51 protein-coding genes are annotated in these 53,080 nt (G+C 63.3%); 40 read left to right on the plus strand and 11 right to left on the minus strand.

Going from position 1 to position 53,080, the window contains the following annotated elements:
- Window positions 1-131: 131 nt before the first annotated feature.
- From rhlB to algW, 3 genes are all read right to left on the minus strand, one after another.
- Entirely contained in the window at window positions 132-1,598 is a 1,467-nt protein-coding gene (gene rhlB / locus G7007_RS17435) for an ATP-dependent RNA helicase RhlB (protein WP_308852309.1), read from the minus strand.
- Between the two features lie 102 nt (window positions 1,599-1,700).
- Window positions 1,701-2,357: an alpha/beta hydrolase gene (locus G7007_RS17440; protein ID WP_181103647.1), complete on the minus strand. Its 657-nt coding sequence runs from the start codon at window positions 2,355-2,357 to the stop codon at window positions 1,701-1,703.
- Between the two features lie 149 nt (window positions 2,358-2,506).
- Window positions 2,507-3,676: a Do family serine endopeptidase AlgW gene (algW, locus tag G7007_RS17445; protein ID WP_181103649.1), complete on the minus strand. Its 1,170-nt coding sequence runs from the start codon at window positions 3,674-3,676 to the stop codon at window positions 2,507-2,509.
- A 203-nt stretch (window positions 3,677-3,879) separates the two neighbouring features.
- Between algW and G7007_RS17450 the strand changes: the two genes are divergently transcribed.
- The 6 genes from G7007_RS17450 (at window position 3,880) to G7007_RS17475 (ending at window position 10,136) form a co-directional block, all read left to right on the plus strand.
- Entirely contained in the window at window positions 3,880-4,638 is a 759-nt protein-coding gene (locus G7007_RS17450) for a Nif3-like dinuclear metal center hexameric protein (RefSeq protein WP_181103656.1), read from the plus strand.
- Between the two features lie 268 nt (window positions 4,639-4,906).
- The gene (gene cysD, locus G7007_RS17455; RefSeq protein ID WP_181103658.1) at window positions 4,907-5,824 is read left to right on the plus strand and encodes a sulfate adenylyltransferase subunit CysD; all 918 of its coding nucleotides are present in this window, start codon (window positions 4,907-4,909) and stop codon (window positions 5,822-5,824) included.
- Between the two features lie 100 nt (window positions 5,825-5,924).
- Window positions 5,925-6,266 carry a four helix bundle protein gene (locus tag G7007_RS17460; protein WP_181103660.1) on the plus strand — a complete coding sequence of 114 codons (342 nt, stop codon included), beginning with the start codon at window positions 5,925-5,927 and terminating at the stop codon, window positions 6,264-6,266.
- Between the two features lie 52 nt (window positions 6,267-6,318).
- On the plus strand, window positions 6,319-8,220 hold the full coding sequence (cysN, locus tag G7007_RS17465) for a sulfate adenylyltransferase subunit CysN (protein WP_181103661.1): 1,902 nt from the start codon (window positions 6,319-6,321) through the stop codon (window positions 8,218-8,220).
- Window positions 8,221-8,429: 209 nt separating this feature from the next.
- Complete coding sequence (locus G7007_RS17470; RefSeq protein WP_181103663.1) at window positions 8,430-8,798, plus strand: tail fiber domain-containing protein; 369 nt, start codon at window positions 8,430-8,432, stop codon at window positions 8,796-8,798.
- 141 nt (window positions 8,799-8,939) lie between these two features.
- Window positions 8,940-10,136: a methionine gamma-lyase gene (locus tag G7007_RS17475; RefSeq protein ID WP_181103665.1), complete on the plus strand. Its 1,197-nt coding sequence runs from the start codon at window positions 8,940-8,942 to the stop codon at window positions 10,134-10,136.
- A gap of 126 nt (window positions 10,137-10,262) precedes the next feature.
- On the opposite strand, the gene G7007_RS17480 is transcribed toward G7007_RS17475, so the two are convergent.
- The 3 genes from G7007_RS17480 to G7007_RS17490 form a co-directional block, all read right to left on the minus strand.
- Window positions 10,263-10,526, minus strand: coding sequence for a bacteriocin immunity protein (locus G7007_RS17480; protein ID WP_181103667.1), 264 nt, complete (start codon window positions 10,524-10,526; stop codon window positions 10,263-10,265).
- Window positions 10,523-13,237 (minus strand): S-type pyocin domain-containing protein, encoded by a 2,715-nt coding sequence (locus tag G7007_RS17485; protein WP_181103669.1) that lies wholly within the window; start codon window positions 13,235-13,237, stop codon window positions 10,523-10,525. Before G7007_RS17485 ends, G7007_RS17480 begins: the two co-directional genes overlap by 4 nt.
- Before the next feature lie 277 nt (window positions 13,238-13,514).
- A complete protein-coding gene (locus G7007_RS17490; RefSeq protein WP_181103671.1) occupies window positions 13,515-13,949 on the minus strand; it encodes a YhcB family protein in 435 nt (144 codons plus the stop codon).
- Window positions 13,950-14,088: 139 nt separating this feature from the next.
- Here G7007_RS17490 and G7007_RS17495 point away from each other — a divergent pair, with 139 nt between their 5' ends.
- The 3 genes from G7007_RS17495 (at window position 14,089) to zapE (ending at window position 17,277) form a co-directional block, all read left to right on the plus strand.
- Window positions 14,089-14,724: an alpha/beta hydrolase gene (locus G7007_RS17495; RefSeq protein WP_181103673.1), complete on the plus strand. Its 636-nt coding sequence runs from the start codon at window positions 14,089-14,091 to the stop codon at window positions 14,722-14,724.
- Window positions 14,725-14,749: 25 nt separating this feature from the next.
- Entirely contained in the window at window positions 14,750-16,099 is a 1,350-nt protein-coding gene (locus G7007_RS17500) for a tryptophan--tRNA ligase (protein ID WP_181103675.1), read from the plus strand.
- Window positions 16,100-16,182: 83 nt separating this feature from the next.
- Complete coding sequence (gene zapE, locus G7007_RS17505) at window positions 16,183-17,277, plus strand: cell division protein ZapE (RefSeq protein ID WP_181103677.1); 1,095 nt, start codon at window positions 16,183-16,185, stop codon at window positions 17,275-17,277.
- A 173-nt stretch (window positions 17,278-17,450) separates the two neighbouring features.
- Here the strand turns inward: zapE and G7007_RS17510 are convergent, their stop codons facing one another.
- A complete protein-coding gene (locus tag G7007_RS17510; RefSeq protein ID WP_181103715.1) occupies window positions 17,451-18,488 on the minus strand; it encodes a GlxA family transcriptional regulator in 1,038 nt (345 codons plus the stop codon).
- A gap of 359 nt (window positions 18,489-18,847) precedes the next feature.
- Between G7007_RS17510 and rplM the strand changes: the two genes are divergently transcribed.
- From rplM to G7007_RS17545, 7 genes are all read left to right on the plus strand, one after another.
- Window positions 18,848-19,276 carry a 50S ribosomal protein L13 gene (rplM, locus tag G7007_RS17515; RefSeq protein WP_060394910.1) on the plus strand — a complete coding sequence of 143 codons (429 nt, stop codon included), beginning with the start codon at window positions 18,848-18,850 and terminating at the stop codon, window positions 19,274-19,276.
- Window positions 19,277-19,290: 14 nt separating this feature from the next.
- A complete protein-coding gene (gene rpsI / locus G7007_RS17520) occupies window positions 19,291-19,683 on the plus strand; it encodes a 30S ribosomal protein S9 (RefSeq protein ID WP_181103679.1) in 393 nt (130 codons plus the stop codon).
- A 207-nt stretch (window positions 19,684-19,890) separates the two neighbouring features.
- Window positions 19,891-20,484, plus strand: a complete 594-nt coding sequence (gene petA, locus G7007_RS17525) for a ubiquinol-cytochrome c reductase iron-sulfur subunit (RefSeq protein WP_181103681.1) — start codon at window positions 19,891-19,893, stop codon at window positions 20,482-20,484.
- On the plus strand, window positions 20,484-21,698 hold the full coding sequence (locus tag G7007_RS17530; RefSeq protein ID WP_181103683.1) for a cytochrome b: 1,215 nt from the start codon (window positions 20,484-20,486) through the stop codon (window positions 21,696-21,698). Before petA ends, G7007_RS17530 begins: the two co-directional genes overlap by 1 nt.
- Window positions 21,695-22,429, plus strand: a complete 735-nt coding sequence (locus tag G7007_RS17535) for a cytochrome c1 (RefSeq protein ID WP_181103685.1) — start codon at window positions 21,695-21,697, stop codon at window positions 22,427-22,429. The genes G7007_RS17530 and G7007_RS17535 overlap by 4 nt, the downstream gene beginning before the upstream one ends.
- Before the next feature lie 116 nt (window positions 22,430-22,545).
- On the plus strand, window positions 22,546-23,169 hold the full coding sequence (locus G7007_RS17540; RefSeq protein ID WP_181103687.1) for a glutathione S-transferase N-terminal domain-containing protein: 624 nt from the start codon (window positions 22,546-22,548) through the stop codon (window positions 23,167-23,169).
- Between the two features lie 10 nt (window positions 23,170-23,179).
- A complete protein-coding gene (locus tag G7007_RS17545; protein WP_181103689.1) occupies window positions 23,180-23,611 on the plus strand; it encodes a ClpXP protease specificity-enhancing factor in 432 nt (143 codons plus the stop codon).
- Window positions 23,612-23,665: 54 nt separating this feature from the next.
- Here the strand turns inward: G7007_RS17545 and suhB are convergent, their stop codons facing one another.
- A complete protein-coding gene (gene suhB, locus G7007_RS17550; protein WP_181103690.1) occupies window positions 23,666-24,484 on the minus strand; it encodes a type III secretion system regulator SuhB in 819 nt (272 codons plus the stop codon).
- A gap of 146 nt (window positions 24,485-24,630) precedes the next feature.
- On the opposite strand from suhB, the gene trmJ reads away from it, so the two are divergent.
- From trmJ to G7007_RS17655, 21 genes are all read left to right on the plus strand, one after another.
- Window positions 24,631-25,395, plus strand: coding sequence for a tRNA (cytosine(32)/uridine(32)-2'-O)-methyltransferase TrmJ (trmJ, locus tag G7007_RS17555; protein WP_181103691.1), 765 nt, complete (start codon window positions 24,631-24,633; stop codon window positions 25,393-25,395).
- Window positions 25,396-26,181 (plus strand): serine O-acetyltransferase, encoded by a 786-nt coding sequence (gene cysE, locus G7007_RS17560; RefSeq protein ID WP_181103692.1) that lies wholly within the window; start codon window positions 25,396-25,398, stop codon window positions 26,179-26,181.
- 166 nt (window positions 26,182-26,347) lie between these two features.
- A complete protein-coding gene (gene iscR / locus G7007_RS17565; RefSeq protein WP_060394900.1) occupies window positions 26,348-26,839 on the plus strand; it encodes a Fe-S cluster assembly transcriptional regulator IscR in 492 nt (163 codons plus the stop codon).
- A gap of 42 nt (window positions 26,840-26,881) precedes the next feature.
- Window positions 26,882-28,096 (plus strand): IscS subfamily cysteine desulfurase, encoded by a 1,215-nt coding sequence (locus tag G7007_RS17570; RefSeq protein ID WP_060394899.1) that lies wholly within the window; start codon window positions 26,882-26,884, stop codon window positions 28,094-28,096.
- A gap of 57 nt (window positions 28,097-28,153) precedes the next feature.
- Window positions 28,154-28,540 carry a Fe-S cluster assembly scaffold IscU gene (gene iscU / locus G7007_RS17575; RefSeq protein WP_002552476.1) on the plus strand — a complete coding sequence of 129 codons (387 nt, stop codon included), beginning with the start codon at window positions 28,154-28,156 and terminating at the stop codon, window positions 28,538-28,540.
- 28 nt (window positions 28,541-28,568) lie between these two features.
- Window positions 28,569-28,892, plus strand: coding sequence for an iron-sulfur cluster assembly protein IscA (gene iscA / locus G7007_RS17580; protein ID WP_060394898.1), 324 nt, complete (start codon window positions 28,569-28,571; stop codon window positions 28,890-28,892).
- Between the two features lie 7 nt (window positions 28,893-28,899).
- Window positions 28,900-29,421: a co-chaperone HscB gene (gene hscB / locus G7007_RS17585; protein ID WP_181103693.1), complete on the plus strand. Its 522-nt coding sequence runs from the start codon at window positions 28,900-28,902 to the stop codon at window positions 29,419-29,421.
- 42 nt (window positions 29,422-29,463) lie between these two features.
- A complete protein-coding gene (hscA, locus tag G7007_RS17590; protein ID WP_181103694.1) occupies window positions 29,464-31,326 on the plus strand; it encodes a Fe-S protein assembly chaperone HscA in 1,863 nt (620 codons plus the stop codon).
- Window positions 31,327-31,329: 3 nt separating this feature from the next.
- The gene (gene fdx / locus G7007_RS17595) at window positions 31,330-31,671 is read left to right on the plus strand and encodes an ISC system 2Fe-2S type ferredoxin (protein ID WP_060394895.1); all 342 of its coding nucleotides are present in this window, start codon (window positions 31,330-31,332) and stop codon (window positions 31,669-31,671) included.
- Window positions 31,672-31,682: 11 nt separating this feature from the next.
- Window positions 31,683-31,883 (plus strand): Fe-S cluster assembly protein IscX, encoded by a 201-nt coding sequence (gene iscX, locus G7007_RS17600; protein WP_060394894.1) that lies wholly within the window; start codon window positions 31,683-31,685, stop codon window positions 31,881-31,883.
- An 88-nt stretch (window positions 31,884-31,971) separates the two neighbouring features.
- Window positions 31,972-32,397 (plus strand): nucleoside-diphosphate kinase, encoded by a 426-nt coding sequence (ndk, locus tag G7007_RS17605; protein WP_181103695.1) that lies wholly within the window; start codon window positions 31,972-31,974, stop codon window positions 32,395-32,397.
- A gap of 28 nt (window positions 32,398-32,425) precedes the next feature.
- Window positions 32,426-33,571 carry a 23S rRNA (adenine(2503)-C(2))-methyltransferase RlmN gene (gene rlmN, locus G7007_RS17610; protein ID WP_060394893.1) on the plus strand — a complete coding sequence of 382 codons (1,146 nt, stop codon included), beginning with the start codon at window positions 32,426-32,428 and terminating at the stop codon, window positions 33,569-33,571.
- 13 nt (window positions 33,572-33,584) lie between these two features.
- Window positions 33,585-34,343 carry a type IV pilus biogenesis/stability protein PilW gene (pilW, locus tag G7007_RS17615; protein WP_181103696.1) on the plus strand — a complete coding sequence of 253 codons (759 nt, stop codon included), beginning with the start codon at window positions 33,585-33,587 and terminating at the stop codon, window positions 34,341-34,343.
- A complete protein-coding gene (locus tag G7007_RS17620; protein WP_181103699.1) occupies window positions 34,343-35,329 on the plus strand; it encodes a RodZ domain-containing protein in 987 nt (328 codons plus the stop codon). The genes pilW and G7007_RS17620 overlap by 1 nt, the downstream gene beginning before the upstream one ends.
- A 3-nt stretch (window positions 35,330-35,332) precedes the next feature.
- Window positions 35,333-36,442: a flavodoxin-dependent (E)-4-hydroxy-3-methylbut-2-enyl-diphosphate synthase gene (gene ispG / locus G7007_RS17625; protein WP_060394890.1), complete on the plus strand. Its 1,110-nt coding sequence runs from the start codon at window positions 35,333-35,335 to the stop codon at window positions 36,440-36,442.
- Between the two features lie 24 nt (window positions 36,443-36,466).
- On the plus strand, window positions 36,467-37,756 hold the full coding sequence (gene hisS / locus G7007_RS17630; protein WP_181103700.1) for a histidine--tRNA ligase: 1,290 nt from the start codon (window positions 36,467-36,469) through the stop codon (window positions 37,754-37,756).
- Between the two features lie 39 nt (window positions 37,757-37,795).
- A complete protein-coding gene (locus G7007_RS17635; protein WP_181103701.1) occupies window positions 37,796-38,437 on the plus strand; it encodes a tetratricopeptide repeat protein in 642 nt (213 codons plus the stop codon).
- Window position 38,438: 1 nt separating this feature from the next.
- Window positions 38,439-39,581: an outer membrane protein assembly factor BamB gene (bamB, locus tag G7007_RS17640; RefSeq protein ID WP_308852310.1), complete on the plus strand. Its 1,143-nt coding sequence runs from the start codon at window positions 38,439-38,441 to the stop codon at window positions 39,579-39,581.
- A gap of 116 nt (window positions 39,582-39,697) precedes the next feature.
- A complete protein-coding gene (gene der / locus G7007_RS17645; RefSeq protein WP_181103703.1) occupies window positions 39,698-41,161 on the plus strand; it encodes a ribosome biogenesis GTPase Der in 1,464 nt (487 codons plus the stop codon).
- Window positions 41,162-41,383: 222 nt separating this feature from the next.
- Window positions 41,384-42,532 (plus strand): pyridoxal phosphate-dependent aminotransferase, encoded by a 1,149-nt coding sequence (locus tag G7007_RS17650; RefSeq protein ID WP_181103704.1) that lies wholly within the window; start codon window positions 41,384-41,386, stop codon window positions 42,530-42,532.
- Complete coding sequence (locus G7007_RS17655; RefSeq protein WP_181103706.1) at window positions 42,520-43,311, plus strand: amidohydrolase; 792 nt, start codon at window positions 42,520-42,522, stop codon at window positions 43,309-43,311. The genes G7007_RS17650 and G7007_RS17655 overlap by 13 nt, the downstream gene beginning before the upstream one ends.
- A gap of 70 nt (window positions 43,312-43,381) precedes the next feature.
- Here G7007_RS17655 and G7007_RS17660 read toward each other — a convergent pair whose 3' ends face one another.
- Both G7007_RS17660 and G7007_RS17665 read right to left on the minus strand, forming a co-directional pair.
- Entirely contained in the window at window positions 43,382-45,937 is a 2,556-nt protein-coding gene (locus G7007_RS17660) for a PepSY domain-containing protein (protein WP_181103707.1), read from the minus strand.
- A 231-nt stretch (window positions 45,938-46,168) separates the two neighbouring features.
- The gene (locus tag G7007_RS17665; protein WP_060394881.1) at window positions 46,169-47,332 is read right to left on the minus strand and encodes a type III PLP-dependent enzyme; all 1,164 of its coding nucleotides are present in this window, start codon (window positions 47,330-47,332) and stop codon (window positions 46,169-46,171) included.
- Window positions 47,333-48,047: 715 nt separating this feature from the next.
- Here G7007_RS17665 and G7007_RS17670 point away from each other — a divergent pair.
- Together G7007_RS17670 and G7007_RS17675 are read left to right on the plus strand one after the other, a co-directional pair.
- On the plus strand, window positions 48,048-49,631 hold the full coding sequence (locus G7007_RS17670; protein WP_181103709.1) for a peptide chain release factor 3: 1,584 nt from the start codon (window positions 48,048-48,050) through the stop codon (window positions 49,629-49,631).
- A 435-nt stretch (window positions 49,632-50,066) separates the two neighbouring features.
- Window positions 50,067-51,005: a hypothetical protein gene (locus G7007_RS17675; RefSeq protein WP_181103711.1), complete on the plus strand. Its 939-nt coding sequence runs from the start codon at window positions 50,067-50,069 to the stop codon at window positions 51,003-51,005.
- Window positions 51,006-51,268: 263 nt separating this feature from the next.
- On the opposite strand, the gene metG is transcribed toward G7007_RS17675, so the two are convergent.
- Window positions 51,269-52,819 carry a methionine--tRNA ligase gene (gene metG, locus G7007_RS17680; RefSeq protein WP_181103713.1) on the minus strand — a complete coding sequence of 517 codons (1,551 nt, stop codon included), beginning with the start codon at window positions 52,817-52,819 and terminating at the stop codon, window positions 51,269-51,271.
- 178 nt (window positions 52,820-52,997) lie between these two features.
- Here metG and G7007_RS22030 point away from each other — a divergent pair.
- On the plus strand, window positions 52,998-53,080 hold an 83-nt coding region (locus G7007_RS22030; RefSeq protein ID WP_143510986.1), incomplete at its 3' end, for a helix-turn-helix domain-containing protein.

Genomic DNA, 53,080 nt, shown 5'->3' on the forward strand with positions numbered 1-53,080 from the left:
GCTTGCAGCTTGCAGCTTGCAGCTTGCAGCTTGCAGCTTGCAGCTTGCAGCTTGCAGCTTGCAGCTTGCAGCTTGCAGCTTGCAGCTTGCAGCTTGCAGCTTGCAGCTTGCAGCTTTCAGCAGCCCGCCCCTCAGGCCCCGCGCTTGGGCACCGGCACCAGCAACTCCTGGGGCGGCATTTCGCACTTGATCTTGCGGCCAAGCAGGGCTTCGATCCCAGGCAGTTGATAGGAGTCGTCCTCACCAGCGAAGCTGATCGACACGCCGCTGGTGCCGGCGCGGCCCGTGCGGCCGATGCGGTGCACGTAGTCGTCCGGATCTTCCGGCAGGGTGAAGTTGATCACGTGGCTGATGCCGTCGATGTGGATGCCGCGGCCGGCCACGTCGGTGGCCACCAGCACGCTGACGCGGCCCTCGCGGAAGTTCTCCAGGGTGCGGATGCGCTTGTGCTGCGGCACGTCGCCCGACAGCTGGGCAGCGTTGATGCCGTCGCGTACCAGGCGTTCCTCGATGCGCCGCACCTCGTCCTTGCGGTTGGCGAAGACGATCACCCGCTGCCACTGGTTGAGGGTCACCAGGTTGTACAGCAGCGTGTACTTGTCGCTACCGGCCACCGCGTACACATGCTGCTCGACGGTATCGCTGGCGACGTTCTCCGGCTCGATCTCGACGATCGCCGGGTCGGTGGTCCACTGCTTGGCCAGGTTCATCACGTCCTCGGTGAAGGTCGCAGAGAACAGCAGTGTCTGGCGCTCGCTCTTGGGCGGCGTCTGCCGGATGATCTGGCGGACCTGCGGGATGAAGCCCATGTCGAGCATGCGGTCGGCTTCGTCCAGTACCAGTACCTCGACCATGTCCAGGTGCACTTCGCCGCGTTGCTGGAAGTCCAGCAAGCGGCCCGGCGTTGCCACCAGGATGTCGCAGTAGCGTGCCTCGAGGCTCTTGAGCTGCTTGTCGAAGTCCATGCCGCCGACGAAGGTCATCACGTTCAGGCCGCTGTAGCGGGTCAGGGCCTTGGCGTCGTTGGCGATCTGCACCACCAGCTCGCGGGTCGGCGCGATGATCAGCGCCCGCGGTTCGCCCATGTAGCGCTCCTTGGGCGGTGGCGTCTGCTGCAGCTGCGAGATGATCGAGATCAGGAACGCGGCCGTCTTGCCGGTCCCGGTCTGGGCACGGCCGATGGCGTCCTGACCGCGCAGGGTATGGACGAGCACCTGGGCCTGGATGGGCGTGCAATAGGGGAAGCCCAGGTCGTGGATGGCGTGCATCACCGAGTCGGAGAGCGCGAAATCGTGGAAGCGTGTCTTGCCCTCCTGAGGCTCGACCACGAAGTCCTCGCGTTTCCACAATGAAGCCTGGGGCTTGGGACGCGGGGCTCGTGTGCGTTGCGGCGTGCTCGCCACAGGTAGGGCAGCCGGGGCGGCGGCCTGTGGGTCGGGTTGCTCGGGAACCGGCTGCGATACGGCAGGCGCAGGTGTCGTCGGGGCCGCCACGGCAGCCTGGACGGGCGCCGCGCTGGGCGCCAGGGCAGCGGGGACGACGGCTGGCTGAACGCCGGCCTCACCCATGCCAAAGAGTTTCTTGAGTGCCTTGAGCACGGTCATCTCGTCGATTGGTTAAGGAATGTACGGCGGGCAGTGTAATGCAAGAACCCGGCTCGGCGCAGGTTATTGCCGCGACGAGCCGGGCGGACGGGACGCTCAGCGCAGTTTTTCGCTCAGCCAGTCGTGGATGTCGTTCAGCTCGGCGACCACCACTTCGTGCTCCATGGGGTATTCCTGCCAGCGCGCCGGGACGCCCCAGGTATTGAGGTATTCGAACGCCGTGCGGCCCATGGACGGCACCACCACCGGGTCGTGCACGCCGTGCAGGCACAAGGCGGGCGTGCGTTGCTGGCAGGCGCTGAGCAGGTGCTCGTCGCTGAAGGTAGGGGCGTAGGTCGAGAGCGCCAGCACGCCGCCCAGCGCTTCCTGCCACTGGACATAGGCGGTGTGCAGCACCACGGCGCCGCCCTGGGAAAAGCCGGCCAGCACGATGCGGGTCAGGTCGATGCCCTTGGCCCGCTCGGCTTCGATCAGCGCGATGACCTGTGCGGCGGACGCTTCGAGCTGTGCCTCGTCGATGGCACGGGCAGGCGTCATGGCCTTGATGTCGTACCAGCTGGGCATGGCGTAGCCGCCGTTGATGGTGACGGGCTGGGTCGGTGCCTGCGGCAGGACGAAGCGCGTGCTCGGCAGACGTTCCTGGAGAAACTCGGCCACGGGCATGAAGTCGTAGCGATCGGCACCCAGGCCGTGCAGCCAGATCACGCAGGCGTCGGCCGTCTGTTGCGGTTCGAGAATCAGCGGGTCGGTCATGAAGGCTCCTGAGAAAGACGCACGCTCTGCGCGGAGCAGGGAACGTGACGGAGGCGGAAAAGACCTCGAAGCATGTCACGGCCTCGCGAATTTGCCTACGCGCGTGCGTCGATCGAGCGCGCGGGCCGCTGCGGCAGCCCGATCCGGTTTCAGCCTTCCGACGGGGGCGCGACCGGCGTCGGCGGCGGCCGCATGCCGACCTCGGCGATCAGCTTGAGCCGGTGTCCGTTGCGCATCACTTCGATGGCGACCTTGTCGCCCGGCTTGATGCGCGCCACCTGGTTCATCGACTTGCGCCCGTCACCGGCCGGCTCGCCGTTGATGGCGAGGATCACGTCGCCGACCTGCAGGCCGGCGCGCTGTGCCGGACCTTCGCGGAAGATGCCGGCCACGACGATGCCGGGGTGGCCTTTCAGGCCGAACGATTCGGCCAGCTCCTGGCTCAGGGGCTGGACCTCGATGCCGAGCCAGCCGCGAATCACCTGGCCATGCTCGATGATCGACTTCATCACTTCCAGGGCCAGCTTGACCGGGATGGCGAAGCCGATGCCTTGGGAGCCACCGGACTTGGAGAAGATCGCGGTGTTGATGCCGGTCAGGTTGCCATTGGCATCGACCAGCGCGCCCCCAGAGTTGCCCGGGTTGATGGCCGCGTCGGTCTGAATGAAGTCCTCGTAGTTGTTCAGGCCCAGTTGGTTGCGCCCGGTGGCGCTGATGATGCCCATGGTCACGGTCTGGCCGACCCCGAACGGATTGCCGATGGCCAGCGAGACGTCGCCGATGCGTAGGGTGTCGGAGCGGCCGATGGTGATCGCCGGCAGGTCGGTCAGGTCGATCTTCAGCACCGCCAGGTCGGTTTCCGGGTCGCTGCCGATGACACGTGCCAAGGTCTCGCGACCATCCTTGAGTGCCACCACGATCTGGTCCGCCCCGGCGGTCACGTGGTTGTTGGTCAGCAGGTAGCCTTCGCGGCTCATGATCACCCCTGACCCCAGGCTGGACTCCCAGCGCCGCTGCTTGGGCAGGTTGTCGCCGAAGAAACGCTTGAACTGCGGGTCTTCGAACAGCGGGTGAGCGTTCTTGCCGGCGGCCTTGCTGGCCTTGGTGGTGTACAGGTTGACCACGGCCGGCGCCGCCACGGTCACCGCGTCGGCATAGGACACCGGGCCCTGCACGGTCTGCGTGGTCTGCGGCGCCTGCTGCAGGTTGACGTCCTGGCTGGGCAAACCCACCCACTGGGGAAAGCGCTGGATCACCAGCAGGGCGATGAGCACGCCGGTCAGCAAGGGCCAGGCAACGTAACGCATGGACTTGAACATCGATCACATCCTGGAAAGGGCAGGGTGGGTGATGGCACACCCGGGAACGCGCGCGATCATACACATCCCGTGTCGCGAGGACGATGCCGACGTGCGATTGCCGCCGTCAGGCGACAGGTTTGCCCGTGCCATGGCCGTCCTTCGTATAATGGACGCCTTTTCGGGCGCAGGTCCGACCATTCGCTGCATGGAGGAGACACCCAATGGCCGTTGCCCTGAGTACCTTGGTCGAGGAAGCCGAACGCTACCTGGCCAGCGCGAAGATCCAGGATTACTGCCCCAATGGCCTTCAGGTCCAGGGCCGGCCCCAGGTCCGCCGTATCGTCAGCGGCGTGACCGCCAGCCAGGCCCTGCTCGACGCGGCGGTGGCGGCCGATGCCGACCTGGTGCTGGTGCACCACGGCTATTTCTGGAAGGGCGAGAATCCCTGCATCACCGGCATGAAGCAGCGACGGCTCGCTACCCTGCTGCGCAACGACCTCAGCCTGCTGGCGTTCCACCTGCCCCTGGACGTGCACGCCGAGGTCGGCAACAACGTCCAGCTCGCGCGGCAACTGGACATCACGGTCGAAGGGCCGCTCGACTCCGGCAACCCGAAGGTCATCGGCCTGATCGGCTCGCTGGCCGAACCGACCTCGGCGCGTGACTTCGCCCGCCGCGTCCACGAGGCGCTCGGCCGCGAACCCCTGCTGATCGACAGCGAGCGCCTGGTCAGCCGCGTGGGCTGGTGCACCGGAGGCGGGCAGGGGTACATCGACGATGCCATCGCCGCGGGTGTGGACCTGTTCCTCAGTGGCGAGGCGTCCGAGCAGACCGTCCACAGCGCGCGCGAGAACGGCATCGGCTTCATCGCCGCCGGTCACCACGCCACCGAGCGTTACGGTGTCCAGGCCCTGGGCGACTACCTGGCCCGCCGCTTCGCCGTCGAGCACCTGTTCATCGACTGCCCCAACCCGGTCTGAAGGCCGGGGCAAGCTACAAGCGACCTGTGGGAGCTGGCTTGCCAGCGATAGCGATGGTGCCGGCACCGCTGTCATCGCTGGCGACCAGCTCCCACAGGTTCGACTTCATTGTCTGCAGCGTGCAGCCCAAAACCCTCAAACCTCACGGCATATCGTTAGACTGTTTCGGTCTATCCCCCCTCCTAAATAGAACAGTGTCGCTGTGATAGAGTGCCCGGCTCGAACACGGCCCGACGGCCGTCCATAAGATCGTTTTTCGTGAGTAGCCATGGTCGACAAACTGACGCACTTGAAACAGCTGGAGGCGGAGAGCATCCACATCATCCGCGAGGTGGCCGCCGAGTTCGATAACCCGGTGATGCTCTACTCGATCGGCAAGGACTCTGCCGTGATGCTGCACCTGGCGCGCAAGGCTTTCTTCCCAGGCAAGCTGCCGTTCCCGGTGATGCACGTCGACACCCAGTGGAAATTCCAGGAGATGTACCGTTTCCGTGACCGCATGGTCGAGGAAATGGGGCTGGAACTGATCACCCACGTGAACCCGGAAGGCGTGGCGCAGGGTATCAACCCGTTCACCCACGGCAGTGCCAAGCACACCGACATCATGAAGACCCAGGGCCTGAAGCAGGCGCTGGACAAGCATGGCTTCGATGCCGCCTTCGGTGGCGCGCGTCGCGACGAAGAGAAGTCCCGTGCCAAGGAGCGCGTCTATTCGTTCCGCGACAGCAAGCACCGCTGGGACCCGAAGAATCAGCGTCCCGAGCTGTGGAACGTCTACAACGGCAAGGTCAACAAGGGCGAGTCGATCCGCGTCTTCCCGCTGTCGAACTGGACCGAGCTGGACATCTGGCAGTACATCTACCTCGAAGGTATCCCGATCGTGCCGCTGTACTTCGCCGCCGAGCGCGAGGTCATCGAGAAGAACGGCACCCTGATCATGATCGACGACGATCGCATCCTGGAACACCTCTCCGATGAGGAGAAGGCCCGCATCGTCAAGAAGAAGGTGCGTTTCCGCACACTCGGCTGCTACCCGTTGACGGGCGCCGTCGAATCGGAGGCCGAAAGCCTGACCGACATCATCCAGGAAATGCTGCTGACGCGAACGTCCGAACGCCAGGGCCGGGTCATCGACCATGACGGCGCCGGCTCCATGGAAGACAAGAAACGTCAGGGCTACTTCTAAGCTTTGAGTTACAAGCGGCAAGCTGCAAGTCAATAGCAAAGCGGTTAGCGTGCAAGACTTGTAGATTGTCGCCTGCTTGGCAGGCGCAAGGAGCGCCCGCGTGGATTTTGAACGGTTGCTGGTTTGGCAGAGGAGCAAGAGACTGGCTGTGGCGCTTTACCGAGCGTTGGAGGCATGTCGCGATTACGGCTTCAAAGCGCAAATCACCAAGGCAGCGGTCTCTGTCCCTTCCAATATTGCCGAAGGCATGGAGCGACGTGGGATGCGTGAGAAGGTCTGGTTTCTCAGCGTGGCAAAGGCCTCATGCGCTGAGCTTCGAACGCAATTGATGATTGCGGCCGAAATCGACTATCTGCCTGCTCAGCTGGCGGCCGACTGGATTAGTGAAACTCGCGAGATTTCCAAAATGCTTGCGGGCTTGATCAACAAAATTTCTGACTAGCTGTACGCTGACAAGCTTGCTGCTTGAAGCTTACAACTTGGAGCTTGAACGCATGAGTCATCAATCTGATTTGATCAGCGAAGATATTCTCGCCTACCTGGCTCAGCACGAGCGCAAAGAACTGCTGCGTTTCCTCACCTGCGGCAACGTGGATGACGGCAAGAGCACCCTGATCGGGCGCCTGCTGCACGACTCCAAGATGATCTACGAGGACCACCTCGAGGCCATCACCCGGGACTCGAAGAAGTCCGGCACCACCGGCGAGGACGTCGACCTGGCACTGCTGGTCGATGGCCTGCAGGCCGAGCGCGAGCAGGGCATCACCATCGATGTCGCCTACCGCTACTTCTCCACCGCCAAGCGCAAGTTCATCATCGCCGACACGCCGGGCCACGAGCAGTACACGCGCAACATGGCCACCGGCGCCTCGACCTGCGACCTGGCGATCATCCTGGTGGACGCACGCTACGGCGTGCAGACCCAGACCCGTCGCCACAGTTACATCGCCTCCTTGCTGGGCATCAAGCACATCGTGGTCGCCGTCAACAAGATGGACCTGAAGGGCTTCGATGAAGGCGTCTTCGAGTCGATCAAGGCCGACTACCTGAAGTTCGCCGACGCGATCGACCTGCAGCCCAGCAGCCTGCATTTCGTGCCGATGTCCGCGCTCAAGGGCGACAACGTGGTCAACCGCAGCGAGCGCTCGCCGTGGTACACCGGTCCGGCGCTGATGGAAATCCTGGAAACGGTGGAGGTCGCGGCCGACCGCAACTTCACCGACTTGCGCTTCCCGGTGCAGTACGTCAACCGTCCCAACCTGAACTTCCGCGGCTTCGCCGGTACCCTGGCCAGCGGCATCGTGCACAAGGGCGACGACGTCGTGGTCCTGCCGTCGGGCAAGAGCAGCCGGGTCAAGTCGATCGTCACCTACGAAGGTGAACTGGAGCACGCCGGCCCCGGCCAGGCCGTGACCCTGACCATGGAAGACGAGATCGACATCTCCCGTGGCGACCTGCTGGTGCATGCCGACAACGTGCCGCCGGTCACCGACCAGTTCGACGCCATGCTGGTGTGGATGGCCGAAGAGCCGATGCTGCCGGGCAAGAAGTACGACATCAAGCGTGCCACCAGCTACGTGCCGGGCTCGATCGCCAGCATCGCCCACAAGGTCGATGTGAACACCCTGGAGCGCGATGCCGCCAGTGCCTTGCAGCTCAACGAGATCGGCAAGGTCAAGGTCAGCCTCGATTGGTCGATTGCGCTGGACGGGTATGAAAGCAACCGCACCACGGGTGCCTTCATCGTCATCGACCGCCTGACCAATGGCACCGTCGGTGCCGGCATGATCATCGCTCCGCCGGTGCTGCCACACGGGGGCACGGGTCAGCACGGTACCTCGTCGCACGTGAGCACCGAAGAGCGTGCGCTGCGCTTCGGCCAGCAGCCTGCCACGGTGCTGTTCAGCGGCCTGTCCGGCGCCGGCAAGAGCACCCTGGCCTACGCCGTGGAGCGCAAGCTGTTCGACATGGGCCGTGCGGTCTATGTCCTCGACGGCCAGAACCTGCGTCACGACCTGAACAAGGGCTTGCCGCAGGACCGCGCCGGCCGCACCGAGAACTGGCGCCGGGCCGCGCATGTGGCGCGTCAGTTCAACGAAGCCGGCCTGCTGACGCTGGCCGCCTTCGTCGCGCCGGATGCCGAGGGCCGTGAGCAGGCCAAGGCCTTGATCGGCAGCGAACGTCTGGTCACCGTCTACGTGCAGGCCTCACCGCAAGTGTGCCGCGAGCGCGATCCGCAGGGCCTGTATGCCGCCGGTGGCGACAACATTCCGGGCGAGGGCTTCCCGTACGACGTGCCGCTGGAGGCCGATCTGGTGATCGACACGCAGAGCACGAGCGTGGAGGAAGGCGTCAAGCAGGTGCTGGACGTGCTGCGTGCACGGGGCGCGATCTGACCCAGGGCGCTCGAATGAACAACCCGCCATGACGATGCGTCTGGCGGGTTTTTTTATGCGCGATGATTGGCAAGGCCGCGTCGGAAAAATCCATCGCCGATCTAGGCATTTTCTTTCCAAATCTGCGTCAACGCCGATAGTCCGTGAAAACGCCGAATTTAAAATTGTGCGGTACCTGTTTGTACGCCACAAGAACAAGGAGCAAGGCAATGACATTTGGCATGGGCAAGACCCTGATCGCGGCAACCCTGGCTGTTGCAGCGATTCCGGCCCTTGCGGACGCAGGCTCGCAATGCTGTCCCTTCAGCGACATGAGCTTGAAAGACGCGGTCAAGCCGCTGGGCCACTCGACCCAACGACTGACGCAGCTCGAGGGCGTTCAGTTCACCTGGAAAGACTCTGGTCGGGAAGACATCGGCCTGATCGCCCAGGACGTCCAGAAGGTCTACCCGCAGGTGGTCCATGAGAAAGAGGGACTGCTGACGGTGGACTACCAGAAACTGGTCGCGCCGCTGATCGAGTCGGTGCGTGAGCTGAACGCCCGGATCGAGGTGCTGGAAAAAGCGCAGGCCCAGTAGCCTTGGCAGCAGGTCCTGTCGGCAGGGGCACGTGTTATCGCTCGCGGCGACAGGACCGTCCGTAGCCCCTTCAGTCATGTCCGAACGCACGAATCGCGTCAGTGGCATAAGCTTATGCCAAACCACTGGAGGCATGAGGTCATGGGCAATGCTGACGACCGCTACGGCTTTTCCACACGGGCCATCCACCATGGCTACGATCCCCAGGCCCATCAAGGCGCCCTGATTCCCCCGGTCTACCAGACCTCGACCTACGCTTTCCCGACCGTCGAGCACGGCGCGGCCTGCTTCGCGGGCGAGGCCGACGGGCACTTCTATAGCCGCATTTCCAACCCGACCCTGGCCGTGCTGGAACAGCGCATGGCGTCCCTGGAAGGAGGGGAGGCGGCCCTCGCGCTGGCCTCGGGGATGGGCGCCATCACCTCGACCCTGTGGACCCTGTTGCGACCAGGCGACGAGCTGATCGTCGGCCTGACCGTCTATGGCTGCACGTTCGCGTTCGTGCACCATGGCATCGGCCAGTTCGGCGTCAAGGTCCTGCATGTCGACCTTGACGATCCTGCGGCGTTGGAGGCCGCCATCACACCTCGTACGCGAATGATCTTCTTCGAGACGCCGGCCAACCCGACCATGCGCCTGGTGGACATCGCCCGCGTGGTCGAGGTGGCGCGTCGTCATGACGTGCTGGTGGTGGTGGACAACACCTACTGCACGCCTTACCTGCAACGCCCACTGGCGTTGGGGGCCGACCTGGTGGTGCACTCGGCGACCAAGTACCTGAGTGGCCATGGCGACATTACCGCTGGCCTGGTGATCGGCAGCGCGGCGCTGGTGAGACGGATCCGTCTGGAGGGGCTCAAGGACATGACCGGTGCCGTGATGTCGCCACACGATGCCTCGCTGCTGATGCGCGGCATCAAGACCTTGGCACTGCGTATGGATCGTCACTGCAGCAATGCCCTGGCCGTGGCGCGACGGCTCGAACAGGCGCCGCAGGTCGAGCAGGTACGCTATCCCGGGCTGGACAGCTTCGCGCAGCATGCCCTGGCGCAACGGCAGATGCGTCTGCCGGGTGGCATGATCGCATTCGAACTCAAGGGTGGGGTAGAGGCTGGCCGGCGCTTCATGAACCGCCTGGAATTGTTCAGCCGCGCCGTTAGCCTGGGGGATGCAGAATCCCTGGCGCAGCACCCGGCGAGCATGACGCATTGCGCGTATACACCGCAGGAGCGGTTGCAGCATGGCATTTCTGAAGGGTTGGTGCGGCTGTCGGTGGGGTTGGAGGATGTGGAGGACTTGCTGGCGGATGTGGCGCAGGCGTTGGAGGCGTGTCGGTAGGGGCTGGCCTGATGGCATCGAATGCAACGATGATATGGCGATCGATGAGCAGAGCTTGAGCTGCTCAAAGGCCCACGCTTGACGCCTGCTGTCTAGGAAGCGTCAAGCTGATGGCGGGACTGAAAATCAATGCGATTTAAAGAGTGGCTTGTTGTTAGCTAAGCGCCACTCTTTGATAATACGAATGATCTCGTCGGGTTCATCCAGGCCTTTAGCTTCGGGCCAGTAAATAAGGTCTGTGCCGGCAGGGTGTTCGATGATTTTCTCGAAGTGCTCTAATAGTGGGAATAGTACATCGTCGCCTTCGTTGCAATTTGTTTCAAATATAAACTCTATAAACGCCTTGAATTCGGTTTCCGTGTAGTCGGAGAGTGTTTTTTTATTATTCATGGCTTCGCTCTATAGTGAATGGCTTGATGGGCTGCTGGTGTGACTATTCTGATATTGTCTAGGTCGTAAATTGCTCCGCCTTCCGAAATTGGAACGTGGTGATGTAGGACAAATGTAATGTGTTTCTTATGTCTGTCGATTTTGCGTACTCCTGGTGCCAGGCCTATTTTCATTCGGCCTATGTTCTGAGTGGAGAATTGCTCGGCAAGTGAACTGTTTGCTACAGTTTTCCAGAATAGTTCTCTAAATTCTTTCATGTTCTTTACAGGCTTGCCAATTAGCTGTGAAGCAATCTCATCCGGAATGAGCGCGCCGGCTTGTCTGGACTGTTCCCCCAACCATCGCCCACTTTGTGGAGACCCTGCCCCGGAGACCACGCCTGGATCCATTCTAGGATCTCTGAATACGACCAGTAAAGGCGGTAGGCCAGAATCCGAAGGAAATGTAACAATTATTCGCTCTTGGTCGAGCAGGTCCAAGGGTGGACGAATCGCTGAGCCATTTGTGATGGGGTCAACACTACTACCGCTGTAGACTAATATGCCTTCATCTATCGCGGGTAAACTGGTAGCGTTCTTTGGTTCGTGCCCAGGGGGTTGAGCAGGTGTCCATGTCAAAATCCGTGCGGACGAGTCAAGAACTACGCGGTATACATTTCGCTTTGTATCGAACAGAGCCGTGTGAACTGCTATTGGTTTGCCATCAGGTATGATGTACACATCAAGATTATCCTGGTTTTCACTACCCGCGAGCAGATGAGGCACATCGAGGCTCGACGCTGAAAGCGCAAGCCTGTTGAGGTCTGGGCCGTCCACTGGCGACAGATCTGTCAATGGGATACTCACTATATAGTGGCGATCACTGTTGCCAAGGCGTGAAGGCCATGTCATCGCTAAGGTCGCGACTAAGGCATGAGCGCCGCTGGCAACCGCCGTACGGATAGCATGTTTGAGAATTGGGTAAATTCGCGATGAGGTTTCGAAATTGGAAACGTAGGTGATTGCGAGTGATGGAAGTGATGTAGCGCTAATGTTTATAGTGGCATAGGTTGAGCGTACGCGCTCTTTTTCTTTTTGCATCCGGCTTTCCGCAGCCTTCTGCGTTAGTTCTTTGTGTTTGCGCTCTCTTTCAGCAAGGCGTGCCAATTGTTTAGCCGCTTTTTCTTCTTTTTCACGTTCAGCAGCTTCTCGCGCCTTCCTTTGAGCGTCAGCCTTCTGTGCTGCTCTCAACGCCTGGGCGTCGGCTTTGGCTTTTTGAGCAGCCTTGAGGGCTGCTCGGCGCGCCTCTGCTTTTTCAAAGGCCTCTCTTTCCCGGCGTTCAGCCGCGGCCTGCTTTGCGGCTTTCTTGGCTTTGCGTATGTGGATAGGCTGTTCTGCAGCCTGTTTTCTTCTAGGTTTCTCGGGTAATCGCTTGGCGGCCTGCTGAGTTATTCTCTCGGCTTCGGCTTGGTGCGCAGCCTCCCGTGTGATGCGCTCAGCTTCGGCGTTTTGCGCGGCCAGTCTGGCTTCATTGTCGAGTTTGGCCTTTTGCAATCTGTTTTCTTCTGCTCGCTGCGCTTCCAATACTTTCAGTGCTTCTTCTGCGCGTTGTCGACGACTTGACTCCTCTATGCTCACAGCTGATAGGACATTTTTAATGTGCTCGGCCTGGCGTAGCAGCGCACCAAGAGCACGCTGTGTGTCAGTCAGTACCCTAACGGACTCGCTATGCAAGATTGAATGATGGTAATCGAGCCAGCGAGGGCCGATTCGCTTCTGCTCTTGATCCAAGATGAGGCTGTTCAAAGCTTCAATTTCTGAGCGTGTCAACGGTGGGGCAATGTTGGGGTTCGCTACTGAATAGGGTGCTACTAGCTGCGCCCTAGACTGGATCTGACTGCTAATTACGTTGAGCTGCGTATGGAGGGTGGCAATTAGGTCATCATGGTGTGCCGTGTTGAAGAATGATGGGATTTCGCCTCGTAGAAAGTCGGGCAGCAACTGGAGGTGGGTGGCCCGCCGCAGGGCAAGCATGCCAGTGTCAGCCGTGAGTAATGATATTTTTTGTTCGTAAGTCAGGGGGCTAAGTTCATCATGGCTATGGATCGAAGACGGCAGTGCGTCGAGGATTTCTTGAATTTTCCTTAACGAAAGATCAGTGATTTTACAAATGTGTGATGCTTGATAAGCACTCTCATATGTACTAAAAGCTTTTGCGAGTTCTGTGCGTGGATCCTGTGATCTGAGTGCGCGCACGGCAACGCTATGAAAGTACAGGGGTGGCTTGTAAAATAGTGGCGAGCCCCATAGGGATAGTTCATGGTCGCGGTGTGTTGCATAGTGAGCCTGCTTGGCGTTGACCAAGTTCACTAAAGCGTGTTGCTCTGCACGCCTGCGCGCAGCGTCACTGTGTAGGGTGCTAGGTAGGGTTGCATAGAGGGATCGAATTTCTGATTCAGTATTTTTTTCGACATCGTTATAGAGTGGTGCGAGCTCCCGATCCACACCCCTGCGAATTGAATTGTATTCCTCTTGAATGATCTGGCCAAAGGAGGGTTCTCTACTGAGCTCGCCTGAATGCGAAGAGTTTGTTCTAGGACCATTAGTTAGACCCCAACCGCCCGAGCCAGGGCCGCCGCCGCCGTTACCTAGACGGAAATCTGGCGGGGCAGGTGCTGTAATGTAAAGACCTTCATCCAGCCAAAGAGTACCGTTGTTGGTTTTGTTTTCCATCGCGTCGTCTCCGCTAAGGTGTAGCGGAAAGCTTGAGATTTCGACGCTGGAATTATCTACGGATCAAAGACTTTCGTGGTGTAAGATTTTTCAGTAACGTTGCTAGGGGGAGTTGGTCTTGTAGGAGTGATGTGTTCTTAGGGTATTACATAGTTATACGTATTTCTTTGTGGCAAGGTGGTCGTTGGGCCGCGAAGAGCTATACAAAGATTTTCGATTGCACCAAAAGATAAGGCCTCTCACGAGGCCTCAATCTTAAAAACGTAAAGACCCCTTTCTAGCGCTTCAACCCATAACTCTCATCGAGCATCCCCGGCGCATCCGGCGCCTTGGGCGCGTAGTCGCGAGGCGCCTCGGTGTCCTTCGGCGGGGTGAGACGATCGCGGTGCGGTTGCGCCGCCTCCGAGTGCAGCGAGGCGAGCAGGCGCTGACGGGTCAGCTCGTCCAGGGCCAGGCGGTTGGCGCCATCGGCCAGGTGATCCTGGACGTCCTGGTAGCTCTGGGTCAGGCGCGACACCAGGGTGGCGGTGCTGTTGAAGTGGGTGACCACCTCGTTCTGGTACGTGTCGAAGCGCTGCTGGATGTCGTCCAGCTGACGCTGGGTGCTGCTCGGCACCGCTTTGGGCAGCAGGCGGGCGAGGGCGAAACCGACCACGACGCCGACCACGAGGGCCAGGGTGGGCAGCAACCAAACTAGAAGCGAGTGTTCCACGAGTCCTTCCTCTCTAAACGGCTTTGCTTTACGTTACCGGCTCAGACCTGCGCTGTATACCGCGAGCGATCGCCAATATGCCAGAACAGAATTCCCAAGCTAGACGAGTCGACCTTTCCTGAGGTCACGGAGTAGTGCCTTGCTCATCCGCGAAACCCCGCTGTTCATCGACGGCCCCTGCGGCCCGCTGGAAGCGCTGCACCTGGACGTCGCCGACGCACGTGGCGTCGCACTGATCTGCCACCCCAACCCGGTCCAGGGCGGCACCATGCTCAACAAGGTGGTCTCGACCTTGCAGCGCACCGCGCGCGACGCCGGCTACGCGACGCTGCGCTTCAACTACCGCGGCGTCGGCCAGAGCGCCGGCAGCCACGACATGGGCGCTGGTGAGGTGGCCGATGCCGAGGCGGTCGCCGCCTGGATCGGCGAACGCCACCCCGGTCTGCCACTGGTGGTGCTGGGCTTTTCATTCGGCGGCTTCGTCGCGGCCAGCCTGGTCGGCCGACTCGAGTCGCGCCAAACCCCGGTGCAGCACCTGTTCATGATCGCGCCCGCGGTGATGCGACTCGGCCCGGATTTTCCGCTGCCAGAGCGCGGCGCGCTGACCGTGGTGCAACCGGATGCCGACGAAGTGGTCGCGCCAACGCTGGTGTACGAATGGTCCGACGCACTGGCGCGCCCCCACGAACTGCTGAAAGTGGCAGAATGCGGACACTTCTTTCATGGCAAGCTGACCGATCTGAAGGATCTGCTGCTGCCGCGTCTTTCGAACTGAGCCAAGCCTGATCAAGCGATAACCCATGACGACACGGATTCTCACCGGTATCACCACCACTGGCACGCCGCACCTGGGCAACTATGCCGGCGCCATTCGCCCGGCGATCCTCGCCAGCCAGCAGCCTGGCGCCGACTCGTTCTACTTCCTCGCCGACTACCACGCACTGATCAAGTGCGACGACCCCCTGCGCATCCAACGGTCGCGCCTGGAAATCGCCGCGACCTGGCTGGCCGGTGGCCTGGACCCGGACAAGGTGACCTTCTACCGGCAGTCCGACATCCCGGAGATCCCCGAGCTGACCTGGCTGCTGACCTGCGTCAGCGCCAAGGGCCTGCTCAACCGCGCCCATGCCTACAAGGCCTCGGTGGACAAGAACCTGGAAAACGGCGAAGACCCGGATGCCGGCGTGAGCATGGGGCTGTACAGCTACCCGGTACTGATGGCCGCCGACATCCTGATGTTCAAAGCGCACAAGGTGCCGGTCGGGCGTGACCAGATCCAGCATGTGGAAATGGCCCGCGACATCGGTCAGCGCTTCAACCACCTGTTCGGCCAGGGCAAGGAATTCTTCGTCATGCCCGAGGCCCTGATCGAGGAAAGCGTGGCCACGCTGCCGGGGCTCGACGGACGCAAGATGTCCAAGAGCTACGACAACACCATTCCGTTGTTCAGCAGCGCCAAGGACATGAAGGACGCCATCTCGCGCATCGTCACCGACTCGCGCGTGCCAGGCGAGCCGAAGGATCCCGATCAGTCGCACCTGTTCACCCTGTACCAGGCGTTCGCCACCCCTGCCCAGGCGGGCGAATTCCGTCAGGCGCTCCTGGAAGGGCTGGGCTGGGGCGAAGCCAAGCAGCGCCTGTTCCAGCTGCTCGACGGCCAACTGGGCGAGGCCCGCGAGCGCTATCACCAGTTGATCGAGCGCCCGACAGACCTGGAAGACATCCTCCTGGCCGGCGCACAGAAGGCCCGCCGTACCGCGTCGCCGTTCCTCGAGCAGCTGCGCGAAGCCGTCGGCCTGCGCTCGTTCCGTGCCAATGCCCACGTGGCCAGCGGGACCAAGAAGAAGGCCATCAAGGCCGCGCGCTTCGTCAGCTTCCGTGACGAGGACGGCAGCTTCCGCTTCCGCCTGCTGGCCGCCGATGGCGAGCAGTTGCTGTTGTCGCGTCCCTTCGCCGACGGCAAGGCCGCTGGCACCGTGAGCAAGCGCCTGCAACAGGGCGACGCGCTCGACCTGCGCACCGAGGCGACGGGCTTCAGCGTCTGGCTCGACGACGCACCGGTCGCCGACAGCCCGGCGTTCGCCGACGCCGACGCGCGCGACCGTGCCGTGGACGGCCTGCGTGCCGCGCTGCAGCCCGCTCAAGACTGAGACAATCTGACGCAAGTCCGATTGCCATTACCCAGGGCCGTCGCTACAGTGACGGCCCGCTTTTGTTGCCTTGCTGACCACTTATGACGCCTCTAGAACGCTATCAAGCCGATCTGAAACGCCCTGACTTCTTCCACGACGCGGCGCAGGAAACAGCAGTGCGCCACCTGCAGCGGCTATACGACGATCTGCTGGCCGCCGAGCATGACAAACCCGGCCTGTTCGGCAAGCTGTTCGGCCGCAAGGAACAGGCGCCCGTCAAAGGCCTGTACTTCTGGGGTGGCGTGGGACGTGGCAAGACCTACCTGGTCGACACCTTTTTCGAGGCGCTGCCGTTCAAGCAGAAGATGCGCACGCACTTTCACCGTTTCATGAAGCGCGTCCATGAAGAGATGAAAACGCTCAAGGGCGAGAAGAACCCGCTGACGATCATTGCCAAGCGCTTCTCACAAGAGGCGCGCGTCATCTGCTTCGACGAGTTCTTCGTCTCCGACATCACCGACGCCATGATCCTCGGCACGCTGATGGAGGAGCTGTTCAAGAACGGCGTGACCCTGGTGGCGACGTCCAACATCGTGCCCGACGGCCTGTACAAGGATGGCCTGCAGCGCGCGCGCTTCCTGCCGGCGATCGCGATGATCAAGCAGAACACCGAGGTGGTGAACGTCGACAGCGGTGTGGACTACCGACTGCGGCACCTGGAACAGGCCGAGCTGTTCCATTACCCGCTCAACGAGGCGGCCCACGAAAGCCTGCGCCAGAGCTTCAAGGCGCTGACGCCCGAGTGCACCGAAGCGGTCGAGAACGACGTGCTGGTGATCGAGAACCGCGAGATCCATGCCCTGCGCACCTGCGACGACGTGGCCTGGTTCGACTTCCGCGCCTTGTGCGACGGCCCGCGCAGCCAGAACGACTACATCGAGCTGGGCAAGATCTTTCATGCCGTACTGCTCAGCAACGTGGAGCAGATGGGCGTCACCACCGACGACATCGCGCGCCGCTTCATCAACATGGTCGACGAATTCTACGACCGTAACGTCAAGCTGATCATCTCGGCGGAAGTGGAGCTCAAGGACCTGTACACCGGCGGGCGCCTGAGCTTCGAGTTCCAGCGCACCTTGAGCCGGTTGCTGGAAATGCAGTCCCACGAGTTCCTGTCGCGGGCGCACAAGCCTTGAGGACAGGAAGGTAGGCGACGAGTTACAAGCTAGGAGCTACAAGCTACAAGCGGACGGTAGTGCGGTGTGTCAGGTATTGACAGGCTGTCCAGGCGGCGCTGACGCTCTCGCTTGCCGCTTGCCGCTTGCCGCTTGCCGCTTGCCGCTTGCCGCTTGCCGCTTGCCGCTTGCCGCTACTCCACCTCCACCTCCACCGCCGCCTGCGGCCTGCTGCTTTCCGTGCCCGACGCCCGCAACTGACGATACTGGTTGGGCGACAGCTGGGTGTGCTGGCGGAACAGGCGGGCGAAGAAGCTCGCATCGTCGTACCCCACCTCGTAGCTGATGGTCTTGATGCTCTTGCGTGTGCTCGACAGCAGCCCCTTGGCCGTCTCGATGCGCAGCCGCTGAAGGTAGTGCAGGGGCTTGTCGCCCGTCGCGCTCTGGAAGCGGCGCATGAAGTTGCGGATGCTCATGCCGTGGTTGCGGGCCACGTCCTCGAAGCGGAACTTGTCGGCGAAGTGCTCCTCCAGCCAATGCTGGATCTGCAGGATCAGCAGGTCCTGGTGCAGCTTCTGACCGCCGAAGCCGATACGCCCCGGGGTGTAGCTGCGCTGTACCTCGTAGAGAATGTCGCGGGCCACGGTCCGGGCCACGGCTGCCCCGCAGAAGCGCTCGATCAGGTAGATGTACAGGTCGCATGCCGAGGTGGTGCCGCCCGCGCAGTACAGGTTGTCGGCATCGGTCAGGTGCTTGTCGCGGTTGAGGTGCACCTTCGGGAAGCGCGCGGCGAAGCTGTCGAAGAAGCGCCAGTAGGTGGTGGCCTCCTTGTGGTCGAGCAGGCCGGCTTCGGCCAGCCAGAAGACCCCGCTGGACTCACCGCACAGTACCGCACCACGCGCATGCTGTTCGCGCAGCCAGGCAGGCACCTGGGGGTAGCGCACGGACAGCGTCTCGAAGTGTTCCGCAAAGGGCGGCAGCAGGATGAGGTCGGCGTCGCCCAGTCCGCCGTCCACCGGAATCTGCACGGCGCTGAAGCTGTCCACGGGGCGGCCGTCCGGGCTCACCAGGTGGATGTCGAACATCGGCTGTGGGCCGACGCCCATTTGCCGACCGAAGCGCAGGCAGGCGAGGTGAAAGAAGTCCTTGGCCTGCATGAGGGCCGAAGCGAAGGCCGTGTCGATGGCCAGAATGCTGACGCGCCGCAACGACGCCGAAGGTGGGTCGAACATCATGGTGATTATTCTTATAGAGACAAGAGGACTTTCGTTGGCTGGATCGTCTTACCTTTCGGCACCCCTGTCCAGTACCCCTGCCGGCGACAAGGTCATGTCTGCTAGCGGCGTCACGAAATGGGCAATTGCTCGATAAATCAGGTTGAAAAATCCGCTGCAATCTGGATAATCCTCACCCTCTCCGTGCGGTGGGAGTGATGCACCACCCACGAAAGAACCCTGCCGAATATTGGACGCGCTGACCCGAGCCCCCGATAGCGTCCCTATGCGGCTGCGCGCTTGCCTTGTCAAGCGAAGCACTATCCAGTAAGATCCGCCGTCTTATTTTCGCTGGGCGGCCCTTGAGGCTATAAAGAATGAAAACTTTTACTGCTAAACCAGAAACAGTAAAGCGCGACTGGTTCGTGGTCGACGCCGCTGGTCAGACCCTGGGTCGTCTGGCTACCGAAATCGCACTGCGCCTGCGCGGCAAGCACAAGGCAGAGTACACCCCTCACGTTGACACCGGCGACTACATCGTCGTCATCAACGCCGAGCAGGTACGTGTCACTGGTGCCAAGTCTTCGGACAAGATGTACTACTCCCACTCCGGTTTCCCGGGCGGCATCAAGGAAATCAGCTTCGAGAAGCTGATCGCCAAGGCCCCTGAGCGCGTGATCGAGACCGCGGTCAAAGGCATGCTGCCTAAGAACCCGCTGGGTCGCGACATGTACCGTAAGCTGAAGGTCTATGCGGGCGCTAACCACCCTCATACTGCTCAGCAGCCCCAAGAACTGAAGATTTAACGGAATAGTTCATTATGTCGGCGACTCAAAATTACGGCACTGGCCGTCGCAAGACCGCAACCGCTCGCGTTTTCCTGCGTCCGGGTACCGGTAACATCTCCATCAACAACCGTCCTCTGGACACCTTCTTCGGCCGCGAAACCGCTCGCATGGTTGTTCGCCAGCCGCTGGAGCTGACCGAGACCGTCGAGAAGTTCGACATCTACGTCACCGTCATCGGTGGTGGTGTCAGCGGTCAGGCCGGTGCAATCCGCCACGGTATCACCCGTGCGCTGATGGACTACGACGAATCCCTGCGTGGCGCTCTGCGTCGTGCTGGCTTCGTGACCCGCGACGCCCGTGAAGTCGAGCGTAAGAAAGTGGGCCTGCGTAAAGCACGTAAGCGTCCTCAGTACTCCAAGCGTTAATCGCGCTTCGGCAGTCCAAGAAACCCGACTCCAGTGGAGTCGGGTTTTTTGTTTCCGGCCTGCGCAAACGGCCGCGTCGTACCGTTCGCTGTGGCCATCGGCGCTATTTACCTTGTCTTCTCCGGCCTGGGTTCTTACCATTCGGCCAGTTTTTGTCTGCCGTCCCGTTCAGTGGCGAACGGCGATTCATGGCGGTGGAGGGGTGAGATGAGCAACGAGGGCGTCAATGCAGGCCGGCGCCGCTTCCTGGTGACGGCCACGTCCGTGGTCGGCACGGCGGGGGCGGTCGGTGCCGCGGTGCCTTTGGTGAAGGCCTGGTTCCCGAGCGCCAAGGCCAAGGCCGCCGGGGCGCCGGTCAGGATCAACGTCGCGAAGATCGAGCCGGGCCAGCAGATGGTGGTCGAGTGGCGCGGGCAGCCGGTGTTCGTCTTGCGCCGTGGCAAACCGATGCTGGCGGCCCTCGACACGCTCGTGCCCGAACTGGCCGACCCGCGCTCGCTCGCCTCGAGTCAGCCTGCCTACGTGGATGCCCGCACGCGTGCGATCCGGCCGGACATCTTCGTGGTCATCGGGTTGTGCACGCACCTGGGGTGTTCGCCGTCCTTCCGCCCTGAAGTGGCGCCCGACGACCTGGGGCCTGATTGGGTGGGCGGGTATTTCTGCCCGTGCCACGGGTCGCGCTACGACCTGGCCGGTCGTGTCTACAAGGCGCAACCGGCGCCACTCAATCTGCCTATACCACCCCATGCTTACGAATCCGAGAACGTGATCGTGGTCGGTGTCGATCAGGAGGGCGCATGATGAACAGGCTCGTACAGTGGATCGATGCACGCTTCCCGCTGACCCGCTTGTGGCGGGGACATCTGAGTCGTTACTACGTGCCCAAGAACCTCAACGTGTTCTACCTGTTCGGTTCGCTGGCGCTGGTGGTGCTGGTCAACCAGGTGGTCACCGGGCTCTGGCTGACGATGAGCTACACGCCGACCGCCGACGGCGCGTTCGCCTCGATCGAGTCGATCATGCGCGATGTGGAGTACGGCGCCTTGCTGCGCTACCTGCACTCGACGGGCGCCTCGGCGTTTTTCATCGTCATCTACCTGCACATGTTCCGCGGCCTGCTCTATGGCTCCTACCAGAAGCCCCGGGAGCTGGTGTGGGTATTCGGCATGCTGCTCTACCTGGTGCTGATGGCCGAGGCGTTCATGGGCTATCTGCTGCCCTGGGGGCAGATGTCCTACTGGGGCGCACAGGTGATCATCTCGCTGTTCGGCGCCATTCCAGTGATCGGCGAAGACCTGGCGCAATGGGTGCGGGGTGACTACCTGATTTCCGGCATCACGTTGAACCGTTTCTTCGCCTTGCACGTGATCGCGTTGCCCCTCGTTCTGCTCGGGCTGGTGGTGCTGCACATCATGGCGCTGCACGAGGTGGGCTCGAACAATCCGGACGGTATCGACATCAAGCAACACCTGGGGCCGAACGGCGTACCGCTCGATGGCGTGGCCTTTCACCCGTACTACACCGTCAAGGACCTGTTCGGCATCGGCGTCTTCCTGTTCGTCTTCTGTGCAGTGGTGTTCTTCTTTCCCGACATGAACGGGTACTTCCTGGAGCGCGCCAACTTCGAGCAGGCCAACACCCTGAAAACGCCCGAACACATCGCGCCGGTCTGGTACTTCACACCGTTCTACGCGATCCTGCGCGCGGTGCCGGACAAGCTGTTCGGCGTCCTGGCGATGGCGGGCGCGATCGCCTTGCTGTTCACGCTGCCGTGGCTCGACCGCAGCCCGGTGCGTTCGATGCGCTACAAGGGGTGGGTCAGTCGCGCGTTCCTGGCGCTGTTCTGCATGGCCTTCGTGACCTTGGGCGTATTGGGCCTGCAGGCGCCGACCCTGTGGGGAACCTGGCTGGCACGGGTCTGCGCCGTGGCCTACTTCGGCTACTTCCTGTTGATGCCGTTCTACACCCGTCGCGAACGTACCTGGCCCGTGCCGGCGCGAGTGACGCGCCGATGAAGGGCCTGCTGCTGGCATTGCTGCTGGTGTTCGGGCCGACCGGTGTCTGGGCGGCGACCATCGTGCTGGACGAGGCGCGCATCGACCTGAGCGACAAGGCCGCGCTGCAGGACGGCGCGCGGACGTTCGTCAATCACTGCATGGGCTGCCACGGCATGCAGTTCCAGCGCTACGAGCAGGTGGCCGACGACCTGGGCATTCCTCACGCCCTGATGCAGGAGAACCTGGTGTTCACCGGCGCCAAGCTCGGCGACCACATGATCAGCAGCCTGCGTCCCGAGGACGGCAAGGCCTGGTTCGGTGCGCCACCGCCGGACCTGACCCTGATCGCGCGCGTACGTGGCGACGATTGGCTCTACACCTTCCTGCGCAGCTTCTACGAGGATCCCTCGCGCCCCTTGGGGTCGAACAATCGTGTGGTGCCAGGTGTGGGCATGCCCAACGTATTGGCGGGGCTGCAGGGGCGACAAGTGCCGGGTTGCGCACCAAGCGAACCCTTGGCATCGTCCGGCAAGGCCTGCGACCAGCTGACCCTGGTGCCGAATTCGGGTACCCTGACGCCCCGTCAATTCGACGAGAAAATCAGGAACCTGGTGGGGTTCATGGCCTATTCGGCCGATCCCGCCCGGCTCGAGCACCGACGTCTCGGCGTCTATGTGCTGTTGTACCTCGCGGTGTTCATGGCGCTGGCCTACCTGCTCAAGCGAGAATACTGGAAGGACGTGCCCTGAGTGCGTCGATTCCCTGCACCGTAGACGCGCCTTCGAGCGCTTTCGTGCCGACACGAAAGTCCCTCGGGCGCGTTTGTCTTTGTCATCACATCCCTTTGTTTGCGAGGAGGAGCGCCATGGGTGCGCCCAACGGGTTGGCCTGTTATTCCGACCCCGCTGACCACTATTCCCACCGCGTGCGCCTGGTGCTCGCGGAAAAGGCCGTCACCGTCGAGATCGTGGAGGTCGAGGCGGGCCGTCTGCCGGTGCGCCTGATCGAGATCAACCCGTACGGCAGCGTGCCGATGCTGGTCGACCGTGACCTGGCGCTCTATGAATCCGGCGTGCTGATGGAGTACCTCGAGGAGCGGTATCCTCATCCCTTGCTGCTACCGGTCTATCCCCTGGCGCGCGGCAACACGCGGCTGCTGATGCACCGAGTGCAGCGCGACTGGTGCGCACAGGCCGACATCGTCCTCGACGAGCGCCTGCCCGACACCCGGCGCGCCCTGGCCCGCAAGACCCTTCGTGACAGTCTGATCGGCGTGGCGCCGGTGTTCGCCGAGTTCACCTGTTTCATGAGCGAGGAGCAAAGTCTGGCCGACTGCTGTCTACTGCCGATACTGTGGCGTCTGCCACTGATGAACATCGAATTGCCGCGGCAGGCCAAGCCGCTGGCCGATTACATGGAGCGACAGTTCGCTCGCGAGCCTTTCCAGGCGAGCCTGTCCGCTGCCGAACGCGCAATGCGCAATGCTTAAGGAGCCGTTGATGAACTCCAGTCGCCCCTACCTGGTGCGCTCGCTCTACGAGTGGATCGTCGACAACGATTGCACACCCCACATGCTGGTCAACGCCGACTACCCGGCCGTCCAGGTTCCTCCAGGTTTCGCCAGTGACGGCCAGATCGTCCTGAACATCTCGCCCAGTGCCGTGCGCAACCTGCACATGGACAACGAGGCCGTGAGCTTCGAGGGGCGTTTCAGTGGCGTCGCGCACACGCTGTACGTGCCGGTGGCCGCCATTCTGGGTATCTATGCCCGTGAGAATGGCCAGGGCATGGTCTTCGAGCTGGAGCCGGCGTTGATGGAAGACGATGAGGCCGAGGCAGGCTTCGACGAGCTGCCTGACGACGACTCGCCGGACGATGGTGGCCAGCCACCTCGCCCCAGCGGGCCGCCGAGCCTGAAGGTGGTCAAGTAGGCATGAAAAAGGCGACCCTCCAGGGGTCGCCTTTTTTCGACGCGGCGTGACGGATCAGCGCTTCATGTGCGCCGGCAGGTGCGGCTGGATCGCTGTCAGCACCGCCTTGAAGCACTTGACGTTGCCGGCGACGATATGACCCTTGTCGAGGAAGTCGTGACCGCCGTTGAAGTCGCTGACCAGGCCACCCGCTTCCTGGATCAGCAGCACGCCTGCGGCCATGTCCCACTCCGACAGGCCCGACTCCCAGAACGCATCGAAACGACCGGCCGCAACGTAGGCCAGGTCCAGGCTCGCGGCGCCTGCGCGGCGGATGCCAGCCGTCTGGCCGGTGAGGGCGCGGAACATGCCCAGGTAGTTGTCCAGGTCGCCGAGCTGGTCGTCACGGAAGGGGAAGCCGGTGCCGAGCACGGCGCCTTCGAGGCTGCTGCGCGAGCTGACGCGCAGACGGCGACCATTGAGCTGGGCACCACGGCCACGGCTGGCGGTGAATTCTTCCTGGCGAACCGGGTCGACGATCACGGCGTGCTCGAGGCGGCCGCGGTACTTGCAGGCGATGCTGACGGCGAAGTGCGGGATACCACGCAGGAAGTTGGTCGTGCCGTCCAGTGGGTCGATGATCCACAGGTAGTCCTTGCCTTCCTCGCCGGTGCCGGCATGCAGGCCTGTCTCCTCGCCCTGGATGGAGTGGTTCGGATACGCTTTGCGCAGGCTGTTGACGATGCTCTGCTCGGCGGCGCGATCGACTTCCGAGACGTAGTCCTTGGCGTTCTTCTCGTCGACCTTGATGGTATCCAGGCGTTCGATGGAGCGGAAGATCAGTTCACTGGCGCTGCGAGCGGCGCGCAGCGCGATATTCAGCATAGGCTGCATGGGTGGGTCACCTGGAGTGTTAAAGAAAGCCGCACATTCTAGCAGAAAAGTTCGCGCGCTGAAGCGTGACGTTCGCTTTCGTGGCGCTGGCGAGGTGCCTTCTGTAAGATTCCGCCTCCGCCCACTGCCTCCGCGAGCGCATTACCGTGCTGCAAAACATTCGTGTCGTCCTGGTCAATACCAGCCATCCCGGCAACATCGGCGGCGCTGCGCGTGCCATGAAGAACATGGGCCTGTCGCGCCTGGTGCTGGTACAGCCACAGCAATTTCCCTCGCCCGACGCCTCGGCCCGGGCGTCGGGTGCCGATGACGTGCTGACCGATGCGGTCGTGGTCGACAGCCTCGAACAGGCGCTGGTCGGCACGCGTCTGGTGCTGGGGACCAGTGCGCGCGACAGGCGCCTGCCCTGGCCATTGATCGATCCGCGCGAGTGCGGGCGCAAGGTGGTCGAGCATGCCGCCCTCGATGAAGAGATCGCCCTGGTGTTCGGGCGCGAGCATGCCGGGTTGACCAACGAGGAACTGCAGCGCTGTCATTTCCACGTGCACATCCCATCCAACCCCGACTTCAGCTCGCTGAACCTGGCAGCGTCGGTGCAGGTGCTGGCCTACGAGGTGCGCACCGCGTGGCTGGCCAGTGGCGGGCAGGGCGCTTCGTCGGCCAAGCCTGCAGCCGCGCCATCGGAACTGGCGACCATGGACGAAATGGAGCTGTTCTACCAGCACCTCGAGCAGGCGCTGGTGGACATCGGCTTTCTCGACCCGCAGAAGCCTCGCCAATTGATGCCGCGCCTGCGGCGTCTGTACGGGCGCAGTGCGGTCGAGCGGACCGAAGTGAGTATCCTGCGCGGCATCCTCACCGAGACCCAGAAAGTGGCCCGGGGCGAGCCCCATAAACAGAAGGACCGATAGATGTTCGAGCGTCTGCGTGAAGATATCCAGAGCGTGTTCCACCGCGACCCGGCGGCGCGCAATGCCTTCGAGGTGATGACCTGCTACCCCGGCATGCATGCCATCTGGCTGCATCGGCTGGGGCATGCCCTGTGGGTCCGGGACTTCAAGTGGCTGGCGCGACTGGTCTCCAATTTCGGCCGCTGGCTGACGGGGATCGAGATTCACCCAGGGGCCAAGGTCGGGCGGCGCTTCTTCATCGACCACGGCATGGGCATCGTCATCGGCGAGACGGCCGAAATCGGCGACGACGTGACGCTCTACCAGGGCGTGACCCTCGGTGGCACCAGCTGGAACAAGGGCAAGCGTCACCCCACCCTGGAAGATGGCGTGGTGGTCGGTGCCGGTGCCAAGGTGCTCGGCCCGTTCACCGTCGGCGCAGGCGCCAAGATCGGCTCCAACGCCGTGGTCACCAAGGAAGTGCCTGCTGGGGCTACGGCCGTCGGTATCCCGGGGCGCATCATCGTCAAGGCCGAGGATGACGAGGTGGAGGCCAAGCGCAAGGCCATGGCGGCGAAGATCGGGTTCGATGCCTATGGCGTGAGCGGCGACATGCCCGACCCGGTGGCGCGGGCCATCGGCCTTCTGCTCGATCACCTGCAGGCGGTCGACGGCCGCCTGGAGGAAGTCTGCGGCGAACTGAGCAAGCTCGACAGCAGCTATCGGGCCAAGGACCTGCCGGTCCTGCGTGAAGAGGACTTCGCCGAGGTCAAGCCGGACGTGCAGGGCGACACACCGCCGCATTGACGGCGGGCAGGGGCGAGGCGTGTGCTCACGCCGCGTACCTGCTATGATGCGGGCCGTCTTTCGGGGTTAATTCCGACTAAAGCAGTAGGTTTTATAGTTGACTTGAATGCTCGGGAATTGCATAATCCCGTCCACTATCCTGTAACTCCCGTGGTGCCCGATAGCCATGCGATTGACTACCAAAGGCCGATACGCGGTGACTGCCATGCTCGATCTGGCATTGCATGCCACGCATGGACCGGTCTCGTTGGCCGACATCTCCGAGCGCCAGGGCATTTCCCTTTCCTACCTGGAACAGCTGTTCGCCAAGTTGCGTCGCAACAGCCTGGTTTCCAGCGTACGAGGCCCAGGCGGCGGCTACCAGCTGTCCCGAGGCATGGACACCATCCAGGTCTCGCAAGTCATCGACGCGGTCAACGAGTCGGTCGACGCTACCCGTTGCCAGGGGCTGGGCGATTGCCATGGTGGCGACACGTGCCTGACGCACCACCTGTGGTGTGACCTCAGCGAGCAGATCCACACGTTCCTCAGTGGCATCAGCCTGGCCGACCTGGTCATCCGCCGAGAAGTCCAGGAAGTTGCCCACCGCCAGGACCTGCGCCGTGTCGCGGGCCGTTCTGCCCACCTGGACAAGATTGAGACGTCCGCCGTCGAATGACCGTTTCGACGAGCGGCGCGACCGCCTGATAGGAGATACGAAATGAAGTTGCCGATCTACCTCGATTACTCCGCGACCACGCCCGTCGACCCCCGCGTCGCCCAGAAAATGGTCGAATGCCTGACGCTCGACGGAAACTTCGGTAACCCGGCGTCGCGCTCGCACCTGTTCGGCTGGAAGGCCGAAGAAGCCGTCGAACACGCGCGCCGCCAGGTGGCCGAACTGATCAACGCCGACCCGCGCGAGATCGTCTGGACCAGTGGCGCCACCGAGTCGGATAACCTGGCCCTCAAGGGTGTGGCGCACTTCTACGCCACCAAGGGCAAGCACATCATCACCTCGAAGGTCGAGCACAAGGCGATCCTCGACACCGCTCGCCAGCTGGAGCGCGAAGGCTTCGAAGTCACCTACCTGGAGCCCGGCGAAGACGGCATCGTCACCCCGGCCATGGTCGAGGCGGCCCTGCGCGATGACACCATCCTGGTGTCGATCATGCACGTGAACAACGAAGTCGGCTCCATCACCGACATCGCCGCGATCGGCGAACTGACCCGCTCGCGTGGCGTGCTGTTCCATGTCGACGCCGCGCAATCGGCCGGCAAGGTCGAGATCGACCTGCAGAAGCTCAAGGTCGACCTGATGTCGTTCTCCGCGCACAAGGTCTATGGGCCCAAGGGCATCGGCGCGCTGTACGTCAGCCGCAAACCGCGCGTGCGCCTGGAAGCGGGCATCCACGGCGGCGGTCACGAGCGCGGCATGCGCTCGGGCACCTTGCCGACCCACCAGATCGTCGGCATGGGCGAAGCCTTCGCCATCGCCAAGCAGGAGATGGCTGCCGAAAACGTGCGCATCAAGGCCCTGAGCGACCGCTTCTTCAGCCAGGTCTCCGACCTCGAAGAGCTGTACATCAACGGCAGCAGCACCGCCCGCGTACCGCACAACCTGAACCTGAGCTTCAACTACGTCGAAGGCGAGTCGCTGCTGATGTCGCTCAAGGACATCGCCGTGTCGTCCGGTTCGGCCTGCACCTCCGCGTCGCTCGAGCCGTCCTACGTGCTGCGCGCCCTGGGCCGCAACGACGAGCTGGCGCACAGCTCCATCCGCTTCTCCTTCGGCCGCTTCACCACCGAAGAAGACGTCGACCACGCCGCGCGCAAAGTCTGCGAAGCGGTCAGCAAACTGCGTGAACTGTCGCCGCTGTGGGACATGTACAAGGACGGCGTCGACATCTCCAAGATCGAGTGGGCCGCCCACTAAGCAGCCGCCAAGCAGTCGCCGGCAAGAGCGGCTCCCAGATGAGGAAGGAATTGCACCATGGCATATAGCGAAAAGGTCATCGACCACTACGAAAACCCGCGCAACGTCGGCAAGATGAATGCCGAGGACCCGGACGTCGGCACCGGCATGGTCGGCGCCCCGGCCTGCGGCGACGTGATGCGCCTGCAGATCAAGGTCAACGAGCAGGGCGTCATCGAAGACGCCAAGTTCAAGACCTACGGCTGCGGTTCGGCCATCGCCTCCAGCTCGCTGGCCACCGAGTGGATGAAGGGCAAGACCCTCGACGAAGCCGAGACCATCAAGAACACCCAGCTGGCCGAAGAACTGGCCCTGCCGCCGGTGAAGATCCACTGCTCGGTGCTCGCCGAGGACGCCATCAAGGCGGCCGTACGCGACTACAAGCAGAAGAAAGGTTTGCTCTAACGCGCTCGTCGCAAGGTAAGGAGTCTCGATGGCTATCAGCATGACAGAAGCCGCCGCCAACCATGTGCGGCGTTCCCTCCAGGGTCGCGGCAAGGGCGAAGGCATTCGTCTGGGCGTGCGCACCACCGGCTGCTCGGGCCTGGCCTACGTGCTGGAGTTCGTCGACGAACTGGCCGATGAAGACCAGGTCTTCGAGAACCACGGCGTGAAGGTCATCATCGACCCCAAGAGCCTGGTCTACCTCGACGGCACCGAACTGGACTTCGTCAAGGAAGGGTTGAACGAAGGCTTCAGGTTCAACAACCCCAACGTGCGCGGTGAGTGTGGCTGCGGCGAAAGCTTCAACGTCTGAGGCTGCCGTGGGTACTCCTTGCCATTTCGCCCTGTTCGACCTCCAGCCGGCATTCCGCCTGGACCTCGATGCGCTGGCCGTTCGCTACCGTGAACTGGCCCGCGAGGTCCACCCGGATCGCTTCGCCGACGCGTCCGAACGTGAACAGCGCCTCGCGCTCGAGCGCTCCGCCGCGCTCAACGAAGCCTACCAGACCCTGCGCAGCGCCCCGCGGCGCGCCCGCTACCTGCTGGCCCTCGGCGGGCAGGAAGTGCCTCAGGAAGTGACGGTCCACGACCCGGACTTCCTGATGCAGCAGATGCAGTGGCGCGAAGAGCTCGAAGAGCTGCACGACGAGGCCGATCTCGACGGCGTCGCGGTCTTCAAGCGCCGCGTCAAGGCTGCGCAGGGCTCGCTCGACGAAGCCTTCGCCGCCTGCTGGGACGATGCCGCGCAGCGTGAACAGGCTGAACGCCTGATGCGCCGCATGCAGTTCCTCGACAAGCTCGCCCAAGAAGTGCGCCAACTCGAAGAGCGCCTCGACGATTAACCCGGTGTCGACCGTGACGACGCCTAAGGTATTCAGATAAGCATGGCCCTACTGCAGATCGCCGAACCCGGTCAGACCCCCCAGCCGCACCAGCGGCGCCTGGCGGTGGGTATCGACCTGGGCACCACCAATTCCTTGGTCGCCGCCGTGCGCAGCGGCCGCAGCGAGCCGCTGCCCGATGCCGACGGCCAGGTCATCCTGCCTTCGGCCGTGCGCTATTCGGCCGAAGGGACCCAGGTCGGCCAGGGTGCTCGCGCCGCCGCCTCCCTCGACCCGCTCAACACGATCCTGTCGGTCAAGCGCCTGATGGGGCGTGGCCGCGCCGACGTGCGGCAGCTGGGTGAGCAATTGCCCTACCGCTTCGTCGACGGCGAGTCGCACATGCCGTTCATCGACACCGTGCAGGGCCCGAAAAGCCCGGTCGAGGTGTCGGCCGACATCCTCAAGTCGCTGCGTCAGCGTGCCGAGGAGACCCTGGGCGGCGAACTGGTGGGCGCGGTCATCACCGTGCCGGCCTACTTCGACGACGCCCAGCGCCAGGCCACCAAGGACGCCGCGCGTCTGGCCGGCCTCGAGGTGCTGCGACTGCTCAACGAACCGACGGCCGCTGCCGTGGCCTATGGCCTGGACCAGAATGCCGAGGGCGTGGTCGCCATCTACGACCTGGGCGGTGGGACCTTCGACATCTCGATCCTGCGCCTGACCGCCGGGGTCTTCGAGGTGCTGGCGACCGGCGGCGACACCGCGCTGGGCGGCGACGACTTCGACCATGCCATCGCCACCTGGATCATCGACCAGGCCGGGCTGGACAGCGACCTCGATCCGTCGACCCAGCGCCAACTGATGCAGACGGCCTGTGCCGCCAAGGAAGCTCTGACCGACGCCGCGTCGGTCGAGGTGCGCCATGGTGCCTGGCGCGCTCAGCTGACCCGGAGCGCGTTCGACGCGATGATCGAGCCGCTGATCGCCCGCAGCCTCAAGGCCTGCCGCCGCGCCGTGCGCGACAGCGGCGTGGAGCTGGAGGAGGTCGCCGAGGTGGTGATGGTCGGTGGTTCGACCCGCGTGCCTCGGGTGCGCGAGGCGGTCGGCGCCCTGTTCGGACGTACGCCGCTCACCTCCATCGACCCCGACCAGGTCGTGGCCGTCGGTGCCGCTGTCCAGGCCGACACGCTGGCGGGCAACCGTCGCGAAGGCGGTGACCTGCTGCTGCTCGACGTGATCCCGCTGTCACTCGGTCTGGAGACCATGGGCGGCCTGATGGAGAAGATCATCCCGCGCAACACCACGATTCCAGTGGCGCGCGCGCAGGAGTTCACCACCTACAAGGATGGCCAGTCGGCCATGATGATCCACGTGCTGCAGGGCGAACGCGAGCTGGTCAGCGACTGCCGCTCCCTGGCGCGCTTCGAGCTGCGCGGCATCCCAGCGATGGTGGCGGGCGCGGCGAAGATCCGCGTGACCTTCCAGGTCGATGCCGACGGCCTGCTCGGCGTCGCGGCGCGTGAGGTCGGTTCCGGCGTGGAGGCCAGCATCCAGGTCAAGCCGTCCTATGGCCTGACCGACGGCGAAATCGCCCGCATGCTCAAGGACTCCTTCGAACATGCCGGCAGCGACAAGCAGGCGCGTCAGTTGCGTGAGCACCAGGTCGATGCCGAGCGCCTGCTCGAAGCGGTCGAAGGTGCCCTGCAGGCCGATGGCGAGCGTCTGCTCGATGAAGAAGAGCGTCTGGCGATCCAGATGCAGATGCAGGACCTACGTGATTTGCTGACCGGCACCGATGGCCCCGCCATCGAGCAACAGACCAAGCGTCTGTCGCAGGTGACCGACGCGTTTGCCGCCCGTCGCCTGGATTCGACGGTCAAAGCCGCATTGGCCGGGCGCAACCTGAACGAGATCGAGGAGTAACCGATGCCGCTGGTGACATTCCTGCCGCATGAAAAATTCTGCCCCGAAGGGCTGACCGTGGACGTGCCGGCCGGGACCAACATCCTGGAACTGGCCCACGACCATCACATCGAGATGGAAAGCGCCTGCGGTGGCGTCAAGGCCTGCACCACCTGCCACTGCATCGTGCGCCAGGGCTTCGATTCGCTCGAAGAGGCCGACGAGCTCGAGGAAGACATGCTGGACAAGGCCTGGGGCCTGGAAGCGCAGTCGCGCCTGGGGTGCCAGGTGGTGGTGGCCGACGAGGACCTGACCATCGAGATCCCCAAGTACTCGCTCAACCACGCCGCTGAAGCGCCGCACTGAGGGCCGTCCGCATGAGTCTGAAATGGGTTGACGTACTTGAGATCGCCATCCAGCTTGCGGAAAGCAAGCCGGACGTCGATCCTCGCTATGTGAATTTCGTCCAGCTGCACAAATGGGTGCAGGAGCTGCCGGAGTTTTCCGACGATCCCAAGCGCGCCGGTGAAAAGGTGCTCGAAGCCATCCAGGCGGCGTGGATCGAAGAAGCCGACTGAGTCGCTTCGGCAGGTTAGGCAATCCCCTGGAACCCGCGTATAATCCGCGGGTTCAATTTTTCGCAACACTCAAATTCCGGAGTTTTCCATGGCTGTTCAACGTACTTTCTCCATCATCAAGCCTGACGCCGTTGCCAAGAACGTCATCGGCAAGATCACCTCGCGCTTCGAAGACGCCGGCCTGCGCATCGTCGCTTCGAAGATCAAACAGCTGTCCAAGGCCGAGGCCGAAGGCTTCTACGCCGAGCACAAAGAGCGCGGCTTCTTCGGTGACCTGGTCGCCTTCATGACTTCCGGTCCAGTCGTGGTTCAGGTACTGGAAGGCGAGAACGCCATTGCACGCAACCGTGAGCTGATGGGCGCTACCAACCCTAAAGAAGCCGCTGCCGGCACCATCCGCGCCGACTTCGCCGAGTCGATCGACGCCAACGCCGTCCACGGTTCGGACTCCGAAGCTGCCGCTGCTCGCGAAATCGCTTACTTCTTCGCTGCTACCGAGGTAACCACTCGCTAAGCGAAGGCTGACGAGTGAGGGTGAATCCATGACGACATCTGCTGAAAAGATCAACCTGCTGGGGCTGACCCAGCCGGAAATGGAACAGTTCTTCGACTCGATCGGGGAGAAGCGCTTCCGTGCCGGGCAGGTGATGAAATGGATTCACCACTTTGGCGTCGATGATTTCGACGCCATGACCAACGTCGGCAAGGCCTTGCGCGAAAAGCTCAAGGGCGTTGCCGAGATTCGCGCGCCGGAAGTGGTCAGTGAAGACATCTCCGCCGACGGGACGCGCAAGTGGGTGGTCCGCGTTGCCTCTGGCAGCTGCGTCGAGACCGTCTACATCCCGACCGACGACCGTGGCACCCTGTGCGTGTCGTCCCAGGCCGGCTGTGCCCTGGACTGCAGTTTCTGCTCCACCGGCAAGCAAGGCTTCAACAGCAACCTCACTGCCGCCGAAGTCATCGGCCAGGTGTGGGTCGCGAACAAATCCTTCGGGACCGTCCCGGCCAAGATCGACCGCGCCATCACCAACGTGGTCATGATGGGCATGGGCGAGCCCCTGCTGAACTTCGACAATGTCATCGCCGCCATGAAGATCATGATGGACGATCTGGGCTATGGCATTTCCAAGCGTCGCGTCACCCTGTCCACCTCGGGTGTGGTGCCGATGATCGACGAGCTGGCCAAGCACATCGACGTCTCCCTGGCGTTGTCGCTGCATGCGCCGAACGATGAGCTGCGCAACCAGCTGGTGCCGATCAACCGCAAGTATCCGCTCAAGATGCTGCTGGACTCGTGCCTGGGCTACATGGCCACCCTGGGTGGCAAGCGCGTGCTGACCATCGAGTACACGCTGCTCAAGGACGTCAACGACCAGCCGCAGCACGCGGCCGAAATGATCGAGCTGCTGCGCGACGTGCCCTGCAAGATCAACCTGATCCCGTTCAACCCGTTCCCGCATTCGGGTTACGAGCGCCCCAGCAACAATGCGATCCGGCGCTTCCAGGACCTGCTGCACCACGGTGGCTTCAACGTGACCACCCGCACCACCCGTGGCGAGGACATCGATGCCGCCTGCGGGCAGCTCGTCGGTCAGGTCATGGACCGCACCCGACGCAGCGAGCGTTACATCGCCGTGCGCCAGCTCAACGCTGACGCCGAGATGAACGACGGCGCCGCAGGCAACTGACGGAGCTGCGCCGATGACCCTGCGCGCCGTGCTGTCGATGCTGTCGCTCTCGCTGCTGGCCGGCTGCGTCAGCAGCGGCGCGGTCGATCCACTCGCCAGCGGCGAGGGCAGGGCGCAGGCAAGGCAGGCGTATGTGCAACTGGGCCTGGGCTACCTGCACCAGGGGCGGGTACAGCAGGCCAAAGGCCCCCTGATGCGTGCAGTGGCACTCGATCCGCAGGACGCCGACGCCCATGCGGCACTGGCGCTGGTCGCCCAGGCCGAGGAAGACAGCGACGCGGCCCTCGGGCATTTTCGCACGGCCCTTGCCGCCCGCCCCCACGATGCACGAATCTGCAACAACTTCGGCAGTTTCCTTTATGCTCGTGGAGAATTTACCCAGGCCGAGCAGATGTTTCGCCAAGCGGCCAGCGATACGCTGTATCCTGAGCGTTCGCAGGTGTACGGCAACCTGGGCATGACGACCCTGAAGCTTGGTCGTCGCGACGAGGCACGGGGTTACCTGCACAAGGCCGTCACGCTCGACCCGCGCCAGCCACGCGCCTTGCTGGCACTGGCCGAGTTGTCGCTCGATGAAGGTGACCTGGTGCAGGCGCGTGACTACCATGAGCGTTTCAGGCAGGTGGCCGAGCCCGATGCGCGCAGCCAGGCGCTGGAACGTCGACTGACGCGCGAGGCCGATCCGCGTATGCCAGCGGCTGCCTCGAACCGCGCCCTGAATGGACTTTATCCCGGCACGCCGGACTATCAGCACTACCTGTCGGAGCAATGATGAAAGCCGCGCATCCCGAACCAGCAGCAGCGACTGGCCAGCATCCCGGTGAGCGCCTGCGTCAGGCCCGCGAAAGCCGTGGCTGGACCCAGGCTGAAGTGGCCAGCAAGCTCAATCTGACCGTCAGCTCGCTGAACCATCTCGAGACGGGCGCCTTCGATCGGCTGCCCGGACACACCTTCGCCCGCGGTTACATCCGCGCCTACGCGAAATTGCTCGACCTGGACCAGGCCCCCCTGGTCGATGCCTTCGATCAACACACGGGCACCCATGCCAAGGGCAGCGACGTGCACTCGCTGGGCCGTATCGAAGAACCCATGCGCCTGTCCCACAACATCCTGCGTGGCGTCAGCCTGGTGCTGTTGCTGGCCGTGGTGGGCGGCGGGTTCGCCTGGTGGCAGGACCAGGGCGGCACGCGCAAGGACGCGGGTAACCTGGCCATGGAGCACGTCGAGGTCGAAAGCGCCGACGGCACCACCCAGATCCATCCGCTGGACGAGCCTGAAGACCAGGCCGTCGCCGCAGGCGAGCAACCCGAGTCGGCCCCCCTGGCCCTGCCGCAGGCGAGCAATGACGCCGCAGCCGAGGCGCCCGCGCCGTCCCAAGGCACTGCGCCGGTCACGACCTCGAACGTGCCGACGACCGTCAGCACCGCACCGGCCGCGTCCAGCGTGACGCCGCCAGCGGCGACGGCCCAGCCAACCCCGACGACGGCCGCGCCCCCTGCTGCCGCGCCGGTGGCCGGCCAGGGCCAGCTGGCCATCGATTTCTCCGCCGACTGCTGGACCCAGGTCACCGATGCCACCGGCAAGGTGCTGTCCAGTGGCGTCAAGCGCAAGGGCGATCGCCTCGAGCTGTCCGGCAAGCCGCCGCTCGCGGTGCGCCTGGGCTTCGCGCGCGGCGCCCAGGTTTCCTATAACGGCCAGGCGGTCGATACCGCACCGTTCACCAGCGGCCAGACCGCTCGCCTCAAGTTGGGACAGTAATTCATGCACGGTGAATCTCCGATCAAGCGCCGCGAATCCCGGAAGATCTGGGTAGGCAAGGTGCCCGTGGGCGGCGATGCGCCCATCGCGGTGCAGAGCATGACCAACACCGACACCAACGACGTCGACGCCACCGTGGCGCAGATCACGCGCCTGGTCGATGCCGGCGTCGACATCGTGCGGGTCTCGGTGCCGGACATGGACGCCGCCGAGGCGTTCGGCCGCATCAAGCAGCGGGTCTCGGTGCCCCTGGTCGCCGACATTCATTTCGACTACCGCATCGCTTTGCGTGTGGCCGAGCTGGGTGTCGACTGCCTGCGCATCAATCCCGGCAACATCGGCCGTGAAGATCGCGTTCGCGCGGTGGTCGACGCCGCCCGCGACCGGGGTATCCCGATCCGCATCGGCGTCAACGCCGGTTCCCTGGAAAAAGACCTGCAGAAGAAGTACGGCGAGCCCACGCCCGCAGCCCTGGTCGAATCGGCCCTGCGCCATGTCGAGCACCTGGACCGGCTGGATTTCCAGGACTTCAAGGTCAGCGTCAAGGCCTCCGACGTGTTCATGGCCGTCGACGCCTACCGTCAACTGGCCCGACAGATCGTCCAGCCCCTGCACCTGGGCATCACCGAGGCCGGTGGACTGCGCTCGGGGACGGTGAAATCGGCGGTCGGTCTCGGTATGCTGCTGGCCGAAGGCATCGGCGATACCATCCGGATCTCGCTGGCGGCCGATCCGGTGGAAGAGGTGAAGGTCGGTTACGACATCCTCAAGTCGTTGCGGCTGCGCTCGCGTGGCATCAACTTCATCGCCTGCCCGAGCTGCTCGCGGCAGAACTTCGACGTGGTCAAGACCATGAACGACCTGGAAGGCCGGCTCGAAGACCTGCTGGTGCCGCTGGACGTGGCCGTGATCGGCTGCGTGGTCAACGGCCCAGGCGAAGCGAAGGAAGCCCACGTGGGGCTGACCGGCGGCACGCCGAACCTGATCTACATCGACGGCAAACCGTCGCAGAAACTCACCAATGACAACCTGGTGGACGAGCTGGAAAAGCTCATCCGCCAGAAAGCGGCCGAAAAGGCCGAGGCCGACGCGGCATTGATCGCCCGAGGCTGACCGACAGATGCGTAAGGATCTTCCGTGAGCAAATCGCTGCAAGCCATTCGTGGCATGAACGACATCCTGCCCGAGCAGTCGCCGCTGTGGCGCTATTTCGAAGGCACCGTGGCCGGCCTGCTGGACACCTATGGCTACAGCCAGATCCGCACGCCGATCGTCGAGTTCACCGAGCTGTTCAAGCGCTCGATCGGTGAAGTGACCGACATCGTCGAGAAAGAGATGTACACCTTCGAGGACCGCAACGGCGATTCGCTGACGCTGCGCCCCGAAGGCACCGCGGCCTGCGTGCGGGCCGTGCTCGAGCATGGCATCACCGGCAATGGCCAGGTGCAGAAGCTCTGGTACATCGGCCAGATGTTCCGCCACGAGCGCCCCCAGAAAGGCCGCTACCGTCAGTTCCACCAGATCGGTGTCGAGGTGTTCAACCTCGATGGGCCGGACATCGACGCCGAGCTGATCATGCTCACCTGGCGCCTGTGGGGCCTGCTCGGCATCCGTGACGCGGTCACCCTGGAGCTCAACAGCCTGGGCACCAGCGAGGCACGTGCCCGCTACCGTGACGCGCTGGTCGAGTTCCTGTCCGCACGCCTGGATCAGCTCGACGAAGACAGCCAGCGCCGCCTCAAGAGCAACCCGCTGCGCATCCTCGACAGCAAGGATGCCGGCACCCAGGCCGTGCTGGTCGATGCGCCGAAGCTCGAGGATCACCTCGACGAGGAATCGCGCCTGCATTTCGAGGGCCTGAAGGCGCGCCTGGACGCGGCGGGCATTCCGTTCCGCCTCAACACCAAGCTGGTGCGCGGCCTGGACTACTACAGCAAGACGGTGTTCGAGTGGGTGACCGACAAGCTCGGTGCCCAGGGCACGGTCTGTGCCGGTGGCCGTTACGATGGGCTGGTCGAGCAGATGGGCGGCAAGCCGACCACGGGCGTCGGTTTCGCCATGGGCATCGAACGCCTCATCCTGCTGCTCGAGACCCTGGGCCAGGTGCCAGACTCGATCAGCCGTCAGGTCGACGTCTACCTGTGCGCCTTTGGCGAGCAGGCGGAGCTGGCGGCTTTGCGCCTGAGCGAAGGGTTGCGTGACCGTCTGCCGGGGCTGCGCCTGCAGGTCAACGCCGGGGGCGGCAGCTTCAAGAGCCAATTCAAGAAAGCCGACAAGAGCGGCGCGCTGTACGCGCTGATCATGGGCGACGACGAGCTGGCTGCCCAGCAGGTGGGCTTCAAGCCGCTGCGTGGCCAGGGTGAACAACAGAACATTGCCTGGGATGCCCTGGCCGGGCATCTGGATGCCGCTCTCGCCCAGGCGTGAAGCGGTCGAACAGCCGAATTGCTTAGAAGGAGTATTGGGGTGTCGAGTACCGATGATGACCAGATGGCCGAGGCCAAGGACTGGTGGAACCGTAACGGCAAGCCGCTGCTGACCGGCGCGCTGCTGGCCGCCGCCGTGGTGGTGGGCTGGCAGGCCTGGCACAAGTACCAGGCCAACCAGTCCCAGGGCGCGTCGGTCCTGTATCAGGCCCTGTTGGAAACCTCGCTGACGCCCAACGGCCAGCCGGACACCACCAAGGTCGCCGAGCTGTCCAGCACGCTGAAGAGCGAGTATGGCGGTACTGCCTACGCCCAGTACGGCAGCCTGTTCGTGGCCCGCGTGGCGGTGGACGACGGCAAGCTGGACGACGCCGCCGCCGAGCTCAAGGGCGTGCTGGACAAGCCGGCCAACGACACGCTCGGCGAGATTTCGCGCCAGCGCCTGGCTCGCGTGCTGGCCGCCCAGGACAAGGCCGAAGAAGGCCTGAAGCTGCTGGACGGTGATGCCGACAAGGCCTTCCTGGCCAGTCGCGAAGAACTGAAGGGCGATCTGCTGGTACAGCTGGGTCGTGCCGACGATGCCCATGGGGCCTACGAAAAAGCCAAGGCCGCGCTGTCGGATGACGCCGCGGTCGGTGGTCTGCAACTGAAGCTGGATGACCTGGCCAAAGGGGACGCCTGACGTGATCGGTTGGAAACAAGCAGCAGTGCTGGCCCTTGCCGTTCTGGCAGCGGGTTGCAGCAGCAACAGCAAGAAGGAACTGCCACCGGCCGAGCTGACCCAGTTCACCGAAGAGGTTCACCTCACCAAGCTGTGGAGCCGTTCCATCGGCGACGGCCAGGGCGAGACCTACAACACGCTGGTGCCGGCCGTCGAAAACGACCGTATCTACGCCTCGGACGTCCACGGCGTGGTCATGGCCCTGAACCGTAGCAACGGCGACGTGCTCTGGAAGCAGGACCTGGACCTGCCGGTCTCGGGCGCCGTCGGCGTCGGCTATGGCCTGGTCATGCTCGGCACCCTCAAGGGCGAAGTGATCGCACTGGACGCCGACACCGGTGAAGAGCGCTGGCGCTCGCGGGTGACCAGCGAAGTGCTGGCACCGCCGGCGAACAACGGTGACGTGGTGGTGGTGCAGACCCAGGACGATCGTGTGATCGGCCTGGACGCCGCCACCGGCGATCGCCGCTGGATCTACGAAAGTACCCCTGCGGTGCTGACCCTGCGCGGCACCGGCGCGCCGATCGTCACCAATCGCCTGGCGGTGGCTGGCCTGTCGACTGGCAAGGTGATCGCACTGGACACCCAGAACGGCGTACCGGTCTGGGAGGCGCGGGTCGCCGTGCCGCAAGGGCGTTCGGAGCTGGAGCGTGTGGTCGACATCGACGGCGGCCTGCTGCTGTCCGGTGGCGTGATCTACGTCAGCACCTACCAGGGCCGCGTCGCGGGCCTGGACCTGGAAACCGGCCGCTCGCTGTGGCAGCGCGATGCGTCGAGCTACGTCGGTGTGGCTCAAGGCTTCGGCAACGTCTACGTCAGCCAGGCCTCGGGCACCGTCGAAGGCATCGACGAGCGCTCGGCCAGTGCCCTGTGGAGCAACGAATCGCTGGCCCGTCGCCAGCTGTCGGCACCGGAGGTGTTCTCCAGCTACGTCGCCGTCGGTGACTTCGAAGGCTACCTGCACCTGCTCAGCCAGGTCGACGGTCGCTTCGTCGGCCGTGAGCGCGTCGACCGGGATGGCCTGCGTGCCCGCCCACTGGTCGTCGGCGACACGCTCTATGTGTTCGGCAACGGCGGCAAGCTCGAAGCGCTGACGATCCGCTGACGCTATGCTTGAGGCCTTGCCGGCCTCGGGCGGGTACCTTGCGTACCGCATGAACTTCGGCCGCTGCCTTGCAGCGGCCTTTGCATTTTCAAGAATTCACGTATTTGGAGAGCCTCATGGTTCCCGTTATCGCCCTGGTGGGTCGGCCGAACGTCGGCAAATCCACGATGTTCAACCGCTTGACCAAGACCCGCGACGCCATCGTCGGCGACTTGTCGGGCCTGACCCGCGACCGCCAGTATGGCGAGGCGCAGTGGCAAGGCCGCACGTTCATCCTGATCGACACCGGCGGTATCACCGGTGACGAGGTCGGCATGGACGAGAAGATGGCCGAGCAGTCCCTGATGGCCATCGAAGAGGCCGACTACGTCCTGTTCCTGGTCGACGCCCGTGCCGGCATGACCGCCGCCGACCAGATGATCGCCGAGCACCTGCGCAAGCGGAACAAGCAGGCGATCCTGGTCGCCAACAAGATCGACAACATCGACCCGGACACGGCCCGCGCCGAGTTCGCGCCGATGGGCATGGGCAATGCGATCCCGGTGGCCGGCTCCCAGGGCCGCGGCATCAATGCGCTGATGGAATCGGTGCTGGGCCACCTGCCACGTGACCAGGAAGACGACGCGCTGGAGCAGGACGTCGCTGAAGGCGAAGAGGCCGCGCGCATTCCAGGGCCGAGCGAGAAGGATGGCATCAAGATCGCCATCATCGGTCGGCCCAACGTCGGCAAGTCGACCCTGGTCAACCGCATGCTCGGTGAAGAGCGCGTGGTGGTCTACGACCAGCCCGGCACCACCCGTGACAGCATCTACATCCCGTTCGAGCGTGACGAAGAGAAGTACACGCTGATCGACACCGCCGGGGTGCGCAAGCGCGGCAAGATCCACGAGGAAGTCGAGAAGTTCTCGGTGGTCAAGACGCTGCAGGCGATCAAGGACGCCAACGTGGTGATCTTCGTCATGGACGCCCGCGAAGGCGTGGTCGACCATGACCTGAACCTGCTGGGCTTCGCCCTGGAAGCCGGCCGCGCCATCGTCATCGCCCTGAACAAGTGGGACGGCATGGCGCCGGGCGAGCGCGACTACGTGAAGACCGAGCTGGAGCGCCGGCTGTTCTTCGTCGACTTCGCCGACATCCACTTCATCTCGGCGCTGCACGGCACCGGCGTCGGCCACCTGTACAAGTCGGTCCAGGCCTCGTTCAAGTCGGCGGTGACCCGCTGGCCGACCAGCCGCCTGACCCAGATCCTCGAAGACGCCGTGAGCGAGCACCAGCCCCCGCTGGTCAACGGTCGCCGCATCAAGCTGCGCTATGCCCACCTGGGCGGCGCCAACCCGCCGATCATCGTGATCCACGGCAACCAGGTCGAGAAGGTGCCGCGCTCCTACTCGCGCTACCTGGAGAACACCTATCGCCGCGTGCTGCGCCTGGTCGGTACGCCGATCCGCATCGAGTACAAGGGCGGTGAGAACCCCTACGAGGGCAACAAGAACACCCTGACCGATCGCCAGGTCAACAAGAAGCGCCGCCTGATGTCTCACCACAAGAAGGCGGAGAAGAAGCGCAAGGACAAGCGGTAAGCGCAGCGGCAAGCTACAAGCTACAAGCTACAAGCGGACGGTAGTGCGATACGTCAGGTGTTGACAGGATGTTGATGCGGCGCGGACGCTCTGGCTCTGGCTCTGGCTCTGGCTCTGGCTCTGGCTCTGGCTCTGGCTCTGGCTCTGGCTTGCAGCTTGCAGCTTGCAGCTTGCAGCTTGCAGCTTGCAGCCGCCGCCCCATCGGATCCCACGGAGCGCCCCATGATCGACAGCAAGCTGCCGGACGTCGGCATGACCATCTTCACCCGCATGTCGCAGCTGGCGGCCGAGACCGGGGCGCTGAACCTGTCCCAGGGGTTCCCGGATTTCGACGGGCCCCAGGGCCTGCTCGAGGCCGTGGGGCGGCACGTGCTTGCCGGGCACAATCAATATGCGCCCATGGCCGGATTGCCGGCGTTGCGCGAGCAGGTGGCGCTCAAGATCGCGTCGCTGTATGGCGCCCTCGTGGACCCCGAGCAGGACGTGACCATCACGCCCGGGGCGACCGAGGCCATCTTCTGTGCCATTCACGCCGTGGTGCGCCCGGGCGACGAGGTGATCGTCTTCGACCCGTGCTACGACAGCTATGACCCGGCGGTGCGTCTGGCCGGCGGGCGGTGCATCCATGTGCCGTTGGACGGTCGCGATTTTCGCATCGACTGGCAGCGCCTGAGCGATGCCCTCAGTCCCCGCACGCGCATGATCGTGATCAACTCGCCGCACAACCCCAGCGGCGCGCTGCTCACGGCGCAAGATCTCGACCAGCTGGCAGCCCTCATCGAGGGGCGCGACATCCTGCTGCTCAGCGATGAAGTCTACGAGCACCTGGTCTACGACGGAGTGCAGCACGCCAGCGTCCTGGCCCATGCGGCCCTGAGGTCGCGTGCCTTCGTGGTCAGCTCGTTCGGCAAGACCTATCACGTGACCGGATGGAAGACCGGCTACGTGGTAGCGCCTGCGCGGCTGTCGGCCGAACTGCGCAAGGTGCACCAGTACGTCAACTTCTGTGGTGTCACCCCGTTGCAGCATGCCCTGGCCGATTTCATGGCGCAGGATCCAGGGCATGTGGAGCGTCTGCCGGCGTTCTACCAGGCCAAGCGCGACCTGCTCTGTGGTCTGCTGGCGTCGTCACGGTTCACGTTCGCACCCGCCCAGGGCACCTACTTCCAGTTGGTCGACTACAGCGCCATCCGCCCGGACCTCGACGACACCGACATGGCGCTGTGGCTGACCCGTGAGCACGGTGTGGCGACCATCCCCATCTCGGTGTTCTACCAGCGACCGATCCCCGGGCAGCGCCTGGTGCGATTGTGCTTCGCCAAACGTGAGGAGACGCTGCGCCAGGCAGCGGAACGACTATGCGCGATCTGAATGCATTGCCCGACCTGCACCTGGCCCTGGTCCAGACGCACCTGGCCTGGCACGACCCCCAGGCCAACAAGGCCCACCTCGAGACGCTGCTGGCCCAGGTCGGCACGGTCGATCTGGTCATCCTGCCGGAGATGTTCACCACCGGCTTCACCATGCAGTCCCAGGCCCTGGCCGAGCCCGAACTGGGCCCGACCCACGCCTGGCTCAAGGCGCAGGCCGCGGCCGTAGGCGCGGTGGTCACCGGTAGCGTGATCGTCCGGGCCGAGGATGGCAGCCACCGCAACCGACTGTTGTGGGCGCGTCCCGACGGCGAGGTGCTGCACTACGACAAGCGCCACCTGTTCCGCATGGCCGGTGAGCACGAGCACTACACGCCGGGCGAACGTCAGGTGCAGTTCGAGCTCAACGGCTGGCGCATCCGCCCGCTGATCTGCTACGACCTGCGCTTCCCGGTGTGGAGTCGGGATGCCCGTGACACCGACCTGCTGCTGTATACCGCCAACTGGCCCGCCGCACGGCGTCAGCACTGGAATCGCCTGTTACCTGCCCGTGGCATCGAGAACCTCTGCTACGTCGCTGCGGTGAACCGGGTCGGCAGCGACGGCAAGGGGCTGGACTATGCAGGCGACAGCCAGGTGCTGGACTTCCATGGCGACCCCTTGCTCAACGCAGGCGACGCCAACGGCGTGTTCAAGGCCACCTTGAGCGCGGCCGAGCTGGCGACGTACCGCCTGCGCTTCCCGGCCGACCTCGACGCCGACGCCTTCGTGCTGCGCTGACGACCGACACCCCGTCAGCCGCACAGGACCGAACCCTCGGGCATTCAGGGTTCGTCCTGTGCAGCGGGCGTCAGTAGACGTCGCGCCGGTAACGGCCTTCCTCGATCAGCGCCTGCACCTCGGCCCTGCCCAACACCTCGTTCAGCACGGTGTCCACGCCCGAGGCCATGCCGCGCTGGCTGCCGCACAGGTACAGGTAAGCGCCTTCGTCCACCCAGGCACGCAAGCGATCGGCCTGCGCACGCAGCGCATCCTGCACGTAGTACTTTTCAGCCTGGTCACGGGAAAAGGCCAGGTCCAGGTGCGCCAGATCGCCCTGGTGCAGCCACTGTTCAAGCTCGTGTGCACAGTAAAAATCATGATCGCGCTGACGCTCACCGAACAACAGCCAGTTGCGCGAGTCCCCGGCGACGATGCGCGCCTTGAGCAGGCTGCGCAGACCTGCCAGGCCCGTGCCGTTGCCGATCAGGATCATCGGAGCCGGGGCGTCGGGCAGGTGGAAGCCGCTGTTGCGCCGCACCCGCAGGGCGGCCACGCCACCCTCGGCCAGGTGCTCGGTCAACCAGCCGGAGCCGAGCCCTGGTACACCGTGCTCATCCCGTGTCTGTCGCACGATCAGCTCCAGCCACCCGTCGCTGGCGATGGAGGCGATCGAGTAGTCGCGCGGCCCGATCGGGGCCAGCGCGTCCAGCACCGCCTGGGCCTGCAGGCCGATCAGGTGCTCACGTCCGGTCGGCAGCTGGACGCCGGCCAGCGCCACCTCCAGGCGCATGAAGACGCCGTGACGCTGCACCGGCGCATCGGCCTGCAACCCCAGCTTCGTCACGAAGGCCTGGATGGCGTCATGGCCATTGCGCGGCAGGACCTCCACCAGGTCACCGGCCACCCAGGTGGTCGGGGTATCGGTGCTCAGCGCCAGACGAAACACCGGGGCACCCTGGCTGCCGGGGTTGAGCCATACGCGCTCGCGAAGCACCCAGTGCCCATAGGACGGTGGTTTCCAGGCACGGATCGTCCGAACCCCCGTCAGGTTGGCCAGCGCCTGCTGCCAATGCCCGAGCGCGACAGGATCAGCGTTGTCCACGTCAACGGTGGCGAAGGTCTGGCGGGCGCCACAGCCGTCGAGCCAGGCCTGAACCCGCCTGGCGAAACCGCAGAACGCGGGGTACTGCCGGTCGCCCAGGGCGAGCACGGCATAGCTCAGGTGCGCAAGCGACCAGGCCTGGCCCAGCGCCTGGCGCTCGAACAGGCGCGCGCTGTCGGGTGGCTCGCCATCGCCGAAGGTGCTGAGCACGAACAGCGCGCGGCGCGTCTCGCGCAGCATCTGCTCGTCCACGGCGCGCAGGGGGTGCACCTGCACCGACAGGCCGGCGGCCTGCAACTGCCCGGCGCTCTGCCAGGCAAGCTGCTCGGCGAAGCCGCTCTGGCTGGCATAACCGATCAGCCAGCTGTCCTCGCTCGGCGCCACGGGCTGCACGTGCCCGCGGGCCGCCCGGGCCTGGCGCTGCTTGCGGCGTCGGTCGAGGTACAGCAGCCAGCCGGTGACGAAGAACAGCGGCATGGTCAGGCTGGCAAGGGTGACGAGGATCCGCCCTGGCAGGCCGAAATAGCTGCCGACGTGCAGGGCATAGACACTGGCCAGTAGCTGCGCCTTGGCGGACTTGTCGTCGAAGCGCTCATGCTGGCGAATGGCGCCGGTAACCGGGTCGAGCGTCAGGGTATTGAAGGCGCGCTCGTGTGGCGCCCCATCGAGCAAGTAGAAGATCATGGCCGGCTGACCGGCGGCCATCGGCAGGCGCAGGTTGTAAGCGGCCAGCCCCGGCCCGGCCGCGGCGCGCAGCGTCTGCCAGAGCGCGTCAGGGTTGGTCGGCGTGCGTGGCGCCTGGGCACTGTCGATCGACGCCGGAGGCTGGCCACGCGCAGCCCGCGCCTGGCCGGATGCGCCTGCCACAGGCGCATCGGCCAGCAGCTGGTTCAAGCCTTGCCGGTACCACTCGTACGACCAGAACAGCCCGGTGAGGGCGAACAGCAGGTAGAACAGCAGGCACCAGGTGCCGGCTACCGCATGCAGGTCCCAGTGGAAGGCACGGCCACGCTTGGCGCCGTCGATCGTCAGCCAGGTGCGCCAGTTCAAGGCATGTCGAGGCCAACGCAGGTACAGCCCCGACAGGCAGAAGAACACCAGCATCAACGTGCAGGCGCCGGTGATCTGCCGGCCGGTCGGCCCCATGGCGAGGAAGCGGTGCAGACGCAACATCAGGTCGAAAAAGTCCTGACCGGCCATGCCATCCTTGAGCGCGCCCGTGTAAGGGTCGGCATAGCGCAATGCGCCGCGCCGTTCACCGGGCGCTGGCGTGAAGAACACGCGCGCCGCTTCCGGTTGACGCAGGTCGACCCAGAGCATCGATACCCTGTCCTGCTCGGCCGTTTCGACGCGACGGATCAGCTCGGCAGGCGCCAGCCGTTCGCTTGCGTGGGGTTCCACGAGACGCATGTCAGGGTTGAACAGGCGCAGCAGCTCGTCCTGGAAGGACCAGAGGGCACCGGTGGCCCCCATCAGCGCCAGCACCAGGCCTGCGGTGATACCGAACAGCCAGTGCAGTTGGAATACGGTCTTCTTGAACAACGCCTTCACCCTGTCGTGCCACGTCCATTGCGATCGGCGTGCATTATGCGACGAATGCGAACGTTTCGCGCCTTGAAGGGGCGTCTTTTACAGGGTCTTTACAAGAGAGGGCGCGATCTGCACGCGTGGCAGCCAGCCGGGAAAGGATTCGCGACCTGTCCAGTCTCGAACGATGCAGGGCAGGGTACCCAGCGACAGGCCACGATCGCCACGTGGCCTGCCCCAGGCGATTTACAGGTAGAACGCCTTCAGCGGCGGGAAGCCGTTGAATTCGACGGCGCTGTAGCTGGTGGTGTAGGCACCGGTGGACAGCCAGTACAGGCGGTCGCCGATCGCCAGGTTCAGCGGCAGGCCATACTTGTAGTGCTCGTACATGATGTCGGCGCTGTCGCAGGTCGGGCCGGCGATCACCACTTCTTCCATCTCGCCCTTCTTCTCGGTCCAGATCGGGAACTTGATGGACTCGTCCATGGTTTCGATCAGGCCCGAGAACTTGCCCACGTCGGTGTAGACCCAACGCTCGACGGCGGTGCGCGACTTGCGGGCCACCAGCACCACTTCACTGACCAGGATGCCGGCGTTGGCGATCAGCGAGCGGCCTGGCTCGAGAATGATTTCCGGCAGGTCGTCGCCAAAGTCTTCCTTGAGGAAGCGGATGATCTCTTCGGCGTAGGTTTCCAGGCTGTTGGTGCGGGTGATGTAGTTGGCCGGGAAGCCGCCGCCCATGTTGATCAGCTTCAGCTCGATCCCGTCTTCTTCCTTCAGGCGTTCGAAGATCACCTTGACCTTGGCGATGGCCGCGTCCCACACGCTGATGTCGCGCTGCTGGGAACCCACGTGGAACGAAATGCCGTAGGGCACCAGGCCCAGGTCACGGGCGAGGATCAGCAGGTCCATGGCCATGTCGGTCTGGCAGCCGAACTTGCGCGACAGCGGCCAGTCGGCGGTGGTCGAGCCTTCGGTCAGGATGCGCACGTAGACCTTCGAACCCGGCGCGGCCTTGGCAATGTTGCGCAGGTCGGCTTCCGAGTCGGTCGCGTACAGGCGCACGCCTTTCTCGTAGAAGTAACGGATGTCCTTGGATTTCTTGATGGTGTTGCCGTAGCTGATGCGATCGGCGCTCACGCCCTGGTTCATCACCTTGTCCAGCTCGTAGATCGAGGCGATGTCGAAGTTCGAACCCTTGTCCTTGAGCAGGTCGATGATCTCCACGGCCGGGTTGGCCTTGACCGCGTAGTACACCTTGGCGAATTCGAAGCCGGCGCGCAGGTCGTCGTAGGCCTGGCTGATCATCTGTGTGTCGATGAGGACGAACGGGGTTTCCTGCGTGTCGGCGAACGCCTTCATCTTCTGGAAGGTGTCACGCGCGAAATAGTCTTCGACTTGGATCGACATGCTCAAGAACTCCATGGGCAAACGGAAAAGGTAAGTGGCTGTACGCTGAGCGCCCTCTGTATTCCCACTTTGGTTCGCCTACTTCCCAAGGCATGTCGCCGAAAGCAAAAAGACCGACCGGGCCTCTGCAAGAGGGCAGGGCGGCCTTGCTGTCTCGTCGTCAGTACTTGAGCCGCATGGATCGTTTCCAGCATGGACGCTCGGCGCGCACTCTAGGGCGTGAAGCCGGCAAGATCAACTGGTAATCCCGGCGTTTTCGTCGTGGATCGCCCATTAAAGACGTCTTGCGACACGGATCGAAACCCGCGGATCCATGCAAGATCACAGCAAGCGTCAACTATTGTGGAAGGGCAGGCGATCACGGAGTTTCCAGGCAAACACGCATACCGCCACGCGTTCGCCGAGTTTCGAGGCGAGAGCCCTCGCAAACGCCTCGAGCGTTCGTTCGCACATGCCGCTTCTGCACAGCCCACTGCCCGCCTTTGTTCAAATTTATGGTCAGGCCGCGCAGGCATGACAGGTCGTGCACAAGGGCAAATTTTTTTCGCGCTGGCGCTGTTTTTGTCGATCGATGGTTGTCGAGTCGGCAGCTCGCTGCCGGCTGTGCACTGAAGGGGCGTACCTTTCGGCCGGTCGGCCGCCGATCGGTTGGGTCTGCCCGGGACTTCGGGTACAATCAGCGCCCTTTTTTGATCCTCACGTCAGGCGATTTCCCATGACCAACCAGGCTTCCGAAGTCGCGAAGCGCCGCACTTTCGCCATCATTTCCCACCCGGACGCCGGTAAGACCACCATCACCGAGAAGCTGCTGCTGATGGGCAAGGCCATTGCCGTCGCCGGTACCGTGAAGTCGCGCAAGTCCGACCGCCATGCCACCTCCGACTGGATGGAAATGGAAAAGCAGCGGGGCATCTCCATCACCACGTCGGTGATGCAGTTCCCCTACCGCGAGCAGATGATCAACCTGCTCGACACACCCGGCCACGAAGACTTCTCGGAAGACACCTACCGCACCTTGACTGCAGTCGACTCGGCCCTGATGGTGCTGGACGGTGGTAAGGGCGTCGAGCCACGGACCATCGCCCTGATGGACGTCTGCCGCCTGCGCGACACGCCGATCGTCAGCTTCATCAACAAGCTCGACCGCGACATCCGCGACCCGATCGAGCTGCTCGACGAGATCGAGGCGGTGCTGAAGATCAAGGCCGCGCCGATCACCTGGCCGATCGGTTGCTACCGCGACTTCAAGGGCGTCTATCACCTGACCGGCGACTACATCATCGTCTACACCCCCGGTCACGGTCATGAACGCACCGAAACCAAGATCATCGAGAAGCTCGATTCCGACGAAGCGCGCGCACACCTGGGCGACCAGTACGACAGCTTCGTCGAGCAGCTGGAGCTGGTGCAGGGCGCCTGTCATGAGTTCGATCAGGACGAGTTCATCAATGGTCAGCTGACGCCGGTGTTCTTCGGCACCGCGCTGGGTAACTTCGGCGTTGATCACGTGCTCGACGCGGTGGTGGACTGGGCGCCGCGCCCCTTGGGCCGTGTGGCCAACGAGCGCACCGTCGAGCCGACCGAAGAGAAGTTCACCGGCTTCGTGTTCAAGATCCAGGCGAACATGGACCCCAAGCACCGCGACCGTATCGCCTTCATGCGCATCTGCTCGGGCAAGTACGAGAAGGGTATGAAGATGCGCCACGTGCGGCTGAACAAGGACCTGCGCATCGGCGATGCGCTGACCTTCTTCTCGTCCGAGCGCGAGCAGCTCGAGGAAGCCTACGCCGGCGACATCATCGGCCTGCACAACCACGGCACCATCCAGATCGGCGACACCTTCAGCGAAGGCGAAGCCCTGGGCTTCACTGGGATTCCGCACTTCGCACCGGAACTGTTCCGTCGTGTCCGCCTGAAGGACCCGCTCAAATCCAAGCAGCTGCGCCAGGGCCTGCAGCAGTTGGCCGAGGAAGGCGCGACCCAGGTGTTCTTCCCCGAGCGCAGCAACGACATCATCCTGGGTGCCGTCGGTGTGCTGCAGTTCGACGTGGTCGCCAGCCGCCTGAAGGAAGAGTACAAGGTCGAGTGCGCTTACGAGCCGATCACCGTCTGGTCCGCCCGCTGGATCACCTGCAATGACAAGAAGATGCTCGAGGACTTCAAGGTCAAGGCCATGGAGAACCTGGCCATCGACGGCGGCGGGCACCTGACCTACCTGGCGCCGACCCGGGTGAACCTGTCGCTGATGGAAGAGCGCTGGCCGGACGTCAACTTCCGCGCGACGCGCGAGCACCATTGAGTGATCGCCGGCCATCGTGACGATCGCGGTGGCCGGTCTGTTCTGTTCAGATTTGACTATAGGATGGCTTCATCGCGGGCAAGCCCGCTCCCACAGGGTGCTTGCACAGCCATGCCTGACATCGCCCTCGAGTGGGAGCGGGCTTGCCCGCGATGCAGTCACACCCGCTCTACTCCAGCGCATCCAGCCCTTCGGCCCTTTGCGCCGTGCACGTCATCACTTCCTCTCTCCTTCAAGGCGCCTTTGCCCCGGCCTGTCTTGCAGAAAACCGTGCCCTCAACGGCGCCATCCGGCATTTTGCATGATGCCATTTCGACCCTTTCTCTCTAACGCCTTGAAATCCATCGATTTAATGTTTTGACACAGTTGGCATGCCCTGTGCACTGACCCCTTTGCGAACGGATTTGTTGCTCACTAAAAAAGGCGCCACTCACTATGATCACTTCTGCCGATTACCCATCTGCCGTCTCCGACGGCAACCGCTCGGGCGTGTCTTGGGCAGCCATCTTCGCTGGCGCGGCCGCGGCGGCCTCGCTGTCGTTGATCCTTGTCATCCTGGGCACGGGCCTTGGCTTTGCTGCCATGTCGCCGTGGGCCAACGAGGGCGCCAGTGCGAAAGCCCTGGGTATTTCCACGATCGTCTGGTTGTTGATCACACAGATCCTGTCGTCGGGCCTGGGTGGCTACGTCGCCGGTCGTCTGCGTGTGAAGTGGGCCAATCTGCACGGTGACGAAGTGTACTTCCGCGACACCGCACACGGTTTCCTGTCGTGGGCTGTGGCGACGCTGGTCGCCGCTACGCTGATCATCAGTGCCGCCGGTAACGTCATCGGTGCAGGCGCCCAGGCCGGTGCTTCCGTCGTCGGTGGTGTGGCCTCCGGTGCCAGCGCTGCCGTTGGCGCTGCTGCCGACAACGATGGCCGTGGCAGCAACCCGATGGGCTACTTCGTCGACAGCCTGTTCCGCAGCGAAGGCCCAAGCGGCGTGAGCGAAGATGCCGCCAATGGCGTCGCCAACCGCATCTTCACCAAGGCCCTGGCCGGTGATGGCACCCTGAACGTCGACGACCGCGCCTACCTGGCCCAGATGGTCGCCCAGCGCACCCGCCTGACCCAGGCCGAAGCCGAAGCCCGCGTCGACCAGGTCTACGCCCAGGCTCGCCAGGCTGCCGAAGACGCTAAACGTACCGCTCAAGAAGCCGCTGACGCTGCTGCCAAGGCCGCTGCCTGGACCGCCCTGTGGACCTTCATCGCCATGCTGTGCGGCGCCTTCTTCGCCAGCATCGCCGCGCTGTTCGGTGGTCGTCAGCGTGACTCGGCTCGCTGGATCGAGACCGATGACCGCCGCACCGTGACCCATGCAACGATTCGCTAACTGACCTATCCGTTCATCGAACAAGGAGAAACGATCATGCGCTCACTTCTGTTGTGGTTCCTGGGTATCCCGATTCCGATCATCATTCTGATCGCAATCTTCGTGCACTGATCTGATTTCAGTGGCTTGAACGAAAAACGCCGTCATCTGAGATGACGGCGTTTTTCGTTTGTGGGGGAGGTATGAAGCTCAGACAAGCTTGAACTGAATCTAGCATTTCGATCTGCTCTTCCTGCCTTACCACACAAAAGGGACGCTGATGCTCAACTCGCTTGCTGATAACGAGGGAAAAGCACCTGAATGTCTCCGATGCGATAACCCGGTGAAACGGGGCGACCGTGATCGAAGCAAGGAGACTGACCCGCATCCAGAGAGCCCAGGTTTTGCAACACCTTGGCCATGCTGTCTGGCATGACAGGCCACAACGCAAGCGCGCCATGACGCAGCGCTTCCAGGCAATCATGCAGGATATGACCTACAAGCACGCGGTTCTCAGGCTGTTTGATCAATTTGTAAGGCTCGGTGAGATTAACGTGCTGGTCGATTGTTCGGAAAAGAGTCATTGCCAGGGCAATCATCTTGTCGTATTGGAACAGTCGGGCCTTCGCCCGAGACGCCTGACTGAGAGCGATGATGTGGTGATGAAAATCACTGGCAACAGTCGGCTTTTCGGGCACGACGCCATCAAAATAGCGGTTGACCATGCCTATGATGCAATTGAGGCAATTGCCCACCGTATTGGCGAGGTGCGCGTTGTAGCATTCTATGAGGCGCGAATGCGCGAAGTCCGAGTCGCTGCCGCCAACCGGGCCCGTGCTGGCCAAGAAAAAACGGATGCTGTCTACACCAAGTTCTTCACAGTAACGGCGTAGAACGTCGATGCCGATGAAGTTGCCCATGCTCTTCGACATTTTCTCGCCTTCACGTATCCAGAAACCGTGGGCAAGGATATGGCGTGGCACACTCAGCCATTGGTTCCCTTGTACCTGTTGCAGGGCCAGCAACAGGGCGGGCCAGATGACTGCATGGAACCAGAGGATATCCTTGCCAACCACCTGGAGTGCTGCGGGCCACAAGTGGCGACGTTCGACAGTGTCGATGGCAGTCAGATAATTGAACAGGGCATCGACCCACACGTAAACCACATGTGAAGCGTCGCCAGGAACAGTGATTCCCCACGCATCGTCGCCACGCCTCGAAATGGGAATGTCACTCAGTCCCTCTTGAATCCTTGCAATGATTTCTGCGGTACGGCTTGCGGGATGAATGCTCAACTCACCGGTCGTGAGTAGCGATAGCAAAGGCGCCTGGTAGCGACTCAGGCGAAAGAAGTAGTTTTTCTCAGTGCGCTGAATCAAAGGCTTTTTGTTGACGGGCGACGTGTATCCGTACTGCTTGGCCTTGGCGTCGGGTACGTATTCTTCTTGGCCAGCATCATACCAACCGACATAGTCGCCTAGGTAGACATCCCCGGTCGCCATCAGCTGTTCAATGCGTTTGCGTACGGTTGCCTTGTGTCGTGGCTCACTCGTCCTGATGAAGTCCTCGAAGTCGATATTGAAGGCTGTGAATGCCTGACGAAATGCATCGGCATTGTTGTCTGCCCACACCGCCACTGGCAGGTCTCGAGCGTGTGCAGCCTCGATCACCTTCGTGGAGTGTTCGTCCGTTCCGGTCAGCAAGAATTTTTCATGATTTTCGAGTTGTGCCGTGCGTGCGCCGATATCTGCGAGCAGGGTAGAGAACAGGTGGCCAATGTGAGGCGCGTCATTGACGTAGTAGATGGGCGTTGTGAAATAGCGGCCTGATTTCATTGTCCATGTCCATGCTGAGGGAGGGGCGGCCTCAGGTTCCAAGTGCAACAGTCAGTTGATAATGTTGAGCCGATTGGTTGCCAGCAGTTGCAGATGATCCGTCAACACTTCAACAGGGAATTTCCAGCCCAATGGGCGGTCTCAGTGACCAAGTGCAACACCCGAGGTAAGGTGCTGCATGACTACTCACTACACCCACTTGACCATCGAAGAGCGCGTAACGCTAATGATCATGCGTATGCAAGGCGCCTCGCTGCGAGC

This window comes from Pseudomonas entomophila (assembly GCF_013523125.1).
GTDB lineage: Bacteria > Pseudomonadota > Gammaproteobacteria > Pseudomonadales > Pseudomonadaceae > Aquipseudomonas > Aquipseudomonas entomophila_B.

Coding starts and splice junctions, on each gene's coding strand:
- G7007_RS17440 (WP_181103647.1), bottom strand. CDS start 2,357: ATGACCGACCCGCTGATTCTCGAACCGCAACAGACGGCCGACGCCTGC.
- algW (WP_181103649.1), bottom strand. CDS start 3,676: ATGTTCAAGTCCATGCGTTACGTTGCCTGGCCCTTGCTGACCGGCGTG.
- G7007_RS17450 (WP_181103656.1), top strand. CDS start 3,880: ATGGCCGTTGCCCTGAGTACCTTGGTCGAGGAAGCCGAACGCTACCTG.
- cysD (WP_181103658.1), top strand. CDS start 4,907: ATGGTCGACAAACTGACGCACTTGAAACAGCTGGAGGCGGAGAGCATC.
- cysN (WP_181103661.1), top strand. CDS start 6,319: ATGAGTCATCAATCTGATTTGATCAGCGAAGATATTCTCGCCTACCTG.
- G7007_RS17470 (WP_181103663.1), top strand. CDS start 8,430: ATGACATTTGGCATGGGCAAGACCCTGATCGCGGCAACCCTGGCTGTT.
- G7007_RS17475 (WP_181103665.1), top strand. CDS start 8,940: ATGGGCAATGCTGACGACCGCTACGGCTTTTCCACACGGGCCATCCAC.
- G7007_RS17480 (WP_181103667.1), bottom strand. CDS start 10,526: ATGAATAATAAAAAAACACTCTCCGACTACACGGAAACCGAATTCAAG.
- G7007_RS17485 (WP_181103669.1), bottom strand. CDS start 13,237: ATGGAAAACAAAACCAACAACGGTACTCTTTGGCTGGATGAAGGTCTT.
- G7007_RS17500 (WP_181103675.1), top strand. CDS start 14,750: ATGACGACACGGATTCTCACCGGTATCACCACCACTGGCACGCCGCAC.
- zapE (WP_181103677.1), top strand. CDS start 16,183: ATGACGCCTCTAGAACGCTATCAAGCCGATCTGAAACGCCCTGACTTC.
- G7007_RS17510 (WP_181103715.1), bottom strand. CDS start 18,488: ATGTTCGACCCACCTTCGGCGTCGTTGCGGCGCGTCAGCATTCTGGCC.
- rplM (WP_060394910.1), top strand. CDS start 18,848: ATGAAAACTTTTACTGCTAAACCAGAAACAGTAAAGCGCGACTGGTTC.
- rpsI (WP_181103679.1), top strand. CDS start 19,291: ATGTCGGCGACTCAAAATTACGGCACTGGCCGTCGCAAGACCGCAACC.
- petA (WP_181103681.1), top strand. CDS start 19,891: ATGAGCAACGAGGGCGTCAATGCAGGCCGGCGCCGCTTCCTGGTGACG.
- G7007_RS17530 (WP_181103683.1), top strand. CDS start 20,484: ATGAACAGGCTCGTACAGTGGATCGATGCACGCTTCCCGCTGACCCGC.
- G7007_RS17535 (WP_181103685.1), top strand. CDS start 21,695: ATGAAGGGCCTGCTGCTGGCATTGCTGCTGGTGTTCGGGCCGACCGGT.
- G7007_RS17540 (WP_181103687.1), top strand. CDS start 22,546: ATGGGTGCGCCCAACGGGTTGGCCTGTTATTCCGACCCCGCTGACCAC.
- G7007_RS17545 (WP_181103689.1), top strand. CDS start 23,180: ATGAACTCCAGTCGCCCCTACCTGGTGCGCTCGCTCTACGAGTGGATC.
- suhB (WP_181103690.1), bottom strand. CDS start 24,484: ATGCAGCCTATGCTGAATATCGCGCTGCGCGCCGCTCGCAGCGCCAGT.
- cysE (WP_181103692.1), top strand. CDS start 25,396: ATGTTCGAGCGTCTGCGTGAAGATATCCAGAGCGTGTTCCACCGCGAC.
- iscR (WP_060394900.1), top strand. CDS start 26,348: ATGCGATTGACTACCAAAGGCCGATACGCGGTGACTGCCATGCTCGAT.
- G7007_RS17570 (WP_060394899.1), top strand. CDS start 26,882: ATGAAGTTGCCGATCTACCTCGATTACTCCGCGACCACGCCCGTCGAC.
- iscU (WP_002552476.1), top strand. CDS start 28,154: ATGGCATATAGCGAAAAGGTCATCGACCACTACGAAAACCCGCGCAAC.
- iscA (WP_060394898.1), top strand. CDS start 28,569: ATGGCTATCAGCATGACAGAAGCCGCCGCCAACCATGTGCGGCGTTCC.
- hscA (WP_181103694.1), top strand. CDS start 29,464: ATGGCCCTACTGCAGATCGCCGAACCCGGTCAGACCCCCCAGCCGCAC.
- fdx (WP_060394895.1), top strand. CDS start 31,330: ATGCCGCTGGTGACATTCCTGCCGCATGAAAAATTCTGCCCCGAAGGG.
- iscX (WP_060394894.1), top strand. CDS start 31,683: ATGAGTCTGAAATGGGTTGACGTACTTGAGATCGCCATCCAGCTTGCG.
- ndk (WP_181103695.1), top strand. CDS start 31,972: ATGGCTGTTCAACGTACTTTCTCCATCATCAAGCCTGACGCCGTTGCC.
- rlmN (WP_060394893.1), top strand. CDS start 32,426: ATGACGACATCTGCTGAAAAGATCAACCTGCTGGGGCTGACCCAGCCG.
- pilW (WP_181103696.1), top strand. CDS start 33,585: ATGACCCTGCGCGCCGTGCTGTCGATGCTGTCGCTCTCGCTGCTGGCC.
- G7007_RS17620 (WP_181103699.1), top strand. CDS start 34,343: ATGAAAGCCGCGCATCCCGAACCAGCAGCAGCGACTGGCCAGCATCCC.
- ispG (WP_060394890.1), top strand. CDS start 35,333: ATGCACGGTGAATCTCCGATCAAGCGCCGCGAATCCCGGAAGATCTGG.
- der (WP_181103703.1), top strand. CDS start 39,698: ATGGTTCCCGTTATCGCCCTGGTGGGTCGGCCGAACGTCGGCAAATCC.
- G7007_RS17650 (WP_181103704.1), top strand. CDS start 41,384: ATGATCGACAGCAAGCTGCCGGACGTCGGCATGACCATCTTCACCCGC.
- G7007_RS17655 (WP_181103706.1), top strand. CDS start 42,520: ATGCGCGATCTGAATGCATTGCCCGACCTGCACCTGGCCCTGGTCCAG.
- G7007_RS17665 (WP_060394881.1), bottom strand. CDS start 47,332: ATGTCGATCCAAGTCGAAGACTATTTCGCGCGTGACACCTTCCAGAAG.
- G7007_RS17670 (WP_181103709.1), top strand. CDS start 48,048: ATGACCAACCAGGCTTCCGAAGTCGCGAAGCGCCGCACTTTCGCCATC.
- G7007_RS17675 (WP_181103711.1), top strand. CDS start 50,067: ATGATCACTTCTGCCGATTACCCATCTGCCGTCTCCGACGGCAACCGC.
- metG (WP_181103713.1), bottom strand. CDS start 52,819: ATGAAATCAGGCCGCTATTTCACAACGCCCATCTACTACGTCAATGAC.